The 54,790-nt window shown below is 66.4% G+C and carries 37 protein-coding genes, 1 tRNA gene and 2 rRNA genes (2 of these 40 running past the window's edge); 17 read left to right on the top strand and 23 right to left on the bottom strand.

Annotation, left to right across the window (positions count from 1 at the left end; genetic code table 11):
- The 6 genes from ACZ1I2_RS23800 to ACZ1I2_RS23825 form a co-directional block, all read left to right on the top strand.
- Positions 1–979: the end of an alpha-glucuronidase family glycosyl hydrolase gene (locus tag ACZ1I2_RS23800; RefSeq protein WP_465175588.1), read on the top strand. It extends 1,169 nt beyond the left edge of the window; 979 of the gene's 2,148 nt are visible here — the last part of the coding sequence; its start codon lies off the left edge, out of view; the stop codon is at positions 977–979.
- A 474-nt stretch (positions 980–1,453) separates the two neighbouring features.
- The gene (locus ACZ1I2_RS23805) at positions 1,454–2,533 is read left to right on the top strand and encodes a LacI family DNA-binding transcriptional regulator (protein WP_465175587.1); all 1,080 of its coding nucleotides are present in this window, start codon (positions 1,454–1,456) and stop codon (positions 2,531–2,533) included.
- 81 nt (positions 2,534–2,614) lie between these two features.
- The gene (locus tag ACZ1I2_RS23810) at positions 2,615–4,393 is read left to right on the top strand and encodes an IlvD/Edd family dehydratase (protein WP_465171732.1); all 1,779 of its coding nucleotides are present in this window, start codon (positions 2,615–2,617) and stop codon (positions 4,391–4,393) included.
- 74 nt (positions 4,394–4,467) lie between these two features.
- A complete protein-coding gene (locus ACZ1I2_RS23815) occupies positions 4,468–6,219 on the top strand; it encodes a glycoside hydrolase family 43 protein (protein WP_465171731.1) in 1,752 nt (583 codons plus the stop codon).
- Positions 6,220–6,677: 458 nt separating this feature from the next.
- Entirely contained in the window at positions 6,678–8,915 is a 2,238-nt protein-coding gene (locus tag ACZ1I2_RS23820; protein WP_465175586.1) for a copper-transporting P-type ATPase, read from the top strand.
- Positions 8,912–10,108: a serine hydrolase domain-containing protein gene (locus ACZ1I2_RS23825; protein WP_465175585.1), complete on the top strand. Its 1,197-nt coding sequence runs from the start codon at positions 8,912–8,914 to the stop codon at positions 10,106–10,108. Before ACZ1I2_RS23820 ends, ACZ1I2_RS23825 begins: the two co-directional genes overlap by 4 nt.
- A 12-nt stretch (positions 10,109–10,120) precedes the next feature.
- On the opposite strand, the gene ACZ1I2_RS23830 is transcribed toward ACZ1I2_RS23825, so the two are convergent.
- The 17 genes from ACZ1I2_RS23830 to ACZ1I2_RS23910 all read right to left on the bottom strand — a co-directional run bounded on the left by ACZ1I2_RS23830 (position 10,121) and on the right by ACZ1I2_RS23910 (position 30,840).
- On the bottom strand, positions 10,121–11,419 hold the full coding sequence (locus tag ACZ1I2_RS23830; protein ID WP_465175584.1) for a glycoside hydrolase family 1 protein: 1,299 nt from the start codon (positions 11,417–11,419) through the stop codon (positions 10,121–10,123).
- Entirely contained in the window at positions 11,416–12,138 is a 723-nt protein-coding gene (locus tag ACZ1I2_RS23835; RefSeq protein ID WP_465171727.1) for a TetR/AcrR family transcriptional regulator, read from the bottom strand. Before ACZ1I2_RS23835 ends, ACZ1I2_RS23830 begins: the two co-directional genes overlap by 4 nt.
- On the bottom strand, positions 12,135–13,844 hold the full coding sequence (locus ACZ1I2_RS23840) for a carboxylesterase/lipase family protein (protein WP_465181546.1): 1,710 nt from the start codon (positions 13,842–13,844) through the stop codon (positions 12,135–12,137). Before ACZ1I2_RS23840 ends, ACZ1I2_RS23835 begins: the two co-directional genes overlap by 4 nt.
- Positions 13,841–16,129: a TonB-dependent receptor gene (locus tag ACZ1I2_RS23845; protein WP_465175582.1), complete on the bottom strand. Its 2,289-nt coding sequence runs from the start codon at positions 16,127–16,129 to the stop codon at positions 13,841–13,843. Before ACZ1I2_RS23845 ends, ACZ1I2_RS23840 begins: the two co-directional genes overlap by 4 nt.
- A 154-nt stretch (positions 16,130–16,283) precedes the next feature.
- Entirely contained in the window at positions 16,284–18,371 is a 2,088-nt protein-coding gene (locus ACZ1I2_RS23850; RefSeq protein ID WP_465175581.1) for a TonB-dependent receptor plug domain-containing protein, read from the bottom strand.
- Between the two features lie 29 nt (positions 18,372–18,400).
- Positions 18,401–19,276, bottom strand: coding sequence for a hypothetical protein (locus ACZ1I2_RS23855; protein WP_465175580.1), 876 nt, complete (start codon positions 19,274–19,276; stop codon positions 18,401–18,403).
- Positions 19,277–19,390: 114 nt separating this feature from the next.
- Positions 19,391–21,013: a M56 family metallopeptidase gene (locus ACZ1I2_RS23860; protein ID WP_465175579.1), complete on the bottom strand. Its 1,623-nt coding sequence runs from the start codon at positions 21,011–21,013 to the stop codon at positions 19,391–19,393.
- A 2-nt stretch (positions 21,014–21,015) separates the two neighbouring features.
- On the bottom strand, positions 21,016–21,399 hold the full coding sequence (locus ACZ1I2_RS23865; protein WP_465175578.1) for a BlaI/MecI/CopY family transcriptional regulator: 384 nt from the start codon (positions 21,397–21,399) through the stop codon (positions 21,016–21,018).
- 63 nt (positions 21,400–21,462) lie between these two features.
- Entirely contained in the window at positions 21,463–22,311 is an 849-nt protein-coding gene (locus ACZ1I2_RS23870; RefSeq protein ID WP_465175577.1) for an aldose 1-epimerase, read from the bottom strand.
- A 1-nt stretch (position 22,312) separates the two neighbouring features.
- Positions 22,313–23,719, bottom strand: coding sequence for a sugar porter family MFS transporter (locus ACZ1I2_RS23875; RefSeq protein WP_465181547.1), 1,407 nt, complete (start codon positions 23,717–23,719; stop codon positions 22,313–22,315).
- A 32-nt stretch (positions 23,720–23,751) separates the two neighbouring features.
- A complete protein-coding gene (locus ACZ1I2_RS23880; RefSeq protein WP_465171719.1) occupies positions 23,752–24,639 on the bottom strand; it encodes an SMP-30/gluconolactonase/LRE family protein in 888 nt (295 codons plus the stop codon).
- A 1-nt stretch (position 24,640) separates the two neighbouring features.
- A complete protein-coding gene (locus ACZ1I2_RS23885) occupies positions 24,641–25,423 on the bottom strand; it encodes an SDR family NAD(P)-dependent oxidoreductase (protein WP_465181674.1) in 783 nt (260 codons plus the stop codon).
- Positions 25,424–25,449: 26 nt separating this feature from the next.
- Positions 25,450–26,604, bottom strand: coding sequence for a fumarylacetoacetate hydrolase family protein (locus tag ACZ1I2_RS23890; protein ID WP_465171717.1), 1,155 nt, complete (start codon positions 26,602–26,604; stop codon positions 25,450–25,452).
- Between the two features lie 114 nt (positions 26,605–26,718).
- Positions 26,719–27,633, bottom strand: a complete 915-nt coding sequence (locus ACZ1I2_RS23895; protein ID WP_465175576.1) for a crotonase/enoyl-CoA hydratase family protein — start codon at positions 27,631–27,633, stop codon at positions 26,719–26,721.
- Positions 27,630–28,241 carry an Isoquinoline 1-oxidoreductase subunit gene (locus tag ACZ1I2_RS23900; RefSeq protein WP_465175575.1) on the bottom strand — a complete coding sequence of 204 codons (612 nt, stop codon included), beginning with the start codon at positions 28,239–28,241 and terminating at the stop codon, positions 27,630–27,632. Before ACZ1I2_RS23900 ends, ACZ1I2_RS23895 begins: the two co-directional genes overlap by 4 nt.
- Complete coding sequence (locus ACZ1I2_RS23905) at positions 28,238–30,376, bottom strand: xanthine dehydrogenase family protein molybdopterin-binding subunit (protein WP_465175574.1); 2,139 nt, start codon at positions 30,374–30,376, stop codon at positions 28,238–28,240. Before ACZ1I2_RS23905 ends, ACZ1I2_RS23900 begins: the two co-directional genes overlap by 4 nt.
- Positions 30,373–30,840, bottom strand: a complete 468-nt coding sequence (locus tag ACZ1I2_RS23910; RefSeq protein ID WP_465175573.1) for a (2Fe-2S)-binding protein — start codon at positions 30,838–30,840, stop codon at positions 30,373–30,375. Before ACZ1I2_RS23910 ends, ACZ1I2_RS23905 begins: the two co-directional genes overlap by 4 nt.
- Positions 30,841–31,052: 212 nt before the next feature.
- Here ACZ1I2_RS23910 and ACZ1I2_RS23915 point away from each other — a divergent pair, with 212 nt between their 5' ends.
- From ACZ1I2_RS23915 to ACZ1I2_RS23955, 9 genes are all read left to right on the top strand, one after another.
- On the top strand, positions 31,053–31,631 hold the full coding sequence (locus tag ACZ1I2_RS23915) for an ANTAR domain-containing response regulator (RefSeq protein ID WP_465171712.1): 579 nt from the start codon (positions 31,053–31,055) through the stop codon (positions 31,629–31,631).
- Positions 31,628–32,836 (top strand): ABC transporter substrate-binding protein, encoded by a 1,209-nt coding sequence (locus ACZ1I2_RS23920; protein ID WP_465171711.1) that lies wholly within the window; start codon positions 31,628–31,630, stop codon positions 32,834–32,836. Before ACZ1I2_RS23915 ends, ACZ1I2_RS23920 begins: the two co-directional genes overlap by 4 nt.
- Positions 32,837–33,081: 245 nt before the next feature.
- Entirely contained in the window at positions 33,082–34,305 is a 1,224-nt protein-coding gene (locus tag ACZ1I2_RS23925; protein ID WP_465173863.1) for a nitrate/nitrite transporter, read from the top strand.
- Positions 34,305–35,513, top strand: a complete 1,209-nt coding sequence (locus ACZ1I2_RS23930; protein WP_465175572.1) for an alginate export family protein — start codon at positions 34,305–34,307, stop codon at positions 35,511–35,513. The genes ACZ1I2_RS23925 and ACZ1I2_RS23930 overlap by 1 nt, the downstream gene beginning before the upstream one ends.
- The gene (gene nirB, locus ACZ1I2_RS23935) at positions 35,510–37,996 is read left to right on the top strand and encodes a nitrite reductase large subunit NirB (RefSeq protein WP_465175571.1); all 2,487 of its coding nucleotides are present in this window, start codon (positions 35,510–35,512) and stop codon (positions 37,994–37,996) included. The genes ACZ1I2_RS23930 and nirB overlap by 4 nt, the downstream gene beginning before the upstream one ends.
- Positions 37,996–38,337, top strand: a complete 342-nt coding sequence (gene nirD, locus ACZ1I2_RS23940; protein WP_465171708.1) for a nitrite reductase small subunit NirD — start codon at positions 37,996–37,998, stop codon at positions 38,335–38,337. Before nirB ends, nirD begins: the two co-directional genes overlap by 1 nt.
- A 151-nt stretch (positions 38,338–38,488) precedes the next feature.
- On the top strand, positions 38,489–41,071 hold the full coding sequence (locus ACZ1I2_RS23945) for a molybdopterin-dependent oxidoreductase (protein WP_465175570.1): 2,583 nt from the start codon (positions 38,489–38,491) through the stop codon (positions 41,069–41,071).
- Entirely contained in the window at positions 41,064–41,843 is a 780-nt protein-coding gene (gene cobA / locus ACZ1I2_RS23950; protein WP_465175569.1) for a uroporphyrinogen-III C-methyltransferase, read from the top strand. Before ACZ1I2_RS23945 ends, cobA begins: the two co-directional genes overlap by 8 nt.
- Positions 41,836–43,056 carry a molybdopterin molybdotransferase MoeA gene (locus ACZ1I2_RS23955; RefSeq protein WP_465175568.1) on the top strand — a complete coding sequence of 407 codons (1,221 nt, stop codon included), beginning with the start codon at positions 41,836–41,838 and terminating at the stop codon, positions 43,054–43,056. The genes cobA and ACZ1I2_RS23955 overlap by 8 nt, the downstream gene beginning before the upstream one ends.
- A gap of 21 nt (positions 43,057–43,077) precedes the next feature.
- Here the strand turns inward: ACZ1I2_RS23955 and ACZ1I2_RS23960 are convergent, their stop codons facing one another.
- From ACZ1I2_RS23960 to ACZ1I2_RS23970, 3 genes are read right to left on the bottom strand one after another with little or no spacing between them, the layout of a single operon-like run.
- Complete coding sequence (locus ACZ1I2_RS23960; protein ID WP_465175567.1) at positions 43,078–44,004, bottom strand: PEP-CTERM sorting domain-containing protein; 927 nt, start codon at positions 44,002–44,004, stop codon at positions 43,078–43,080.
- An 11-nt stretch (positions 44,005–44,015) separates the two neighbouring features.
- A complete protein-coding gene (locus ACZ1I2_RS23965; protein ID WP_465175566.1) occupies positions 44,016–47,123 on the bottom strand; it encodes a TonB-dependent receptor domain-containing protein in 3,108 nt (1,035 codons plus the stop codon).
- A gap of 18 nt (positions 47,124–47,141) precedes the next feature.
- Positions 47,142–48,488: a dicarboxylate/amino acid:cation symporter gene (locus tag ACZ1I2_RS23970; protein WP_465171702.1), complete on the bottom strand. Its 1,347-nt coding sequence runs from the start codon at positions 48,486–48,488 to the stop codon at positions 47,142–47,144.
- A 220-nt stretch (positions 48,489–48,708) separates the two neighbouring features.
- Here ACZ1I2_RS23970 and ACZ1I2_RS23975 point away from each other — a divergent pair, with 220 nt between their 5' ends.
- Both ACZ1I2_RS23975 and ACZ1I2_RS23980 read left to right on the top strand, forming a co-directional pair.
- Positions 48,709–50,496, top strand: a complete 1,788-nt coding sequence (locus ACZ1I2_RS23975; protein ID WP_465171701.1) for a sensor histidine kinase — start codon at positions 48,709–48,711, stop codon at positions 50,494–50,496.
- Complete coding sequence (locus tag ACZ1I2_RS23980; protein WP_465171700.1) at positions 50,496–51,854, top strand: sigma-54-dependent transcriptional regulator; 1,359 nt, start codon at positions 50,496–50,498, stop codon at positions 51,852–51,854. The genes ACZ1I2_RS23975 and ACZ1I2_RS23980 overlap by 1 nt, the downstream gene beginning before the upstream one ends.
- A 96-nt stretch (positions 51,855–51,950) precedes the next feature.
- Here the strand turns inward: ACZ1I2_RS23980 and ACZ1I2_RS23985 are convergent.
- The 3 genes from ACZ1I2_RS23985 to ACZ1I2_RS23995 all read right to left on the bottom strand — a co-directional run.
- Positions 51,951–52,027, bottom strand: a tRNA-Met gene (locus ACZ1I2_RS23985).
- A 92-nt stretch (positions 52,028–52,119) separates the two neighbouring features.
- Positions 52,120–52,234: ribosomal RNA gene (gene rrf, locus ACZ1I2_RS23990) — 5S ribosomal RNA — on the bottom strand.
- Positions 52,235–52,443: 209 nt separating this feature from the next.
- Positions 52,444–54,790: ribosomal RNA gene (locus tag ACZ1I2_RS23995) — 23S ribosomal RNA — on the bottom strand; it runs 449 nt beyond the window's last position.

The raw sequence follows: 54,790 nt of genomic DNA on the forward strand, positions 1-54,790 counted from the left end.
GTTCGGGGCGATGCCGAAGACACCGCTGATGATGGAATTCCAGATCACCAAGGAATATCTCGGGATGGCGACTCACCTCGTCTATCTCGGGCCGCTCTATGAGGAAGTGCTGCAGGCCGACACGTTCGGCCATGGCAAGGGATCGACCGTCGCCCGGGTGATCGAGGGTGATCTCGACCAGTATAAGCTGACCGGCATGGCCGGCGTCGCCAATATCGGCGTCGACCGCGACTGGAGCGGATCGACCTTCAACCAGGCCAACTGGTTCGTGTTCGGCCGCATGGCCTGGGACCCGCAGGCTTCGGCGAAGCAGGTCGCGGGCGAATGGTCCGAGCTGACCTTCGGCTCCAACCCGGCGGTCACGCCCAGGGTCGTCGACATCATGATGACCTCGCGCGAGGCCGTGGTGAACTATATGACGCCGCTCGGCCTCGCCCATCTGATGGCGACCAGCCATCACTACGGCCCCGGCCCCTGGGTGAAGGATCTCGCCCGGCCCGAATGGAACCCGGTCTATTATCACAAGGCCGATGCGACCGGCATCGGTTATGACCGGACCAAGACGGGCAGCAATGCCGTGGCGCAATATGCCCCGGTGCTCGCCAGACAGTTCGGCGATGTGAAGACCACGCCCGAGCAGGACCTGTTGTGGTTCCACCATGTCGGCTGGGACTATCGCATGAAGTCCGGCAAGAGCTTGTGGGAGGAGCTTGCCGGTAAATATTCGCTGGGCGTGCGCGAGGTAGCCGGCATGCACGAAGCGTGGTCGGCGCTTGCTCCCTATATCGACCGGGAGCGCTTCGCGAAGACCGACGGCTTCCTGTCGATCCAGCAGCGCGAGGCGCAATGGTGGCGCGACGCGAGCCTCGCTTACTGGACCAGCGCATCGGGCCGGCCGCTCCCGGCGGGCGAGGCGCCACCGGCAAGGCCGCTTGCCGAGTATGAAGCGATCTCCTGGCCGTACGAGCCCGGAAGATGAGCGCTAACAGATCGGGAAATGAAGGAAGGATGAGGCCGGCGCGGGAGGATTGACACTTCTCTAACATAGGAATAGCTCTACATGTGATCGCTACCATGCCAGATGGCACGGAGCGTGGAACGGGCACGAAGAGGCCCGCACTGAAGGGACAGGATGATGAGGGAGCTGCTTCACCAACGCGCATTCGACCGATCCGCCGGCGCAGCCCGCGCGGTCGCGACGCACGCCGCAGCTTTGCAAACATGGTTTTTCGGCCCGCACGGGCGCTGCTGATCCGGATGGCGGCGGCTGTGGTCGCACGCCGCCATCCAGTCCCGGCATGGGCGCTCCTCGCTGCCCATGCCGGATGATCTCCCCTAGGGCGGCCGGCGCATATCCGGCCGCCCCTCTTTTTATCCCCCACCACCGAATATAACGTTCACATTGCAGCGCATGCCGCAACATTATAGCCACCGTGCCGAGGAGCATCACGCTTTGAGCCAACAAACGTCCCGTCGGCAACGCACCACCGCCACCATCACCGATGTGGCGCGCAAGGCCGGCGTCTCCCCCATGACGGTGTCGCGGGTGCTGAACGGCGAAGGCAATGTCCGCGCCACCACGCGCGAGGTGGTCAATGCCGCGATCGCCGCGCTCAATTACTCGCCCAACCCAGCCGCGCGCAGCCTCGCCGGCGCGGCGCCGGTGCGGATCGGGCTGCTCTATAGCAACCCCAGCGCCGCCTATCTCAGCGAGTTCCTGGTCGGCAGCCTCGATTATGCCAGCCGCGCCAACATCCAGATCGTCGTGGAGAAATGCGACGGGCTGGAACAGGCCGAGGAAGCGGCGGCGCGCCTGCTGCGCAGCGGGATCGAGGGAATCGTGCTGCCCCCGCCGCTGTGCGATTCCCTGCCGCTGCTCGAGGTATTGCGCCAGGCGAGCGGCCTGGCGGTGACGGTCGCCAGCGGCCACCCCGCCCCGGGCTTCTCCGCCGTCAGCATCGACGATCACCGCGCCGCCTTCGCGATGACGCGCCACATCGCCGCGCTCGGCCATCAGCGCATCGGCTTCATCATCGGCAACCCGGACCAGACGGCGAGCGAACGCCGCCTCGCCGGCTATCGCGACGCGCTCGAAGCGGTCGGCCTGCCCTATGACGAGAAGCTCGTCGTCCAGGGCCTCTTCACCTATCGCTCCGGCCTGGACGCCGCCGAGCATCTGATCGATACGCCCAACCCGCCCTCGGCGATCTTCGCCAGCAATGACGACATGGCCGCGGCGACCGTCGCGGTCGCGCATCGTCACGGGCTTGACGTACCCAACGACCTCACCGTGTGCGGCTTCGACGATACCGCGCTGGCCACGACGATCTGGCCGGAATTGACAACGATTCACCAGCCGATCACCGACATGTCGCTTGCTGCGGTCGAGCTGCTGGTGAAGGAAATCCGCAGCCGCCGCGCCGGACACCGCGACCCGTCGCAGCACCGCCAGCTCGACTTCCAGCTGGTGCGCCGCCAGTCCGATGCCGCGCCGCGCCGCCGCCCTTCGGTGACGTCGGCGCGACCGTCCTGACGAGGTTTGCGCGCGACCGTCGTTGAGCGTAACGGATCTTTGCGTTAGCGGTACCATTCGAGACGACCAGGAGAGGCCATAGTGCAGCGTGAACCCGTAAAGCCATTCCGTTCGCGGGACTGGTTCGCCGATCCGGAGCGCTCGGACATGACCGCGCTCTATCTCGAGCGGTTCATGAATTACGGCATTACCGCCGCCGAGCTGCGCAGCGGCCGGCCGATCATCGGCATCGCCCAGACCGGCAGCGACCTGTCGCCGTGCAACCGCATCCACGTCGATCTCGCGCGGCGCACCCGCGAGGGCATTCGCGATGCGGGGGGCATTCCGATGGAATTCCCGACGCATCCGATCTTCGAGAATTGCCGCCGCCCGACCGCGGCGCTCGACCGCAACCTCGCCTATCTCGGCCTGGTCGAGATTCTGTACGGCTATCCGATCGACGCCGTGGTCATCACCACCGGCTGCGACAAGACCACGCCATCCGGCATCATGGCGGCCTCGACCGTCGATATCCCGGCGATCGTGCTCTCCGGCGGGCCGATGCTCGACGGCTGGCACGAGGGCGAACTGGTCGGATCGGGCACGGTCATCTGGCGGTCGCGCCGCAAGCTTGCCGCCGGCGAGATCGACGAGGAGGAGTTCCTCCGCCGCGCGACCGACAGCGCGCCCTCGGCCGGGCATTGCAACACGATGGGCACCGCCTCGACGATGAACGCAGTCGCCGAAGCGCTCGGCCTGTCGCTGCCCGGTTGCGCTGCCATCCCCGCGCCGTACCGCGAACGCGGGCAGATCGCCTATGAGACCGGCCGGCGCATCGTCGACATGGCCTATGAGGATTTGCGGCCGTCGAAGATTCTGACGCGCGAGGCGTTCCTCAACGCGATCCGTACCATCACGGTGATCGGCGGCTCCTCCAATGCGCAGCCGCATCTGATGGCGATGGCGCGCCATGCCGGGGTCGAGCTGCATCCGTCGGACTGGACCGAACATGGTTATGACCTGCCGCTGCTCGCCGATGTGCAGCCGGCCGGGCGCTTCCTCGGCGAACGGTTCCACCGCGCCGGCGGCGTGCCCGCGATCCTGCACGAACTGGCTGAGGGTGGCGTGCTCGATGGCGGCTGCCTGACCGTGACCGGGCGCAGCATCGGCGAGAATATCGCCGGCCGCGAGTCGCGCGACCGCGAGGTGATCCGCCGCTTCGCCGAGCCGCTGAAGGAGAAGGCCGGGTTCCTCGCTTTCTCGGGCAACCTGTTCGACTTCGCGATCATGAAGACCAGCGTGATCTCCGAGGAATTCCGCAACCGCTATCTCAGCCACCCCGGCAAGGAAGGCGTGTTCGAAGGCCGTGCGATCGTGTTCGACGGGTCGGACGATTATCATCACCGGATCAACGACCCCGCGCTGGAGATCGACGAGAATTGCATCCTCGTCATTCGCGGCGCCGGCCCGATCGGCTGGCCAGGCTCGGCCGAGGTCGTCAACATGCAGCCGCCCGACGCGCTGATCCAGCGCGGCATCGCCTGGCTGCCGACCCTCGGCGACGGGCGCCAGTCGGGCACGTCGGACAGCCCCTCGATCCTCAACGCCTCGCCCGAGAGCGCGGTCGGCGGCGGGCTCGCCTGGCTGCACACCGGCGACGTGATCCGCATCGACCTCAACACCGGGCGCTGCGACGTGCTGGTCGACGAAGCCGAGATCGCGCGGCGCAAGGGCGGCCCCGCCCCGGCCTTCCCGTCGAGCAATACGCCCTGGGAAGAACTGTACCGTGAGAAGACCGGACAGCTCGAGGATGGCGCGGTGCTGGAGATGGCGGTCAAATATCGCGGCATTGCCGCGAAGACGCCGCGGCATAACCATTGAGGCGTATGGGGCATCCTGCCGGTCGAACCAACCTCGCTTCCCCGGCGAAGGCCGGGGTCCAGTTGGACAGGTCGATGCAACGAAGCGCAGCTTCCGCCACGGGCCGTCCCCAACTGGGCCCCGGCCTTCGCCGGGGAAGGAAGGGGTGGAGCGAAACGATCACCAAGGGTCTGTGGGTCGCGATCACCGCTCTGCTGGCAGTGCCGCTGATGGGCGCGGTCGCGCCGGCGGCCCCTGTCGCCCGTTTCGCCTGGTTCGATTACAAGGGCGAAGACCCGGTCGACCGGACGATGAAGGCCGGGCCGAACGACTATCGCAACCCGATCCTGCAGGGATTCTATCCCGATCCGTCGATCTTGCGGGTCGGGCAGGAATATTACCTCGTCAATTCGACCTTCACCTATTTCCCCGGCCTGCCGGTATTTCACAGCCGTGACCTGGTGAACTGGACTCAGATCGGCAACGCGATCGACCGGCCGGGCCAGGTCGATTTCGAGCAGCTCGGCACGTCGCGCGGCATCTATGCGCCCGACCTCACCTACCGCGCCGGCATTTTCTACATGGCCGGGACCTGTGTCGATTGCGGCGGCAATTTCGTGATGACCGCGAAGAGCGCCGCCGGCCCCTGGAGCGACCCGCACTGGAACGCGATCGAGGGCATCGACCCCTCGCTGTTCTTCGACACCGACGGATCGGCCTGGATCCTCAACAACGGCGTGCCGGAGGGCAAGCCGCGCTATGACGGCCACCGGGCGATCTGGATCCAGCGCATCGATGCGACGACCCTGAAGCCGTTTGGCCCCCGCACGGTCATCGTGGACGGCGGCGTCAGGCCGGCGGACAAGCCGATCTGGATCGAAGGGCCGCACCTGTTCCGCAAGGACGGGTGGTATTATCTGATCGCGGCCGAGGGCGGCACCGCGGAGAACCACAGCGAAGTGGTGTTTCGCAGCAAATCGGTCACCGGCCCCTATGAGCCCGGGCCGGTGAACCCGATCCTGACTCAGCGCACGCTCGATCCGGCACGGCCTTTCCCGATCACCTCGACCGGCCATGCCGATTTCGTGACGACGCCGAAGGGCGACTGGTGGAGCGTGTTCCTCGGTACGCGGCCGTACAAGGGCGATTTCTACAATACGGGCCGCGAGACCTTCCTGCTGCCGGTGCGCTGGCGGAACGGCTGGCCCGAGGTGACCGCGCCCGGCGCGGCCGTGCCCTATGTCCATGCGCGACCTGGGCTGGCGCGGGGCAAGGCAGCACCGATACCCAACAGCGGCGCCTTCCATGTGCGCGACGAGTTCGCCGGCACGAAACTCGCGCCTTATTGGGTGCAGATCCGGGCGACCGATACCGGCTGGCGCCGGCTGTCCGGCGGGGCGCTGGCGATCGATGCGCGTCCGGTGGCGCTGGGCGGTATGGGCCAGACTGCCTTTCTCGGACGGCGTTTGCAGCATGGCTGGGCGACGGCGGAAACGTCGGTCGCTTTTACGCCGAAGCGTGAGGGCGACCGGGCGGGGATCGCCGTGGTGCAGGACACTGCCTATTTCTACGCGCTGACGCTGAACGGGACGGCGATCACGGTCGAGAAGCGCAGCGGCCCGAAGGACCCGGCGGACGGTGTCGCGGTCGCGTCGGCGCCTTATGCCGGCACGAGCGTGCGGCTGCGCATCGTGCTGCGCGGCGATCGGTGCGACTTCCTCTACGCGGGCGCCGACGGGCGCTGGCACATGCTGGCGAAGGACCAGGACGCGACGATCCTGAGCACGAAGATAGCGGGCGGCTTTATCGGTGCGATGGTCGGCCCGTTCGCGCGGGCGGGCGATTAGCGCGGGGAGATATGGGACACCGGACTGTCCCGTTTCTCCGCGCTGCCCCGTAGAATATTCCTGTTGGAAGCTGCCGCGAAACGCCCAGTATTCGCCGATTTTCGCGACCCACCTGCGAAGGGGCCGGAATCGAGCCCTATTACGGGCCTGCACGGGGTTCGCAGTATCGGCCAGTATAAATGTTGGAACGCCAGGAACGCGCCGACGAACAGACGCGCGACGCCAATTGAGCGGGGACTTGCCGAATTTCGCGACCCCCGTCAGTTCCTGTATCGGCGTTAATCGCGAATAGTTGCCGCATGAAATCTGTATTGGCACGCCCGAGGCCTTTCGCCTTCGCCGGCACTGACCGCCGGGCCGAGCATGATATTCCGACGATGAAGATCAGTGAATCGCCGCAATAAGGGTGTTCCCGCATTGCGCGGTTCGTGATGGCCGATGAAAGCAGGGGCCGCCGGATGAGATCGCAACGTTTGCGGCGTGCCGGCTGGAGAAACGCCGTGATCGCTTCGCACGATAGCCCGCACTCCCATGCTTCGCCCGCCCCCGGCGAGGGCCGGCACGCGGCCGAGGCGCCGCCGGGGACGATCTGGACCTGCCCGATGCACCCGGAAATCCGCCGGGATCGCCCCGGCGCCTGCCCGATCTGCGGCATGGCGCTGGAGCCGCTGGTGGCAAGCGTCGAGGCCGGGCCCAACGCCGAGATGATCGACATGACGCGCCGCTTCTTGATCGGCCTCGCGCTTGCGCTGCCGGTGTTCCTGCTGGAAATGGGTGGGCATCTGGTGCCTTCGCTTCATCACCTGGTTCCGCCAAGAGTTTCGGGTTGGATCCAGTTCGCCCTGGCGACGCCGGTGGTGTGGTGGGCAGGCTGGCCCTTCTTCGCCCGCGCCTGGACGTCGCTGCGCACGCGCAACCTCAACATGTTCACGCTGATCGCGATGGGGACCGGGGTCGCCTGGAGCTATAGCGTCGTGGCCCTGATGACGCCGGCAATCTTTCCGCCCGCCTTCCTCGGCATGGACGGATCGGTCCCGGTCTATTTCGAGGCGGCGGCGGTCATCACCGTGCTGGTGCTGCTCGGCCAGATGCTCGAACTGAGGGCGCGCGCCTCCACCTCGGATGCGATCCGGGCGTTGCTCGACCTGGCCCCGAGGACCGCGCGGCGGTTGAGGGCGGACGGCAGCGAGGAGGAAGTCGCGATCGAGCTGATCGCGGTGGGAGACAGGCTGCGGGTGCGCCCGGGCGAAAAGGTGCCGGTCGATGCGATCGTCGAGGAAGGCCGATCGGCCGTGGACGAATCGATGCTCACCGGCGAATCGATGCCGGTCGCCAAGGCGCCGGGGGACCAGGCGATCGGCGGTACGCTCAACCAGAGCGGCGCGCTGATCGTGCGCGCGCAAAAGATCGGCCGAGACACGATGCTGGCGCGCATCGTCGCGATGGTCGCGCAGGCGCAGCGGTCGCGCGCACCGATCCAGCGTCTCGCCGACCGGGTCGCCGGATGGTTCGTGCCAGCCGTGCTCGGCATCGCCCTGCTCACCTTCGCCGGCTGGGCGATCTGGGGCCCCGCGCCGGGTGCGGCGCACGGCCTGGTCGCTGCCGTCGCAGTACTGATCATCGCCTGCCCCTGCGCGCTCGGCCTGGCGACCCCGCTGTCGATCCTGGTGGGCGTCGGGCGCAGCGCCGAGCTGGGCGTGCTGATCAAGAATGCCGAGGCGCTGGAGCGGCTCGAAAAGATCGACACGCTCGTTGTCGACAAGACGGGAACGCTCACTGAAGGCAAGCCGAAGGTCATCCGGATCGTCGCCGGCGCGGGATATGACGAGCACACCCTGTTGCGACTGGCGGCGGGGGTCGAACGCGCCTCCGAACATCCGCTCGCGCTGGCGATCGTCGCCGCGGCCGAGGCGGAGGGGCTGGCCATTCCGGCGGTCAGCGATTTCGATTCGCCGAGCGGCCGGGGCGCGACCGGCAGGGTGGACGGCCAGGCGATCACCCTGGGCAATGGCCGCTTCATGGCGGAAGGCGGGATCGCCACCGCCGCGCTGGACGGGCAGGCCGATCTGCTGCGCCGCGACGGGGCAACCGCGATCTTCATCGCGGTGGACGGCGTCGCTACGGGGATCGTCGCCATCGCCGACCCGGTCAAGGCGACCACGCCCGACGCGCTCGCCGCGCTGCGCCGCAAGGGCATCGCGGTCGTCATGCTCACCGGCGACAACCGGACCACGGCCGACGCCGTCGCGCGCCGCCTCGGCATCGACGAGGTCGAAGCCGACATCCTGCCCGAGGGCAAGAGCGCGGTGGTCGAGCGGTTGAAACAGGCGGGCAAGATCGTGGCCATGGCCGGCGACGGGGTGAACGATGCCCCGGCGCTCGCCGCAGCCGATATCGGCATCGCGATGGGATCAGGCACTGACGTCGCGATCGAGAGCGCCGGCGTCACGCTGCTGCGCGGCGACCTGATGGGCATCGTGCGCGCGCACCGGCTGAGCGAGGCGACGATGACGAACATCCGGCAGAACCTGTTCTTCGCCTTTTGCTACAATGCGGCGGGCATCCCGGTCGCGGCGGGGCTGCTCTACCCGTTTTTTGGCATCCTCCTGTCCCCGGTCATCGCCGCCGCGGCCATGACCCTGTCCTCGGTGAGCGTCGTCGCGAACGCGCTGCGCCTGAGGAGGGCCGCGCTGTGAGCGTCGGTGCCACTTCGGGCCTGCCGCTGGTCCGGGGCGAGGTCGCGCCGGGCTTCGAGCCGGTGCGGCGCGCGTTCATCGAGAATTTCACGCATCGCGGCGAGCTGGGCGGGGCATGCTGCGTCTATCGTCACGGCGAAAGGGTCGTGGACCTGTGGGGCGGCGTGCGCGACCGCGCGACCGGGACGCCGTGGCAGGCCGACACGATGGTGCTGGTCCATTCCGCCACCAAGGGGCTGGCGGCGATGACGGCGGCGCTCGCCCAGTCGCGCGGCTGGCTCGATTATGACGAGCGGGTGTGCACCTATTGGCCGGCATTCGCGCAGGCCGGCAAGGAACGCGTCACGATCCGGCAGCTGCTCGCCCATCAGGCGGGGCTGCATGCATTCGACGAGCCCGTCGACCATGCCGTCATCGCCGATCCCGCCCGGCTGGCGGGCGTCATGGAGCGGCAGCGGCCGGCCTGGGAGCCGGGCACGCGGCAGGCCTATCACGCCATCAGCCTGGGCTTTTACCTGGGCGAGATCATGCGGCGCGTGGATCCGCGGCATCGCAGCCTGGGGCAGTTCTTCCATGAGGAGATCGCATCGCCGCTGGGGCTGGATTTTTATATCCGCCTGCCGCCGGATATTCCCAATGCCCGGCTCGCGCCGCTCGAATCGCCCGGGATGCTCGCGATGTTCCTCACCCTCCCGCTCCGGCTCCAGATCGACCTGCTACGGCGGCGTTCCCCCTTCCACCGAGCCATGATCGCGAACCCGGGCACGGTGCTGTCCTATGATCCGGAGCATATCTATACGCGCGATTTCGAGGTTCCATCGGGCGGCGGCGTGGGCTCGGCGCGCGGGATCGCCCGCGCTTATAGCGCCTTTGCCGCGTGCGACGGGGATCTCGGGCTGAAGCAGGAGACGATCGACCTGCTGATGGCGCCGGCACGCCCGCCGACCCATGGTTTCTACGACGCGGTGATGCGCGGCGAGGCGCAATTCTCGCTCGGCTTCATGAAACCGAGCCCGCAATGGCCCTTCGGGCATGACGGCGCGTTCGGCGCGCCGGGGGCCGGCGGGTCGCTCGGCTATGCCGACCCGCGAACCGGGATCGCCTATGCCTATGTCACCAACCGGATGGGCACCGCGCTGACCGGCGATCCACGCGACCTGGCGTTGCGCGACGCGCTGCGATCGCTGGCATGAGGCGCGCGGCCCTTACCGGCCGCGGATGAGGCTCGCAAAGTGCCGCGTGCTGGGTTTCAGCGTGCGCACGAAGGTCTGGCGGTCGACGGCGACCATGCCGAAATGCTGGCCATAGCCCTGAGTCCATTCGAAATTGTCGAGCAGCGACCAGTAGATATAGCTTTTCACGTCGATGCCCTCGTCGAGGCATTTCCGGACCTCGGCGAGGCTGTCGTCGAGCCAGGCGATACGGCGGGTGTCGTCGTCGGTGGCGATGCCGCTTTCAGTGACGAAGATCGGTTTCTTCGTCTTGCGCGCGGCGAGGCGGATGGTGTGGCCGAGCGCCTGCGGATAATATTCATAGCCCGCCGCGGTCATCTCCGTGCCGGGCGGTGGCGGCACCACACCCTTCGCGTCGAGCCGGACCCTTGTATAGGTCTGCACCCCGACGAAATCGCTGGCGTTCACCGCATCCCACCAGTCGCCATAGACCATCGCCTCGATGCGCGGGGCGAGGCTGTTCTCGCCGACCGGCTCGATCGCCTGAGTCGACAGCGTGACGCCGACGGGGAAGTCGCCGGGGCCGGCCTTGATCGCCTGATAGGCCTTGGCATGCGCCTCGAGCAGATGCGCATCGATCCGGTCCGGGTCAGCGAACAGGATCGAGGAGAAGGCGGGGGAATTGGTCGCACGGGCGGCGGCGGCGATCATCGCGGTGCGCTTCGCCCGGTATTCGGGCGTGGCGCCCATGCGCAGCAGCTTGGCGAGCAGGTGGATATTCGCTTCGTTGAACGGGGACGCCATGCCGATCTGGTCGCCCAGCGCGCGGGTCGTGCGTTCGCAGAAACGGGCGAACAGCTCGGCGCTGTCGGGCGCCTCCCATCCGCCGCGTCTGGCGAACCAGAGCGGCACGGTGAAATGATTATAGGTGACGATCGGCAACAGGCCGTGCGCGCGGCACGAGGCGAGCACCTTGCTATAATGATCCAGCTCGGCCTGGGAGAAATGCCCGGCTTCGGGCTCGATCCGCGCCCATTCCACGCCGAAGCGGTAGCAATTCAGCCCGATCGACCGGGCGATCGCGAAATCCTGATCATAGCGGTGATAGCTGTCGCAGGCGTCGCCGGACGGATCCTTGTAGACCGTCTCGGCCAGGTTCTCGAGCAGCCAGCTGTCGGAATGCACGTCATTGCCTTCGCTCTGGTGCGCCGAGATCGCCGCGCCCCAGAGGAACCCCTTCGGCATCGCGCGCAGCGTCGCCGCGCGGGCCGGCGAGACGCCGACCGCCGTGGCCGCCGCCAGCCCTGCCAGCACCTCGCGCCTGGTCGTCATTCCGATCCTTTCCCGGTTGCCGGCTTCTGGCAGATGGCATGGAACCCCGCGGCCATGAACTTCGCCATATGCCGCTTGATCGATTCGAAATCATTGGACGAGCACAGGCCGTGCGACAGCTGGTCGAGCCGGCCGGTGCGCGCCATGTTGTGCGTCATCGCGCCCGAGACGAAGTGATAGCCCCAGAAGATCGTTTCCTCGTCGCAATCGGGCATCGCTTTCTTGAGCAGGTCGATCAGCGCGAGGACGACGGGGTTGAAATATTTGGTCATCTTGCCCGCGCCCCAATCCGTGGCGCTGTTGGCCTGGGCGGCGATCTTGCCGAAGGCGATCCATTGTTCCGCATCGTCGATCTGGACGTTGAGGTCGGCGTCGATCCAGGCATGCAGCGCGCCCTCGACCGTGACCTTGTCGCCCATTTCCTCGGCATAGCGCCGCATCGCCTCGAGCCGGTTGCGCGCCGAGATCGGCGCCTTGCGCGCCCAGACCGCCTCGTAGATGCTTTCCTTGCCGTTGAAATGATAATGAATCAGCGTCGAGCTGACGCCGACCCGCGCGGCGACGTCCTTCAGGGTGACGCCGTGATAGCCGAATTCAGCGAACAGCTGCTCGGCGGCGTCGAGGATGCGCTCCATCGACGCCTCGCGCACGCGGGCCTTGTGATTGCGCGCGCGCGGGGCCGGCTCGCCTTCCAGCATGGCTTGATCGGTATTGCTCATCGCGACTCTGGTTGCCGGGGTGCGGCAGCCGCGTCAACGCCGCCGCCCCGGCTCGCCGCCTGCGCCGGAAAGGCCGAGAAGCCGATATCGTACCGCCAGCCGCGCCCTTCCCGCAGCCGCCGTGCGACCAGCGCATCGGCCCAGGCAAAGGCCGCGGGCTGGAGGCGGCGCCCGGCGGAAGGACGGTCGTCGATATCGAGATAGAAGGGTCGGCGCGCGGTATAGCGAGGCCAGGGCACCGCGCCCGGCGCCGCCGGGGCGCCGGCGCGGACGAAGGAGACCCAATAGCGCATCATCGCATCCGACAATCGCGCCTCCGACTCCGTCAGCGGGGGGCGCGGCCAGTTCGGGCCGAGCGTGGCCGAGGGACCGACCTGGCCGAAGACATAAGGCAGCTCGCTGGCATGGAAGGCGGCGAGATCGCGGGCGCGTTGTGCCGGGGTGCTGTGCCGGAAGAAATAGAGATAGGCGGGCTGCCCGGCCGCCGCCTGTTGCCGCACCAGATATTGGGCGGCCCAGCCGTACAGGCCGTCGCGGACCGACGCCATCACGTCCGCCCTCGGATCGGCCCCGGGATAGACGGCGAGATAAGCGTCGGCCTCCGGACCGAAACGCCGCCGCACATCGGCGACATAGGCGGCCTGGCTGTCGGGCGCCCTGGGCATCAGGAAAAGCAGCGAGCGGATCTCACCTTCGTTGAAGCCGGCAAGGACGGGCACCTTCGCCTGTTCGCCGCGCGCGAAAGTGTCGGCGAGCTGGCGCTTCAGCAGAATGCCGTCGATTACCGGCTCGGGTTGCCAGCCGGTCGCGAGGCCGGCCTTGAACAAGGCGGCAGGATCGGCCGCGCGGAGATCGGCGGCGTCGACTACCCCGGCGGCCTTGGCCAGCGCCGTGCCCGCCGCCTCGGCGGAGGGCAGGCCGCGCGTTTCCGCATGCAGCGCGCGATAGGAGGGCATATAGCCGCTCTGCACGATCGCCCGGGCGAACAGGCCCCGCGCCGCCGGGCTGGCCAGCAGGGCGATGGCGCTGAGGCCGCCGGCCGATTCTCCGGCGATGGTGACCCGGCCGGGATCGCCCCCGAACGCGGCGATATTGGCCCGCACCCAGCGCAGCGCCTCGATCTGGTCGAGCAGGCCGTAGTTGCCGGAAAGGTGCCGCGGCGATTCAGCGCTCAGCGCCGGATGCGCCAGATAGCCGAGCAGGCCGAGCCGATAGTTGATCGAGACAAGCACGATGCCCTGCCGCGCCAGTTTCGCGCCGTCATAGAGCGGCTCGGAGCTGCTGCCTCCCGACAAGGCCCCGCCATGAATCCACACCATCACCGGCAGCTTGCGGGCACCGGCCGGCGCCCAGACGTTGAGCGTCAGACAGTCCTCGCTCGTCGCGACCATGCCGCCCGAATAGAGGCCGGTCGGCGACTGTGGCGGCTGAAAACAGGCATGGCCGAACGACCGCGCATCGCGGACGCCCTGCCAGCCGGGCGCCGGAGCGGGCGGTCGCCAGCGCAGCGCGCCCGTCGGCGGCTTGGCATAGGGGATGCCCTTGAAGGCGACCACCTGCCCGGCGGGATCGGCCGTGCCCTGAAGCAGGCCCTGGCGAATGCCGACCCGTGCCGCATCGCCGGGCGCGCCCGCCGCGGCGGTGGCGGCAAGGCACAGCCAGGCGATCGCCGCCGAGCGTAGCAGGCGCGGCCCTTTCGCGATCACCACAGATTATAGCCGATCCGCACGCCGAACGTCCGCGGGCGGACGATCGCGTAGCGGCTGTACACGAACGCCTCGGGATGGATGTAGGTGGTCGCGCGGCTGTTCCCGACATTCTCCATATAGAAGGTGACGGACAGGTCCTTGAGCGTGATGCCGGTCTGCAGGTTGAGATAGGTATAGGCGTCGGTATTGTCGTAGAGCGGGCTCAGCACCGCCGGCTTGCCCGGCGTGTTGGGGAAGCCGTTGGGGAAGGACCCGACATGCTGGAGCTGGAAGCTGGTAAAGCCTTTGGCGCCGCTGCCCATGTCGTAATTATAGGCGCCGAAGAACGACCCCTGCACGTGCGGCGAGGCGAGGCGGGAACCGTTCACCGCGCCCGAAATCGCTGCTTCCTGCTTTGAAAGCTCGGTCACCTTGGCTTCGTTGAGCGAGCCGTTCAGGCCGAACAACAGCCCCTTGAACGGCGCGACGGTGATCTCCGCCTCGATGCCCTTGCTCGACGCCCGCCCGACATTGGTGGCGAACTGGACCGAATCCGACTGGCGGTTGGCCTGAACCTGGATGTTGCGCCAGTCGATATAATAAGCGGCGAGGTTCGCGGTCAGCTTGCCGCCGAGGAAGCGGCCCTTCAGGCCGAGTTCGTAATTGATGAGATTGTCCGAACCCGCCCCCGCCGGGATGACGAGATCGGTCCGATCGACGGCGCTGACGCTGCCCGCGCGCCCGTTATAGACCGGCGTGCGATAACCGGTGGAGACGGTGGCGTAGGTCGTCAGGTTGCGGGACGGCTTGTAGCTGAGGCTCGCTTTCCACGACGCCTTGCTCGCCGACGGATAGCGTGCGGTCGCGGCGCCATTCGGCACCAGCGCGAGCGGCCCGGCGATGCCGAACAGCGCATAGGTGAAATAGGCGGTGTTGAAGCCGGGCTTGGTATCGACCGTGCCGCCATATTTGCCATAGCGCGCGCCGCCGGTCGCGGTGAGCGTGTCCGTCAGATGATAGCTGATCTCCCCGAAGCCGGCGAGTTCATAGGTGCGCGAGACGCTGCCGAAAGAAGCGAAGGTCGTGCCGGGCAGGCCGGTGATGCGGCGGGCGGCGAGGAAGGACGCGCTCGACAGGTCTCGCCCGTTCAGGTCGAGATTGCGGTGCAGGTAGAAGCCGCCGACCACCCAGTCGAATTTCCCGCCCGCATCGGAGGCGATGCGCGTTTCCTGGACGAAGGTCTTCTGGCGATAATCGTCGTCGAGATAGAAGGGGATGGCCTGGGCAATGGGCCCCCCGGTCGCGAACGTGCCGGCAAGATCGACGTCGAAATCGCCATCGGCGATCGAATAGGTCGAGGAACTGGTCAGGTGGGCGCCGTCGAACTGATAGTCGATCGTGCCGTTATAGACCTGCGTGATCGAGGTATAACGATCGGGAATCGAGCTGTAGCGCTTGCGGTCGCCGAGCGACGGCGAGGTCAGCGCGGAATCCTGCGGCTCGCTCTTCTCATAGGAACCGAGCAGCTTGATGCTCAGCCGGTCGGTCGGCTTCCACAACAACGTGGCGCGGCCGCCCCAGTCCCTGAGCGTGTTGGCATTCTTCACGCCCGTCCCGAGATTGTCGACATAGCCCTCTTCGTTCCGGTAATAGCCGACGACACGCAGCCCGAGCTTGTCATCGACCAGCGGCACGTTGACCATGCCGTTATAGCGCTGGCGGATGCCGCCGCCGTCGGGCGTGAGGCCGATATCGACCAGGGCGGACGCATCATATTTGGTGAGGTTGGGGCTCTTGGTCAGGATACGCAGCGCGCCCGACAGCGAGCCCGAGCCGAACAGGGTGCCCTGAGGCCCGCGCAGGAATTCGACGCGCTCGATATCGTAGAGATTGGGGCTGAGCGTCACCGTGTTGCCGATCGTGCTGAGCGGCAGTTCGTCGAGATAGATGGTGGTGGTGGTCTGCAGCCCGGCGCCCCAGCCATTGGTGGAGATGCCACGCGCGGTGAACCGGGCATTGTTGTCGCTGGCCTGGTTGAGCACGACGCCCGGCGTCTCGCGCGCAATGCCTTCGAAGCCGACAATGCCCTTTTGCGTCAGTTCTTCCTGCGAGAAGGCGGTGACGCTGAGCGGGACGTCCTGCAGCCGCTCGTTGCGGCGGGTGGCGGTGACGACGATGTCGTTGGGATCGGCCGCGCCGCCGGTCCGGTCAGACGATTCGGGCGCGGGGCTGGTCTGTGCGGCGGCGGGAGCGCCCGCGATGACGAGCGCGAGCAGCGACGACGTATAGGCAAAGCGGTTCATGTCCCCTCCTTGTCGCTGCCGCGTCTTGGTGACGCTGGTCCGCGAACGTGGGGACCATGACATAGCGGGAGGCGATGTCAATACTGACTGTTGAGTAAGTCAGTATTGACGCTGCGACGGCGTTTCATGCGGCGACATCGGCACGGCCATCCCGCTAGAAGCTCCCTTGAACCGACAGCGTGAAGATCGGCCCGACGCGCTGATGCTGACGTTCGAAGAAGCTCACCGGCGCACCGTTGCGACGGCCGGAATAGACCGTGCGGTAATTGCGGACATGGCCGTTGTTGAGGTTGAAGACCTGGAAGTTCACCTTGAGGCCCTTCACATCCTTCAGCTCGACGAATGCACTGGCATAGGGGCCCTCCCAGTTCTGGTTGATCTCGTCGAGATAGTAGGCAAGCCCATAATGCTGGAACGAGAGGCCGCCGCCCCACGCGAACTGCGTGCCGGGAACATCGTGGCGCAGCGTCAGTTCGGCCCAGCGATCGCGCGTGTTGCTGATCACGCGTTCGGTGCCGGTCAGCGGGTCGCGCACGCGGCTCCGCTCCAAGCCTAACTCCGCATCGAGCTTGGCCCCCTTCCAGCCCAGCGGGTCGAACTGGATCGTGCTGATGCTCTCGATGCCGAGCCGGGTCGCGCTCGGCAGGTTGCCGACCGCATCTCCGTCCACGCCCACCGGTATGTGGTCGACAATGTCCTGGACCCAATAATGGTAGAGCTTGAGCCGGGTCTTGCCCCACCGCCCGAAATTCCGGGCGACCTCCCCGGTCGCTTCCCAGCTTTGCGGCGGCACGAGATTGGGATTGGCGTCGTTCTCACGATTATTGGTGATGTCCTGGTTGGCGAGGAAATCGTAGAAACTGATCTGGCCGACCTTGCGCTCGACCTTAAGGCTCGCATCCCAGCCCCTGGCGGGGCGCCAGGCGAACGAGGCGCTGCCTTTCGGCCGGAAGAAACGACGTGCCGGCTCGGTGCTGCCCAAATCGGCCAGCTCCGAATATTCGGCGCCGCCGGCCAGTTGCAGATCGAGAGTGCCAGTCAGCGGGCGGCTCAGAGCAACGATGCCTTCATAGCGCTTTTCGACGACGATCCCGCTGCCCTGCGGAAAGGGGATATCGGCATAGCTGCCGTCCGGCCTCAGGCTCGCCAGCGTGCTGGTCTGCGCGAGGCGGTTGTCGGCACGCTCGAGTGAAACGGTCCAGTTGTTGGCACCGCCTTTCCAGCGATATTCCAGCCGGCCGATCGTTTCGCCCGTCTTCGAATCCTGGCCGTAGCGCGTGCCGGTCGAGGGCGCCCCGCTGTCATAGTCGGTCCGCTGGTCATAGGTCGCCGGCGCATGCTCGAAGTGGCGCAGGCCGATCAGCTTCAGCCGGCCGCCGGCCAGCGGCACCGAGATGTCGCCGCTCACGTCATATTGGAAACCATAGGTGCGGCGGCGATTGTCCCAGTCGTTATCGTCGCCGTCGACGCGCACGCGCCGCTGGAAATTGTCGCCGCGATTCCAATAGGGATTATAGACGAGATTGAGGTTCGCCTGGATCGGGCCGTTGCCGCCATATTTGAGGATGGCGGAGACCTTCGCCTGATCGAAGCTGTTCCAGTAAACCTGATCACGCGACTCCACCAGCGCGCCGGTCGACGACAGGATGCGAAAGTCGTCCCCACCCATCGCCCCGCGGCCGGGGCTGTTCTCCACGGACAGCGTGTAGCCGAGCGCGCCGCTCGTCCCGCTATAACTGACCGATCCGGCGAGCCAGCGCGGCTTGGCATAATGGAGACGCAGCTGCGGATTCCAGCTGTAATTGCCGCTGGCTTTGCGATTGGCCTTCAGGATCACATCGGCAATCTGCCCGGTGAGACCGGCGATGCCGAGCGAAGCGGCTTCCTTGATCTCGATGCGCTCGACGTCGTCGGCGGGCACCTTCTGCAGCTGTGCGATGGCCCCGCCCGTCTTGTCGGTGGCGCGCTGGCCGTTGATCAGCACATTCTCCGAAGCCTCGCCCAGTCCGCGCGTGTCGTCGGCGCTGCGAATGGTGAAACCCGGCACCTGATTCAGCATGTCATAGGCAGTCCTGGGCGCGAAGCGCGCGAAGTCGGCCGGCGTGAAGATCTTCGCGCTGGTGGGCGCGGGCTCGCTATTGGCGGCGCTGGTCGGATCGACCTGCGCCTTCGCCGAAACCGGCGCGAGCAGCGTCGCCGATACCGCCAGCCATTCGCCGGCACGACGGGCCGTCAACGTCATACGACGCCGGGGATTCGAAGGTGCGCGGCTCATTTGCCGGCCCCCCGCTTGCGGGGGCCGACACCCGCGATCCGCAATTTGATCAGGTCGCGGGCCTCGAGGTCCCTCCCCCCGTCCTGGCCAAAGGCACGGACATAGTCGGGCGTGACGCCGAAGATGCGCATCTGGATCAGCGTCTCGGGGGTGAGGTCACGCAGGCCGAGGGCGCGCATCGACCGCACATAATCGGGTGTGACGCCGTGAATGCGAAAGGCGAGCAGATTGTCCCGGCCGATCCGGTCGAACCCGAGCCGGGCATATTCCCGGATCGCGTCGGGCGTCACCCCGTGGATCTTGAACGCGACGAGCGTTTCGATCGCACCGCCCTTGTAACCCGTGTTCGCGAAGCCGCGCACCAGGTCCGCGGTGATATGGAAGATGCCGAGCTGGACCATTTCGTCGAGCGTGGGCGTTGCCCAGCCCTCGGCGTGCAACGCATCCAGCACGTCAAACGACACGCCACTCATAATGAGAACGAAGCTCTGCTCGCCGTTCGGCCGGGCGATGCCGCGCGCCGCGAGCCGATCGGCAAAGGCGGCGCTCGGGGCCAGCGAGCAGGTGCCGTCCGCGCGGCGATCATGGCTGAGCCCTTCGCATGAAAGCGTGCCTGCAGGACGCACCAGGCGAAACTGGACGCGTCCGCCGCGGTCGAAGGCGTCGCGCACCAAACCATCCAGATCGGACAGCGGCAGCGACTGGGACCAGTTGTTGCGTTGCTGCCGCCCGGCATGGCGCTCGACACGCAGTTCGATGTCGGCGGCGCCACTGGGGCGCAGTTCGAAGTGGAGGCGATCAATCGTGGCGGGCGGGGCGGCGGATGCGCAGCAGGCAAGCAGCATCGCGGACGCGAGCAGGGAACGAAGCATGGCAGGGTCTCCTGGTGAGGGCAAAGCGGTGCCCTTCGCCCCGGAAGGGGGCGTTCGGGCAGTGCGATTTCTGGACGTGCGGTGGGGCGGAGGCGGGTGGCCGTTACGAGCTCGTTACGGGTCGTCGCTCTCCCTATCGGGGTCGAAGCCTACGGCTTTCAGCCCCGTCAGCTTGTCGGGCGAGGTGACGTCGATCCCGCGCGCCCTGAGCTTGCGCACATATTGGGGCGTGACGCCGAGGCTGATCATGCCCTGATAGTCGTCGAGCGAGCCGTTGACGCCGAGCTTGCGCATCGCGCCGATATAGGCGGGATCGATCCTGAGAGCCCGCGCGCCGAGCAATTGCTCGAAGGTCCCCGACAATCCCGCAGCGCGCATGTCGCGGACATAATCGGGCGTGACGCCCAGCGATCGTGCCTGCACCAGCTGGTCGGGCGTGAGGTCGGGCCAGCCCGCCTGCGCCATGGCGTGTTTATAGTCGAGCGTGACGCCGGCGGCGCGCATCTCGATGATCTGATCGACATCCACTCCTTGAGAACCGCGATCGGACGAGCCCGTTTGTGGGGCCGCGACAGCGCGAGCAGACAGTTTCTCCTGCAGGGCCACGTGCAGCGCAGGGCTCGTCTCGACCAACGCACGGCCAGTAGCGGCAGCGGGAGCAGGTGCCGATGCAATGGTCGCGGTATGTGCCGGTTCGGACGCGGTCGAGCCGGCCTGGCTCGGCGCGAACGTCACCGCGGCAAGCGGCGCGGCCATGGTGAGCATGCCCGCGGCGAACCCCGCCACCCACGACTTGCCCGAAGGCTGGCGCGCCGGACTGATATCGAGCACCCGCGCCACGCGGCGGCGCAGTGAATTCTTCGCCGGCGCGACACCGTGAGCACCGAGCAGCACCCCCCGGCATTCGTGGCGGGCGACGCCAATAAGCAGTTCGGCATAATCAGGCCCGTCAATGTCGGCGGCGAGCACGGCATCGTCCGCTGCTTCTTCGCGCAACTGATGCGCTTCGCGCGCCAGTACCCAGGCCAGCGGATTGAACCAGAAGGTGGCGGTGGCGACACGGGCGAGCATCAGCTTGGCCCAATCGAGCTGGACGACATGCGCGAGCTCGTGCGCGATGATCGCCTCGGCCTGTTCCGGCGCGCGGGCGGCGGCGTCGCTGAGCAGGATCGTCGGGCGCATCAGGCCCCAGCTGATCGGCGAGGCAAGCTCGTCGCTTCTGAGCAGCGCCGTGCCGCTCTTGAACCCCATCCGCCGCTGCGCCCGGGCGAGCGCGGCCAGCCATTCGGGCTCGACCAGCACTTCCGCCCGCTCGCGCAGTCCGACGAGGCGAAACAACGCAGCAATAGTGAGCAGCAGCAATGCCGCGGTCGGCACCAGATAGGCATGCCGCGCCATGACCATCACGGCATCGCCGAACCGCGAAGGCTGTTCAGATATGGCCTTGGCTTGCTGGTCTGCCTGTGAGGGGACGGCCCTCCCGCTGGTCAGTGCGGCTTGTGGGGCCGCGATGCCGGGTGGCGCCGTGGCCTCGACGAAGCCCGCCACGGACTCGGGCAATGGCAAGGACAGCGACGGCAGCGCCAGGCCCGCAAGCGGCAGCGCGACCAGCGCGAACAATCCGAGATGCGCGATGGTCGATCTCTCGGCGGCCGAGCGGCGATGATTCAGGCGCAACAGTAACAGCGTCGCTGCCGCGACCAGCAGCGATTTGAGCGCGAGGAGCAGCACGGCCATCGTTATTCCCCCCGGCCCTGCGCCCGTCGCGCTTCGGCGATCATCGCCTCGAGAACGTCGAGCTCGCGCGCATCGGGCTGCTGCGCCATGCCCAGCAGCGCGCTGGCGGCACTGACCGGCGATCCGTTGAAGAAGGTGCGCACCACCTGGCTGAGCGCGGTCCGCCGCGCCTGGGTGTTGGGCAAGGTCGGCGAGAAGACAAATCCCCGGTCGCTCTCCTCGCGGTGCACGAAGCCCTTGTCCTCGAGCCGCTTCAGCATCGCGCGCACCGCCGACCCGGTAAGCCGGTCCGGCAATGCATCGCAGATTTCCGAGACGGTCCTCGCGCCCCCTTGATAGAGCAGGTCGACGATCTGGCGCTCGCGGGGCGGCAATTGCGAAAGCATGGCTTACCTCATTGGCTACAAATGTAGCGTGCTACATTTGTAGCGCGAGCGCAAGCGGTAGTTTCAGTGAGGTTCCAGGCCGATCCGCATCGTCAGCACCAGGGATCCACCCGGCGGCAACAGATCGAACATCGCGCCCGGCCGGTTGAACGCGTCGGGCAGATGGCTGACCGGTTCCAGACAGCAGAAGCTCTCGCCTTCCGGGTGGAAAAGATGCAGGTCGCGCGCGCCCCTGGCAGTCAGGCGGACGACATGGTCGCCGCGGTCGAGCGTCGCACGCCCGTCCCATCGCTCATAGCTGTGGTCGATGAAACCGGCGTCGGAGATCGAGGCGCCGGCTGCCCAGTCCCCGAAATGGTCGGCGGCAACGGCCTCGCTCGGGATCTGGAGGGCGTCCGTCAGCCATAGCCTGGCGGCGTTGAGGCGCAGGCGCGTCCCCGGCGGGATCGCGAAATAGGGGTGCAGCCCGATCCCCGCCGGCATCGGCTCGCGCGACGCGTTGGCGAGCGTCAGGGTCACGCACAGCCCGTCCTCGCCGAGGCTGAACACCTGCTCGGCGCGGTAACGCCACGGCCAGCCACCGCCCCCGTCATGGACATGGATGAGTCGCGCCCGGGCGGAGCCTGCTTCCACGACCTTCCACGGACGCTGCCAGCCGAAACCGTGCAGGGTGTTGGGGTGATCGCCGAAATTGAGCGGCAGGACGATGTTGCGCCCGCTGAAGCGAAACCGCCCGCGTGCGATGCGGTTGGCATAGGGCACGAGCGGGAAACAGGCGCTCTGCAACGGATCGGTGACGCCGTCCGCCGTGGGGCGCAGGATATCGGCGCCCTCGAATTTCAGGCTGCCGATCGCGCCCCCGAGCGCGGGGAGGAGCGTCAGCGCCCACCCCGCGCCCGAGAGCTCGATCATGTCAGCCTTCCATCGCTTCCAGCTCGCGACCCTTGGTCTCGTTCACCAGTGCCTTCACGAAGAAGAAGGAGATGAACGCGCTCGCGGCGTAGAAGCCATAGGTGACCGGCAGGCCGATGTTCGAGGCCATCCAGGGGAAGCTGACGCTGATCAGGAAGTTCGCGCCCCATTGCGCGAGGCCCGCTACGGCGAGGCCCGAGCCGCGGATCTGGTTCGGGAACATTTCACCGAGCATGACCCACATGATCGGGCCCCAGCTGAGGTTGAACAAGAACGAGTAGGCGAGCGCGCTGCCGAGAGCGATCTTGCCGATCATCGGCGACATCTCCGGACCATGTGCGCCGACCGTCGCGGTCGAGAAGGCATAGGCCATCAGCGCGAGTGTGACGGCCATGCCGACCGAGCCGATCAGCAGCAGCGGCTTGCGGCCAACCCTGTCGACGATGGCGATCGTCACCAGGCAGGCGGCAATCGAAACCAGCCCCGAGATGATGTTGATGATCAGCGCGTCATTCTCGCTATAGCCGACCTGCTGCCACAGCACCGACCCGTAATAGAAGACGATGTTGATGCCGACGAACTGCTGGAACACGGCAAGGCCGATGCCGGCCCAGACGATCGGGCGGACCTTGCCGTTCGCATCGAGCAGGTCGGCGAATTTCGGCCGGTGATGATCGGCAGCGAGGCTGTCGCGGATTTCGGCGACTTTTGCGCGGGCGGCGTCGGTGCCGAACAGCTTCGTCAGCACCACTTCAGCCTCGGCATCGCGGCCCTTCATCGCCAGATAGCGCGGGCTTTCCGGGATCAGCAGCAAGGTGAAGAGATAGAACACGGCCGGGATGACCTGCAGCCAGAACATCCAGCGCCAGGCCGGATAATCGAACCACAGATTCTGGGTCGAGCCGCCGGCACTGTGCGCCAGCGCGTAATTGGCGAAAAAGGCGCCGGTCAGGCCGGTGATGATCATCACCTGCTGGACGCTCGACAGCCGGCCGCGGATGTTCGCGGGCACGACCTCGCTGATATAGACGGGCGCAAGCACGCTGGCCGCGCCGACGCCGAGGCCGCCGATGATCCGGGCGAGGATGAACATGATCGACGAGGTTGCGGCACCGGCACCGAGCGCGCTGATGATGAACAGAACGGCGGCGATCATCATCACGCCGCGGCGGCCGATGACATCCGCGAGGCGACCCGCGATGAAGGCGCCGGCGGCACAGCCCAGCAGAATTGCACCGACATTGAGGCCAGTGCCGAGCTTCGACAGGTCGAAGGCCTTGTTCAGCCCCTCCTGCGTGCCGTTGATCACGCCGCTATCATAGCCGAACATGAATCCGCCGATCGTCGCTACCGCCACGATCAGCGCGATAAAGGCCATATTGACCCGTCCCGCCTCTGGTGTTGCCATGGTCTTGTCCCTCTCCGTTCCTGTTCTACTTGTTATGCGCTGACCCGAAGTGACGCCTCGGTCACCGGCAGCCCCGGCACCGCGACGTCGAACGCGAACAGATCCCCTGCCTCAGGTTGCCCCGCCAGCGCTTCCGCGTCGAGCCCCTTGCGGGCGGTCGTGACAAAGGCAGTCTTCAGATCGGGACCGCCGAACGCGATCTTGGTGACGTTCGAGACCGGCAGCTTGACCGTCTCGAGCAACGCGCCGTCGGGCGCATAGCGGCGCACGCCCCAGCCGAAAAACAGGCCGGTCCACACGCAACCCTCGCTGTCGACGACCGGGCCGTCGGGATAGCCCGCGCCCTCCTCGATCGTCGCGAAGACGCGCATCGCGCCGAGCGAGCCGTCGTCATGGACGTCAACCGCATGGATGATCTTGCCGAGCGTATCGGTGTGATAGAGCGTCCTGCCATCGGGCGAGACGGTCGGGCCGTTGGTGATCGAGACCGGCGGCAGGCCGGTATCGACCACGCCGTTCGCGTCGAGCGCGTAGAGGCGTCCGCTCAGATCGGCTTCGCTGTCGTCCATCGAGCCGAACAGGATGCGGCCGCGCGCGTCGGTGGTCGCATCGTTGAGGCGGTTGCCGGGCAGATGCGCTTCCGGCCTATGCAGCGGGGTAAAGCCGCCGGTCGCCGAGTCGAATCGCTCCACGCCGCGCTGCATGCCGACGATGAAGCCGCTGTCCTGTTCCGGCAGGACCCAGCCGATCTGCGACGGGGCGTCCCAATGCTTCAGCGCACCGGTCGCCGGATCGAAGCGGTAGATCCGCTTCTCCTTGATATCGACGAACCACAGCGCGTTTTCCCGCGCGACCCAGACAGGTCCTTCGCCCAGCGTCGCCCCGACGCTGCAGACCCGGCGCGGCGAGCCTGCGACCATCTCAGCGCCAGCCGGCATCGACGAAATAATCGTGACCGGTGCACATCTTCGCATCGTCCGACGCGAGAAACAGCACCAGCGCGGCGACGTCGGCGGGCTGGATGCGGCCGTCGAGGCACTGCGCCGCGACGATCTCCGCCTCGCCTTCGGGCGTGTACCATTTCTCCTGCCGCGGCGTCTGGACGTTGCCGGGCACGATGGTGTTGACGCGGATATTGGCGCGGCCGAGATCGCGCGCCATGCTGCGCGTCATGCCTTCGATCGCTGCCTTGGCGGTCTGGTACAGGACCAGGTCGTTCAGGCCGAGATGCCAGCTGATCGAGCCGAAGTTGAGGATCGCGCCGCCGCCCGCGCGCTTCATCGCCGGCACTACTGCCTGGGCCGCGAAGAACTGATGGCGGAGGTTCACCGCCATGCGCTCGTCCCAATATTCCGGGGTAACGTCGTCGATCGTGTGGCGATCGTCGTTGGCGGCGTTGTTGAGCAGGATATCGACCCCGCCAAGGCCCTGTTCCAGCTCAGCCATCACGGTCTTGAGCGCGGCGATGTCGGTCAGGTCGAGATGGCGATAAAGCGGGGCATGCTTCGCGCCGGGGGTCAGCCGCTCGACCACCGCCCGGCTGGCGTCGTCGGCGATATCGACGAACGCGACCTTCGACCCTTGCGCGACGAATGCCTCGACGAGGCCTTCGCCGATGCCGCTGCCGCCGCCAGTGATGATGACGCACTTGTCGGCGAGGCTGGGATACAGTGCGCGGGGTGCGCCAGCGACTTTTGCCTGCAGCACGGATTCAGTCTCCAGAATATGCGTCATGATACGGCCAGCAGACCCCGACGCGCGAGATTGCGCATCAGGTCGCCAATGCCGAATTGCCAGGGCGGCGCCGCCTTGGACGTGGTCACGCGGTTGACGAGGCGCCCGATGCGCGGCGTCGAGATGGTCACGACATCGCCCACCTTGTGGGTGAAGCCGTGCTTCGGCACGTCGCGATCCTGAGTCGGCGCGAACAGGGTGCCGAGGAACAGTACGAAGCCATCGGGATATTGATGCTCGCTCATCGTGTGCCTGAGCAGCGCTTCCGGATCGCGGCTGATCTGGTTCATCGAGCTGATGCCGGTGAGGCGGTAACCCTCGGGACCTTCGATCAGCAGCTCGACTTCGGCATTGCGCACATCGTCTAGCGTGAAGCCCTTATCGAACAGCCGCACGAACGGGCCGAGCGCGCAGGACGCGTTATTGTCCTTGGCCTTGCCGAGCAGCAGTGCCGAGCGGCCTTCGAAATCGCGCAGATTGACGTCGTTGCCGAGCGTCGCGCCGATCGCGGCACCCGTCGAATCGGCGAGCATCACGATCTCGGGCTCGGGATTGTTCCAGGTCGAATCGGACCGCACCCCGATCTCGCCGCCATAGCCGATGGTCGAAAGCACGGGGGATTTGGTGAACACCTCCGCATCCGGGCCGATCGCGACCTCGAGATATTGCGACCACATGCCGTCCTCGATCAGCGCGGTCTTCATCGCCGCCGCCTCGGGCGAGCCGGGGACGACGGCGCGCAGGCTGCCGCCGATGATATCCTCGAGCCGGGCGCGGACATCGGCCGCGGCACCCGCGTCGCCGCGCGCGCGCTCCTCGATCACGCGCTCGAGCGCCGAGACCGCGAAGGTCACGCCGGCCGCTTTCACGCATTGCAGGTCGATCGGACTGAGCAGGCGCAACGCCGCGTCCGGGCCAGTGCCGAGGTCGAGCGAATCGAGATCCCCCAGCGCCACGCCGGCGCTCGCGTCAAAGGCCTTGTCCTCGATCAGCGCCGACACCGTCGGTGCCACTTTCGCCATGTCATGCGCGACGCCGCCGGCGATCAGGACCGGGCTCGGCCCCTCCGCGCTGGCGATGCGGCCGACAAACAAACCCTCGCGCCAATCCGCTGGCAGCGCATCCGCCACCGCAAAGCCCCCGTCAGCCATCCCACTCCGCTCAACAACGTTCTTGATAGCGCTACCATTGAGCGCTGCCGTTGCCCTGTCAAGGTCTCCAATAGTCGGTAATCGCGAAGAGTGGCGCTTCAAGCAGCGCGGAGGTCACCGGTAACGCGGGCGGTCGAACCAGTCGGCGAAATCGTCCCATGCGCCGGACACGGAATCGGGAAAGACGGCGGGGCGTTTTTCGAGGAATGCGCCCACGCCCTCGCGCGCATCGGCGCTGGCGCCGCGTAGCCACATCACCCTGCTTTCGAGGCGGTGCGCGTCCATCGGATGCTGCGCGCCGAGGCCGGCCCAGAGCATCCGGCGCATCAGCGAGACGGAGACCGGTGCGCTCTCCGAGGTCAGGTCGCGGGCAAGCGCGCGAGCGGCGGGGAGCAGGTCGTCGGGCCCGTGGACACTACGGACGAGTCCGCCACGCAGTGCCTCGGCCGCGTCGAACAGACGCGCCGAATAGCACCATTCGAGCGCCTGGCCGATGCCGACCAGGCGCGGCAGAAACCAGGTCGAGGTCGCCTCCGGCACGATCCCGCGCCGGGCGAAGACGAAACCGAATCGCGCAGTGTCGCTCGCCAGGCGGAAGTCCATCGGCAGGGTCATGGTGACGCCGACCCCGACCGCCGGGCCGTTGATCGCGCCGATCACGGGCTTGAGCGACTCGAAGATGCGCAGCGACAACATGCCGCCGCCGTCGCGCACCGCCGGGTTCGACCAGTCGATGCTGCCATCCGGATCCACCGGCGACTCGCCATCGACCCAGCGACCGCCGCGTTTTTCATAATCGAAGGTCGCACCGCCCTCCGACAGATCGGCGCCGGCGCAGAAGGCGCGGCCGCTACCGGTGACGATCACTGCCCGGACGGCATCGTCGGCATCGGTTGCGTCGAAGGCGGCGAGCAGATCGTCGAGCATCGCCTTGTTGAAGGCGTTGAGCTTGTCCGGCCGGTCGAGCGTGATCGTGGCGATCCCGTCCGTATCGGTCTCCAGCAGGATCGTCTCGAAGTCCCGGCTCATGCGGCCGGGCACTTTGCTCCGCTTTCGACCCATGCCCTGGTCAGCGCGCCGAACTCGGCCTGGGTGCCGGGCGCGGGTGTGCGGCCCTTGCCGGGGTGCCAGCCCCAGCCGACCAGCACGTCCGTGCCATTATGCTCGATCAGCTGCTCGAGCGTCTTGTGGCCGTTGCGCGCCGGATCCTTGATCTGCGCGCAGATCTCGGCGAGCGACTTGCCTTCCCATGCCATCGAGATCGGCGCCAATGCCCATTTGCGATTGCCCGGAATGCTGCCCTCGCCATTGGCGAAGTCGACATTCTCGCGACCATGGCAGGTGGTGCATTCCATGCCCGATGCGCCGAAATTATACGGGCCGCGGGCGATCGGCGGGCTGTGCGGATGCATATCGTCGCCCTGAAGCGGCCGATCGGTCCGGGGGTGGCAGTTCACGCAGCGCGGGCTCTGGATGACCTTGCCCATCTCGCGGAACAGCGCGACCGAGCGGGCATCCTGATTCGCGATGCCGGCAAAGGCCGACGGGGCTTTGAGCGTGACCGGCGCGTCCTTGGCCATGATGGCGACGGGCAGCGCGACGACCGCGACGACCAGGGCGAGAAGGCGCGGGTTCATGCGTTTTCTCCATGAGCGAAGGGAAGTCTGCGCACGGCCTTGCCGGTCAGCTTGCGCCAGGCATTGGCGAGGGCGGGCGCGAGCGGCGGCACGCCCGGCTCGCCGACGCCGGTCGGCGCTTCGGTGGAGGCGATGATCGCGACCTCTACCTCAGGCATCTCGCCGATGCGCAAACTGCGATAGGTGTCGAAATTGCCCTGCGCGACGGTGCCGCCCTTGCCCAGCACGAGCTCCGCATAGAGCGCATGGCCGAGCGCGAAACCGATGCCGCCCTCCATCTGGGCGCGGATGACATTGGGGTTGACCGCGACGCCGCAATCGACCGCGCACCACACCTTGTGCACCTTGGGCAAGCCGTCCGCGCCCTTCGACACTTCGACGACCTGCGCGACATAGGTATTGAACGCCTTGTGCGTCGCGACGCCGCGGGCGCGGCCGGCCAGGACCGGGCCACCCCATTTCGCCATCTCCGCGACGCGCCGTAGCACCGCCTTTTCGCGCGGTTCCTTCATCAGTTCGAGCCGCCCTTCGACGGCATCCTTGCCACCGAGCGCGAGCAATTCGTCGATGAAGGTCTCGACGACATAGGCAGTGTGCGTATGGCCGACCGAGCGCCACCAGTTGGTGGTGACGGGGCTCTTCATCAGATGCGCGCCGACGCGGAAATTGGGCAGGTCGTAACTGCCCTCGCTCGCGCCCTCGGTCATCGTCGAGTCCTTGCCGTCCTTGACGATCATCTTCTCCATTGCGGTGCCGATGACGAAGGACTGAATGGCGATGACCTGATCCCAGCCGACGATATTGCCCCTGGCGTCGATGCCGCCGCGCAGCTTGTGCACGGTCATCGGCCGGTAATAGCCGCCGCGGATATCATTCTCGCGCGTCCAGAAGAACTTGACCGGCGATGCCCCGCCCCAGGCCTTGGCGACCGCCCCGGCCTCTTGCGGGAAGGCCATGTCGGAGGTGGTGCGGCGGCCGAAGCTGCCACCGGCATATTGCTGATGCAGCACCGCCTTTTCGGGCGGGATGCCGAGCACGCCGGCGATGATGCTGGTTTCGGTCGCCTGGAACTGCGACCCCATCCACACATCGAGGCGGCCGTCCTTGACCTCCATCACCGCATCCATCGGTTCCATCGGCGCATGGACGAGATAAGGCAGCTGATAGGTCGCCTCGATCATCTTCGCCGCGCCCTTCAGCGCCGTGGCGGGATCGCCCTTCTTCTCATATTCGACGCCCGGTTTTTCGACCTCGGCGCGGTATGCGCGGAACAGTTCTTCGCTGGAGCGCAGTTCGGCCGCAGCCAGATCCCAGTCGACCTTCAGCGCGTTGCGGCCCTTCATCGCGGCATAACTGTCCTTGGCATAGACCACGACGCCCTGGGCAATCGTCTTGACCCCGACGACGCCCGGGGTGGCGAGCGCCGCCGCGTCGTCGACCGACTTCACCTTGCCGCCAAACGCGGGGGGATGGAGGATGACGGCATGGACCATGTCCGGACGCGCGATATCCAGCGTGAAGATCGCCGTGCCGTTGGACTTGATGGCGGAATCGACCTTGGGCACGTCGGTGCCGATCAGGGTCCATTTGTCCGGCGTCTTGAGCACCGGCTTGGCCGGCGGCGTCATCGCCGCGGCCTCGGCCGCAAGCTCACCGAAGCTCGCCTTGTGGCTGCCGCTGCTGACCACGCCCTTCGAGACTTTCACGTCCGCGGCCGGCACGCTCCAGCGTTTCGCCGCCGCATCGACCAGCATCGCGCGCGCGGTGGCACCGGCGCTGCGCATCTGCATGAAGCTGTTGGCGATCGCGGTCGATCCGCCCGTCGCCATCGTGCCGAAGAACAGGTTCGCGTAGAGCTTGTCGTTGTTGGTGGCGTGTTCGATGCGCACCTGCCCCCAGTCCGCGTCCATCTCGTCCGCGGCGAGCGTGGCGAGGCCGGTGGCCGGTCCCTGGCCGAACTCGATATGCTTGATGACGATGGTCACGAGATTGTCGGGCGTGACCTTGACGAAGGCATTGGGCTGGAACGGCGTGCCGGGCGCCGCCGCGAGGCTGCGGCCCATCGGCAGAGCGAGCCCGAGCACGAGGCCGGTCGACTGCAGAAAGCCGCGGCGCGAGGGGACAAAAGCGTTCATGCGCTCTTCTCCATCGCGCTCGAGGCATCCTTGATCGCCTGGCGGATGCGGACATAGGTCGCGCAACGGCAGATGTTGCCGGCCATGCCCTGGTCGATATCAGCGTCGGTCGGCTTGGGCTTGGCGGTGAGCAGGCCGATCGCCGACATGACCTGGCCCGACTGGCAAAAGCCGCATTGGGGCACGTCGATCTTGACCCAGGCGGCCTTCACTGCCTCCGACCGCGCATCGGTCGCGCCCTCGATCGTCACGACCTTGCGGCCCGCGATCGTGCCGATCGGCGTCACGCACGACCGACGATTCTTGCCGTCGAGATGCACGGTGCAGGCACCGCATTGCGCGATCCCGCAGCCATATTTGGTGCCGGTGAGCCTCAGATGATCGCGCAATACCCAGAGCAGCGGGGTATCGGGATCGCCATCGAACGAAGTCTTGACCCCGTTCAGGATGAACTCGGTCGCCATGGTGCGTCTCCCTATTCTTGCCCGCTCGGTACAGAATAGGCGGTACCGGGCCGGTTGCGCAATCGAAAGGAGCGGCAATCCAACGGTTTTTCGATGGAGGGCGTCATCGGGTACCGCGCCGGGCCCGCTGACATACCGTCACCACGCGGCTGGCAGTTGAACTCACTGCCCATCGCCGTCTATGCCGCGTCGCAGCAAGAAAGGCTGTCCTGGTGCGGATTGCGATCGTCGACGAAAGCGCCGCGCGTGCCGCGGTGATCGAGGAAGGCCTGCGCGACGCGGGCCTGACCGACGTCGCCTTGTTCAACGAACGGCTGGGCATCGCCGCGCGGCTCGAGGCGTTCGCCCCCGATGTGGTGCTGATCAATCTCGCCAACCCCCACCGTGACGAGCTGGAGGAGTTGTTCGCGCTGTCGCGGGCGATGGCGCGCCCGGTCGCAATGTTCGTCGACCAGAGCGACACCGCCGGCATGGAGGCGGCAATCGATGCCGGCGTCTCGGCCTATGTCGTCGACGGACTGAAGAAGGAACGGATCAGGCCAGTGCTCGAATTGGCGATCCGGCGCTTCCGTGCCTATTCGCGGCTGCGCACCGAGCTTGACGAGGCACGCAGCGCGCTGGCCGAACGCAAGGCGATCGACCAGGCCAAGGCGCTGCTGATGATGAAGCGCGGGATCGACGAGCCCGCTGCCTATGCCGCGCTGCGCAAGGCCGCGATGGATAGCGGCCGGCGGATCGGCGACGTGGCCGACGCGATCGTCACCGCCGACCGGCTGATGGGGGACCTATGAGCAGCACGCCATTCCGCATCGGTTTCCTGCCGCTGGTCGACGCCGCCCTGCCGATCCTGGCGCGCGAGCTCGGTTTCGCCGAGGAGGAGCGGATCGACCTGACGCTGGTGCGCGACATGAGCTGGGCGACGGTCAACGACCGGCTGCTCTACGGCCATAGCGATGCCGCGCATCTGCTGGCGCCGCTGGCGATCGCGACGACGCTCGGGCTGGGCCGCCCGGCGACGCCGATCTCGGTACCGTTCGTGCTGGGGCTGAACGGCAATGCGATCACCTTGCGGCCCGATCTGGCCGAACAGGTCACGACGATCGGCCGGCCCGGCGACGTGACGGCAATCGGCGCGAAACTGGCGACCATCGTCCGGGACGGCGGCAGGCGGCTGCGCTTCGGCGTGGTGCATCGCTATTCTAGCCATGACTACATGCTACGCTACTGGCTGGTCGGCTGCGGCATCGACCCGGACCGCGATGTCGAGATCGTCACCGTCGCGCCGCCCTTTGCCGCCGATGCGCTGGCGAGCGGCGAGGTCGACGGCATCTGTGTCGGCGAGCCATGGAACAGCGTCGCGGTGGATCGCGGCGCGGGCGTGATCGTCGCGGTCACCTCGCAGATCTGGCTGCGCGGCGTGGAGAAAGTGCTCGCCATGCGCACGGCGCGCATGGAGGAAGACCCGGACCTGACCAAACGCCTGATCCGCGCCTTGTACCGGGCGGGCATTGCCTTTGTCGATCCGGCGCGCCTCGACGAGATCGCCGACGTGCTTGCGCGGGCGGCGTATCTCGACGGGTCCGCGGCACTGATCCGCCGCGCCATTTCCGACCAGATCCTGTTCGCGCGCGGTTTCCCCGCGGTCCATGTGCCCGACTTCATGTTCCAGCACCGCGAGGCGGCGAATTTCCCCTGGGTCAGCCAGGCGGCATGGCTTTATGCGCAGATGTGCCTGGCGGGGCATACCGAGGCCAATGAGGCGGATTACCGTGCGGCGCAGCATGTCTTTCGGCCGGATGTCTATCGCGCCGCGCTCCGTCCGCTCGGCGTGCCGTTGCCCGGCGCCAGCTCCAAGCTCGAAGGCGGCATTGCCGATTCGCTTGGCGTGGGCACGACTCAAGGCAGACTGATTCTGGGTGCCGACCGGTTCTTCGACGCGCGCAGTTTCGATCCCGATGCGCTGGAAACGTACCTGTTAGGGTCGCATCGGCCCTGATTTACGCTGCGATGCAAAAAAGGCTTGCATCGAATCGCGATCCGCGTCAGCTTTCACTCGACCGCCGGATCGCTGCAACGAGGTAGCACCCGGCATCACCGAAAATTCAGGCAAAGTCGCCGTCCGGCACCGTTTCGCAACGGTCGTCGCGGCGGCTTTTTTGCGTTTGCTCGAAGGGGATCGAGACGATGACGCAAGTGCAGGCACTGGACAGGCCGGTCGTGGAACGGCCGTCACCAGCGACGATGATCGCGACCGACCGCAATGGCGGTTTCTGGCAGGTGGGGCATCGCCCCACGCTGATCGCCGCCTTTCTCTATTTCGATCTCGCTTTCATGGTGTGGGTGCTGCTCGGTCCGCTCGCACCGATCATCGCCGCCGACCTCGCGCTGACCCCCGCCCAAAAGGGCCTGATGGTGGCGGTGCCGACCCTGGCGGGCGCGGTGCTGCGGCTGGTCAACGGGGTGCTGGTCGACCGGATCGGCCCGAAACGCACCGGGGCAATCGGCCAGATCATCGTCATCGCCGGGTTGCTGGCGGCCTGGGCGTTCGGGGTGCACAGCTTCGCCGGCACGCTCGCTGTGGGTGTGGTGCTCGGCTTTGCCGGGGCGAGCTTCGCGGTCGCCCTGCCCCTCGCCTCGCGCTGGTACCCGGCCGAGCATCAGGGCAAGGCGATGGGCATTGCCGGCATGGGCAATTCCGGCACCGTGCTTGCCTCGCTGTTCGCGCCGCTGCTCGCCAAGGCGTTCGGCTGGAACGCGGTGTTCGGGCTCGCGGCGATCCCGCTCGCCGTGGTGTTCGTGCTGTACATGGCGATGGCCAAGGACGCGCCCGACCGGCCGGCGCCGAAGAAGCTCGCTGCCTATCTGGCCGTGCTGAAGCAGGCCGACGCCTGGTGGTTCATGCTGTTCTACGGCGTGACCTTCGGCGGGTTCGTCGGCCTTGCCGCGAGTCTCTCGATCTATTTCACTGACCAGTTCGCGCTGAGCCCGGTGATGGCGGGATATTGTACCGCGGCCTGTGTGTTCATCGGGTCGCTCGTCCGCCCGTTCGGTGGCGCGACGGCCGACAGGATCGGCGGCGTGAAGACGCTGACGGTCGTCTATGGCCTGGCCGCGGCGACGCTGATCGCGATCAGTACCGCGCCTGCCTCGCTCGTCGGCACCATGGCCTTGTTCCTGCTGGTGATGGCGACGCTTGGCTTCGGCAATGGCGCGGTGTTCCAGCTGGTGCCGCAGCGTTTCCGCCATGAGATCGGCGTGATGACCGGGCTGGTCGGGTTCGGCGGTGGTGTCGGCGGCTTCTATCTTGCTTCCTCGCTCGGCTTCGCCAAACAGCTGACCGGCAGCACCGCGACGGGTTTCCTGATCTTTGCCGGGCTGGCGCTGGTCGCTTTGGGCGGGCTGACCTTGGTCAAGGCACGCTGGCGCAGCACCTGGGGCGCGGCCGCCGATGGCGTGCAGATCTGATGCGTGCGTTCATCCTTTTGGCGGGACTGGCATCGACACCGGCGCTTGCCGGGCCGGTCACGCTGAAGCCGCTGATCGATGCGCGGCTGCGGTACGAGCATGTCGACCAGGCGCCGCTGGCTCGCGATGCCGATGCCGTGACGATGCGTATCCGCAGCGGCGTGGAGGCCAAGGCCGGCGATTTCGCGCTGCTGGCCGAAAGCGAGGCAGTGCTAGCGCTGTCGGAACATTATAACAGCGGACTCAACGGCAAGACCGGTTTTCCGCTGGTGCCCGACGCGCAGAATATCGAGCTGAACCGGCTGCAGCTCCAGTATCGCGGGCTGCCCAAAACGGTCGTCACGGTCGGGCGGCAGCGGATCAATCTCGACGACCAGCGCTTCGTGGGATCGGTCGGCTGGCGCGACAATGAGCAGACCTTCGACGCCGCGCGGATCGAATGGTCGGGCGTGAAGAACCTCAAGGCGGATGTGACCTATGCCCGGGCCGACCGGACCATCTGGGGGATCGATGGCGGCAATCGCTATGGCCCGGCGCGCTACGCATCGATCGGCGGCGACAATGTCTTTGCCAATCTCTCCTTCACGACGACGCTCGGCACGCTCACCGGCTTTGCCTATCTGGTCGACCAGAACCGTTCGCTGGTGCTGCGCAACAGCAGCCAGACCTATGGCGCGCGCTTCGCCGGAGGCCGCGCGATCGGGCCCAAGGCTAGGCTGACCTATCTCGCCAGCTATGCGCGACAGAGCGACCATGGCCGCAACCCGAACCATTATGCCGCAAGCTATTACGCCGGCGAGATCGGGCTGGAGCTGGCCGCGTTCAAGCTGGGCGGTGGCTATGAGGTGCTCGGCGCCGATGAGGGCGTCGCGCTGACCAGCTTCCAGACGCCGCTCGCGACCTTGCACAAGTTCAACGGCTGGGCCGACAAGTTTCTCGTTACCCCGCCCGACGGGCTGCGCGATGCCTATGCCTCGGCGGGCTATGGCTGGAAGAAGATCGGGCCCTTCGCCTCGATCGACCTCACCGCCGCGTACCACCGCTTCGACAGCGACCGGGCCGCCCAGCATTATGGCGACGAGATCGACCTGCAGGCGAGCGTCAAGCGCGGGCGGTATACCGCGCTCGCCAAATACGCGTCCTACGCCGCCGATCGCTTCGCGACCGACACCACCAAATTCTGGCTCTCCCTGGAGTGGGCGATATGACCCCTGACAAACCGCATCTTGTCGTCATCGGCAACGGCATGGCCGGGTGCCGCGCGGTCGAGGAAATCCTTGCGCGCGACGCGGACAAATACCGTATCACCATCTTCGGCGCCGAGCCGCGGGTGAACTATAACCGCATCATGCTCTCCCCGTTGCTGGCGGGCGACAAGGTGTTCGAGGACATCGTGATCAACGATCACGCCTGGTACGCCGATAATGCGATCGACCTGGTCGCGGGCGATCCCGTGGTGGCGATCGACCGGGCCGAGCGCACCGTCACCGCACGGTCGGGCCGGGTCGAGAGGTACGACAAGCTGCTGCTCGCGACGGGTTCCGATCCCTTCATCATCCCGGTGCCGGGGCACGATCTGCAGGGTGTCGTTACCTTTCGCGACATGGACGATGTCGGCGCGATGCTGCGCGCGGCGTCGGCCGGGGGCGATGCGGTGGTGATCGGCGGCGGGCTGCTCGGGCTCGAGGCAGCGCATGGCCTGTGCCTGCGCGGCATGAAGGTGACGGTGCTTCACCTGATGCCGACCCTGATGGAGCGGCAGCTCGACGAAGCCGCCGGCTGGCTGCTGAAGGAAGAGCTGGAACGTCGCGGGCAGACGATCCTGACCGGGGCCGATACGGCGCAGATCATCGGCCAGGGCAAGGTCGAGGGCGTGCGGCTGAAGGACGGGCGCGAGATTCCCGCGAGCCTCGTCGTGATGGCAGTGGGCATTCGCCCCAATGTGAAGCTGGCGCGCGATGCGGGGCTCGCGATCGGGCGCGGTATCCATGTCGACGACCATCTCGTCACGTCGGACGCCGACATCCTCGCGGTGGGCGAATGCGTCGAGCATCAGGGCCAGGTCTACGGCCTGGTCGCGCCGCTCTGGGAGATGTGCCGCAGCCTCGCCGACGGGCTGGTCGCGACGCCAAACGGCTATGGCGGATCAGTCACCTCGACCAAGCTCAAGGTCTCCGGGATCGACGTCTTCTCGGCGGGCGATTTCTCGGGCGGCGAAGGCTGCGAGGACATCGTCATGCGCGATGCCTCGCGCGGCATCTACAAGCGCGTCGTGGTCAAGGACGACCGACTGATCGGCGCGGTGCTCTATGGCGATACGCAGGACGGCAACTGGTATTTCGACCTGCTGAAACGCCAGGAGGATGTCGCCTCGATCCGCGACGCGCTGATCTTCGGCCAGGCCTTCGCCTCGGGAGGAGGGGCATCGGCAAACCCTAATGCGGCCGTCGCGGCGATGGCCGACGACGGCGAGATCTGCGGCTGCAACGGGGTGTCCAAGGGTAAGGTGGTCGCGGCGATCGAAGGGGGCGCCTGCACGCTCGACGCCGTGCGGGCCTGCACCAAGGCATCGGCCTCGTGCGGATCGTGCACCGGGCTGGTCGAGGGGCTGCTCGCGATCACCATGGGCGATGAGTACGCCGGCGAACGCGCCGCGCCGACCGTGTGCAAATGCACCAGCTTCACGCACGAGGATGTCCGCCGGCTGATCGTCGAGAAGTCGCTAAAGGCGATCCCGCAGGTGATGCAGGAGCTGCACTGGACCACGCCCGACGGCTGTTCCGCGTGCCGGCCGGCGCTCAATTATTACCTGCTGTGCGCCTGGCCGGGCGAGTTCGTCGACGACAACCAGTCGCGCTTCGTCAACGAGCGGATGCACGCCAACATCCAGAAGGACGGCACCTATTCGGTCGTGCCGCGCATGTGGGGCGGGGTGACCAACCCGAAGGAGTTGCGCGCGATCGCCGATGTCGCCGAGAAATATCAGGCGCGCATGGTGAAGGTGACGGGCGGGCAGCGGCTCGACATCTTCGGTATCCGCAAGGAGGATTTGCCCGCGGTCTGGGCCGATCTCAATGCTGCGGGCATGGTCAGCGGCCATGCCTATGCCAAGGCGCTGCGCACGGTGAAGACCTGTGTCGGCTCCGAATGGTGCCGCTTCGGCACGCAGGATTCGACTGGCCTCGGCATCAGGATCGAGCAGATGACCTGGGGCAGCTTCATGCCGCACAAGTTCAAGATCGCGGTGTCGGGTTGCCCGCGCAACTGCGCCGAAGCGACGATCAAGGACGTGGGCGTGATCTGTGTCGACAGCGGGTATGAGCTGTCGATCGGCGGCAATGGCGGCATCAAGCTGCGCGGCACCGATTTCCTCTGCAAGGTCGCGACCGAGCAGGAAGCGATGGATTATTGCGCTGCCTTCATCCAGCTCTACCGCGAGGAAGCGCGCTACCTCGACCGCACCGCGCCCTGGGTCGAGCGGGTCGGGCTCGATTATATCCGGCAACGCATCGTCGATGATCCGGTGGGGCGCGAGGCGTTGCGGGCGCGGTTTCTCTATTCGCAGAGCTTCATGCAGGATGATCCCTGGGCGAAACGCGCCGCGGGCGAGGACTGGAAACTCCACCAGCATCTCGCCGAGATTCGGCCGGCCCCCACGCCAGTTCCCGCCCGCAAGCTGGAGGTCGCGTGATGGAACCCGAATGGCTCGATATCGGTCCGGTCGACCAGCTTCCGGCGCTAGGCGCGCGCACCCTGCCGGTGCGGGGCGGACGCGAGATCGCGATCTTCCACACCGCCAATGGCCAGGTCTATGCGCTGGCCAATCAATGTCCGCACAAGGCCGGGCCGCTCAGCCAAGGCATCGTCCACGACACGACGGTGACCTGCCCGCTGCACAACTGGCGGATTTCGCTGGTGACGGGCGAGGCGCTGGGCGCGGACAAGGGGTGCGTGCCGGTTATTCCGGTGAAGGTGGACGGGGGACGGATTTTGATCGGGCGCGCTGCCGCGCTTGAGGGGGTCGCGTCGTGATCACTCCCCTCCCTGGAAGGGAGGGGCTGGGGGTGGGTGCGCGCGTCTGCGCGCCCAATAAAACTCGTCGCGACATGATACAAAGCTTCGAGGGGGCATCGAGCCCCCTCGAAGCTGACCCACCCCTTGCCCCTCCCTTTCAGGGAGGGGAATGATGGTCAAAACCACCTGTCCTTATTGCGGCGTCGGCTGTGGTGTGGTCGCGACTCTGACAGGCGACCGGATAGCGGCTATAAAAGGCGACCCCGACCACCCCGCCAATCGCGGCAAACTCTGCTCCAAGGGCACGCATCTCGGCGAGACGATCGGGCTGGACGGGCGCTTGCTGCACCCGATGATCGGCTGCCGAAAAGCCGGCTGGCACGAAGCGCTGGACCTCGTCGCCAGCCGTTTCGCCGCGACGATCGCCCAATATGGCCCGGACAGCGTCGCCTTTTACGCCTCGGGCCAGATGCTGACCGAGGATTATTACGTCGCCAACAAGCTGATGAAGGGCTTCATCGGCACTGCCAATATCGACACCAATTCGCGGTTGTGCATGGCGAGCGCCGTGGCGGCGCATGTCCGGGCGTTCGGCGAGGATGTGGTGCCGTGCAGCTATGACGATCTCGACGCCGCCGACCTGATCGTGCTGGTCGGATCGAACACCGCCTGGTGTCACCCGATCGTCTGGCAACGCATCGAGGCTGCACGAGCGACGCGCGGCACGAAGCTGGTGGTGATCGACCCGCGCCGCACCGAGACCGCCGAGCGGGCCGATCTCCACCTCGCCATCGCGCCCGACAGCGACGTCGCGCTGTTCGCCGGGCTGCTCGCCGAGATGCGGTCGGTCTGGCGGCTCGACGGGCGCTACCTTGCCGAGCATGTCGTGGTGCCGGAGGGGTTCTGGAAAACCCTGCCTGCCGGCGATGTGGCGAAGACCTCCGATATCGCGCCCGCCGACCTGCAGGCGTTCTACGACCTGTTCGCCGAGCATCCGCGCACCGTCACCCTGTTCAGCCAGGGGGTGAACCAGTCGACCAGCGGCACCGACAAGGCGAATGCGATCATCAACCTGCACCTCGCGACCGGGCGCATCGGCAAGCCGGGTGCGGGGCCGTTCAGCATCACCGGCCAGCCCAATGCGATGGGCGGGCGCGAAGTCGGCGGGCTCGCCTCGATGCTGGCGGCGCATATGGGGTTCAGCGATGCGGAGCGCGACCGGGCGCAGCGCTTCTGGCAGTCGCCGACGATCTGTCCCGGGCCCGGGCTGAAGGCCGTCGACATGTTCGACGCGATGGCCAAGGGCAGGATAAAGGCGGTGTGGATCATGGCGACCAACCCCGCCGTCTCGCTGCCCGATGCGCGTATGGCGCGGGTGGCGCTGGCCAATTGCCCGTTCGTCGTGGTCTCCGATTGCATCGCGGCGACCGACACGAGTTTCTACGCTCAGGTGAAGCTGCCCGCGACCGGCTGGGGCGAGAAGGACGGCACGGTCACCAATTCCGAACGCCGCATCTCGCGCCAGCGTGGCTTCATGACGTCACCGGGCGAAGCGAAGCCAGACTGGTGGGCGATCGCCGAAGTGGCGAGGCGCATGGGCTTTGCGGGGTTCGACTATCCCGACGCGGCGAGCATCTTCCGCGAATTCGCCGCGCAGACCGGGTTCGAGAATGACGGCGCGCGGGTGTTCGATATCTCGGACAAGGCAGCGATGTCGAACCAGGATTATGACGCGATGGCGCCGTTTCAATGGGGCGGCGCCTCGCCCTTTGCGACGCGGGATTATGCCACGCCCGACGGCAAGGCGCGGCTGGTGCCGGTCCGCCACGCCCCGCGCGACGATGGCAACCGCGCCTTTCCGCTGCGGCTCAACACCGGGCGCTATCGCGACCAATGGCACAGCATGACGCGCACCGGCCTGTCGCCGAAACTGTCGCAACATCGTCGCGAGCCTTTGCTCGAAGTGCATCCCGACACCGTCCAGCGGCTCGGCCTGGTCGATGGCGGGCTGGCGCGGGTGCAGACGGCGCAAGGGTCGAGCGTCTTTCGCGTCGCCAGCACGCCCGACCAGCGGCGGCGCGAGTTGTTCGTGCCGATCCATTGGACCGACCAGACCAGCGGCGGCGGCCGGGCGGGGTTGTTGCCGGGGCGCGACCGCGATCCGGTGTCGGGCCAGCCCGGCTTCAAGAATACGCCGGCGACCGCCACCCCGTACAAGCCGGGGTGGAGCGGTTTCCTGCTATCGCGCGACCTCCCGGCCAAACCCGATTGCGCTTACTGGACGCTGATCCGCACCGCGAACGGCTGGCTGACCGAACTGGCGGGCGACGGCGATATCGCGGCGCTCACCGCGCTGTTGCCCGAGGGCGAGCGGGCCGAGATGCTCGACACCAAGCGCGGTGTGATCCGATCCGCGGTGATGGTCGATGGCGCGCTCCGGGCGGCCCTGTTCATCTCGCGTAGTGGCGGACTGCCGCCGCGCGACTGGCTGATCGCGCAGCTCGGCCAGGCGGATGCCGCGCCGTTCGAACTGCTCGCGGGGCGCCCCGCCACGCCGGCGCCCGATCGCGGCAGGATCATCTGCGTCTGCTTCGATGTCGGGCTCAACACCATCCTCGACGCGATTGCCGGGCAACGCCTGGTCAGCGTCGAGGCCGTCGGTGCGGCGATCAACGCAGGCACCAATTGCGGATCGTGCCGCCCCGCCATCGCCGCCCTGCTCCCACCGCAAAAGGAAGCCGCTTATGGTTGAGCTCATCGCCCCCGGCGAAGTCTGGCTGGTCGGGGCCGGCCCCGGCGACCCCGATCTGCTGACGCGCAAGGCCGGGGGGCTGATCGCCGCTGCCTCGGTGATATTCCATGATGCGCTGGTCGGGCCGGGCGTGCTCGACCTGATCCCGGAGCATGTGCGCCGCGTGCCCGTGGGCAAGCGCGCCCGGCGGCATTCGCGCACCCAGGAGGCGATCAACGGGCTGCTGGTCAGGGCAGCGCTCGATGGCGAGCGCGTCGTGCGGCTGAAAGGTGGCGACCCGTCGGTCTTCGGGCGGTCGGCGGAAGAGATGGACGCGCTGGCGCTGGCGGGGGTGCACGCGCGCATCTGCCCCGGCATCACTGCGGCCAGCGCCGCCGCCGCGAGCGCGGGGGTGTCGCTGTCGCTGCGCGGATCGGCGCGGCAGGTGCGCTTCGTCACCGCCCAGGCGCAGGCGGGCGAGGCGATCGATCTCGACTGGAGCGCGCTGGCCGATCCCGGCGCCACGCTGGTCTTCTATATGGGCGGGAGCGCCGCACCCGAAATCTGCCGCAAGCTGATCGCGCATGGCCTGTCCGCCGCGACACCGGTGCTGATCGCCAGGGATGTAAGCCTCGCCGAGGAACGGCTGGTCCATACGCGGCTCGACCTGTTGCCGATCGCGATCGGCACCGCGACGGGCGGGCCAGCGCTGATCCTGATCGGCGAAGCGATGCGCGCGCGCCGCGCGGCCGACCTCGATGCGATCCTCGACGCGGCGCGCCGGCATGTCTGACCTTGCTTTCGCTCTCCGCCCGAGCACAGCCTGCCGGGCCACGCTCGACTTCGACGCCGCGATCGCGCATATGGCGGCGGCGGCAACACCGCTCGGCCAGGAACGGGTGGCGCTGGCCAATGCCGCAGGCCGCATCCTGGCGAGGCCGGTGGCGGCACGGCTCGATTCTCCGCGGACCGACCTGGCGGCGATGGACGGCTATGCGGTTCAGGGGGCGCCGGCTGCGCGGCTGAAAATCGTCGGCGACTCCTTCCCTGCCCGCCCGTTCCGCGCCGCGATCGGTCCGGGCGAAGCAGTCCGTATCTTCACCGGCGCGCCGATGCCGGAAGGCGCCGACCGGGTGATCGTGCAGGAACGGGCGGTGCGGCACGGCGACGAGGTCGCCGTCCCCGCTGCCGAGAGCCGATGCCATGTCCGGCCGCGCGGATCCGATTTCGCGGCAGGCGAGCTGCTGCTGTCCCCTGGCCGGCGGCTCGATGCGCGGGCGATGCTGATCGCCGCAGCGGCGGATGCGGCGACCCTGACCGTGTGGCGAAAGCCCCGGGCCTTCATCCTTGCGACCGGCGACGAACTGTCGCTGCCGGGCTTGGCCAGCGGCGGCATGTTGTCGATCCCCGACAGCACCTCGCTCGCCATCGCGTCGCTCGCAACCGAATGGGGCGCGACGATCTCGGGCATGGCGCTGGTGCCCGACGATCGCGACATGATCGAAGCGCAGGCGCAGGTCGCGATGGCGGAGGCGGATGTGCTGATCGTCACGGGTGGCGCCTCGGTCGGCGAGCGCGATTTCTCGCTCGGAGCGTTGGGTGCGCTTGGTCTCGACCGGGTCTTTGCCGGCGTGGCGATCAAGCCGGGCAAACCCGTCTGGTATGGCCGGGCAGGCAGTACGCAAGTGCTGGGGCTACCCGGCAATCCGACCGCCGCACTGGTGACCGCTCGCCTGTTCCTTGTGCCGTTGCTGTGCCTGCTCAGTGGCAGGCCGACGGCCGCGGCGTTGGACTGGCGACCGGCAGCGCTTGGCGCGCCGCTGGCCGGAGCGGGGAATCGCGAGAGCTTCCTCTGCGGTGACTGGGACGGAAGCGCCGTCAGGGCACTCGACCGGCAGTCGGCCTCGTCACAGGCCAGTCTCGCTTCGGCCAATGTGCTGATCCGGCGCGGGCGCGACGCCCCGGCCGAGCCGGCCGGCGCGTCCGCCATGATCCTCGACTTCTGATACGGGTGCCCGCCGACCTGGTCAGCGCGGCGTCTTCTCCGCCTCGAGCTGCCTGAAGGCGATATCGCGCAGCCCCGCCGCGAGTTTCGGCGACAGCCCCAGATCGTCCGCCGCCTTCTCGGTCGCGCCGAGCGAGCGCGGATCGAGCCCGGTGACCTTGCCGAAGATCATCAGCGCCTCGAGATAATAGCCGGCCGTGCTCGCGTGATACTGGTCATAGGTCCAAAGATCGGTCTTGCCGAACTCGGTCCCGTCATAGGGATTGGGATCGGCCACCCCTTCGGCAAAGGCGCGGTTCCATGCCTCGCCGATCGGGATGATCCCGTCGATCGAACGATTGGCCAGCGCAAGATTGGCGCCGGCGCGCAAATCCAGCGCCATCGCGGTGATCGGCTTGCCGAACCAATGACCCTTGGGCTGATAGGTTTCGTCGGCGCGCGACCAGGTCGAGCTGAACTCGATCCGCACCGCCGGATTGCGCTGGCGGAACATCGCCGCAAGCAGCCGGGAATAGGTCACCAGCAGCCCGGGATCGCCTGGCTTCGCCCGGTCGAGCGTGCTGAATTCCTGCAACACGACCACGTCCCATCGGCGATCGAGCAGCGCCCGCCTGGTGTCGTAGTGGAAATCCAGGCCCTTGCCGCCCTGAGTCTCCAGGCTGACGGTGTAGTTGAGCCCCGCCTCCTGCGTCATCAGCTTGAAGATCGCGGGCACGCCGCCGGTGCCGTCATTGGTGAGGTCCGTGACCGTATCGGGGCGGTAGCGGCGCACTGCCGAATGCGCTCCTTGCGTGAAGCTGTTGCCGACGAACAGGATCGTCCGGGCCGGCGGCGCCACCGTGGCGACCACCGGCGGGGGGACGGGCGCCTGCACCTGCGCGACCGCCGCCACGGGCGACAGCGCCGCGCAGGATGCCGCCAACAGCAACCCGACCTTCCCCATCTTCATCCACATCTTCCTCAAAACTTCTTGCCGATCGATACGTACCAGTAACGGCCATAGGGATTGTAGAGCGAACCGAAATAGCCATCGGCGGTGATCGGGGGCTGTTTGTCGAACAGGTTGCGCGCGCCGACGCGGATTCGCGTGTCGTTCAGGGCCCCGCCCTTGAAGCGATATTGGGCGTAGAGATTGAACGTCGTCTGGCCCTGGATCACATAGGGATTGCCCGACGCATCGAGGAAATTGGTGTCGTTGACGTCACTGACGAAGTTGGCGAAGCCACCGATCTGAACCTGGCCGAGCGTCCAGGTGAGTGACCCGGTGACGCGCCATTTCGGCTTGCCGCGCACCTCGATCAGGTCGCTGCCGTCAGTGAGCGGCGTCGCCGCGTTGATCGTGCCGGCCGAGCGCGCATCGAACAGCGTCTGCACCATCGGCGGATTCTCACGGGCATATTTGGTCAGCCGCGCCGCGTTGATGTTGAGATCGAAATCGCCGATCCCGGTATCGTTCAGGCGATAGAGCAGCGCGAGGTCGACACCCTGCACCGTCTGCGGCAGCAGGTTGGTGAACTGGTCCTTGATCTGCAGGATCGCCCCGGCCGGCGCCAGGTTCGATCCGGCGAACACCGCGGTGTCGTCCGGCGTCACCGCCGCGCGGATGACGTTGGGATTGCTCGAACCCTGGAGGCGCAGGAGATAGTCGAGCACCAGCGCGTTCTGCGCGCCGAACTGGCCGACGATGCCGACCTGGTGGATCGACCAGAAATCGGCGGTCAGGGTCAGCCGGCCGAAACGGCGCGGGATGAACTTGGGCTCGATCACCGCGCCGACCGTCCAGTTGGTGCTGTCCTCCGGCTTCAGATCCGGGTTGCCGCTGATCAGGATGGTGTAGCTGATGTTGCGCGTGCAGGTGTTGAAATTGGCGATGGCGGCTTTGCGTACGTCCGCTTCGCAGCGATAGAAATCCTGGTTGATCACGCTGCTCGAGCTGAGCCGCGAATATTGCACCGTCTTGGTCTGTTCGAGGTTCGGCGCGCGGAAGCCCTGCGACCAGGAACCGCGCAGGCGCAGGCCGTCGACCAGATCCCAGGCAGCGGCGACCTTCGGCTTCGCGACCGATCCGAAATCACTGTAATGTTCGTAACGGCCAGCCAGCTGCAGATCGAGGCGGTGGACCAGCGGGATGTTCATGTCCGGCGAGACCAGCGGCACGGCGAGTTCGCCGAAGGCCGAGGCGACGAAGCGGTCGCCCCGGGTCGACGGCGTCGGGCTGACCGCCGCGACATTGCTGATCGAGGTCTCCCCGGTCACCGCATCGACGAACTGGATCCGCCCGTCGAGGTTCGGATCGCGATCGTCGCGCTGAGTCTCCCGCCGACCCTCGATGCCCGCCGCAATGCCGACATCGCCACCCGGAAGCGCGAAGAGATGGCCGTTGGACACCTTGAAATCGCCCAGCGCCAGGGTGGTCTTGTCGTGCCGACGCAGCTTGAAGGTGATCGCGTCGATCGCTGCCTGGGGCGAGGGCGAGCAATCGCCGATGCTCGGATTGGCCGAGCAGCCGCCGCTGAACGGATTATAGGCGTCGGGCGTCGACAGCGCGAGGCTCTGCTGCAGCTTGGTCATGTTGATGGCGTCGGACTGGTCGGTCGCGATCGCCTCGGAATAGAGGAAGGCCGTGTCGAAATCGAAGCTGCCGATCTTGCCCCTCGCGCCGCCGAGGAAGCGCGACTGCGAGTTGGTCACGTCGACATATTGCGGACCGGTATCGACGAAGCGGTAGGTCGACAGGCGCACCGGCAGACCGGCGGCGGGCACGTTGGTGAGGCCCGAAATACGGTTTGGATTCACCGTACCGTTGGCGAAGACGGTCGGGCCGAACGGATTCCAGTAATTGGTCGCCGGCACCACGATCGCGTTCAGGTTGATCGTCGGCGGCTGAACCGCGTGGCTCTTCGCCTTGTAATAGCCGATCTCGGTATAGAAAGTGAAGGCATCCGAGACGTCGTAATGCGCGCTAAGAAAGCTGTTGAAGCGGCTGATGCGCGGCGAGACCGTGGTGTCCGCGGCATTGTCGAAGCGCTCGTTGCGCAAGGTCGTGCCGGTCGCACGCGTGCCGGTGCCGAGGCAGGTATCGGCGCTGATCGTGACGACGCAGCCGGGGTTGAGCGCCGACTGGGTGTGGAAGAGACCAGTCGAGCTGGTAACGGCGGTGGTACCGCGGCGGATCGTGCCCGGACCGCCGACGACGGCGAGATTTGCCCAGGGCGACTGAGTCGCGCGGCTGTCGGGATTGGCGCTGCTGGAAAAGTCGGGGTCCTGGAGAAACAGCGAACGCAGATCGTTGGTCGCCGTATAGGCTTCGTCACCCGAAAGCTGCGCGGTGCGCCGGGTATAATCGAGATAGAGCGACACATTGCCGCGTCCCCCGGCAAAGTCGGTGCCGGCGAAACCGGTGATCTGATATTCCTTGCGATGCGTGCCTTCGGCAAAGCCGAAGCGGCCGTCGATCGACACGCCCTTGTAATCGCTCTTGGTCACGGTGTTGACCACGCCGGCCACGGCATCGGCGCCGTAGATCGCGGCCGCGCCGTCGCGCAGCACTTCGAGCCGCTCGATGCCGGCGACCGGCAGCGAGTTGGAGTTGAAGCCCAGCACGGGGACATTGCCCTCGCCCGCCTGGCTGACCGGATGCGAGACGAGGCGGCGGCCGTTGAGCAGCACCAGCGTGTTGCCGACGCCGAGGTTGCGCAGGTTGATCGAATTGACGTCGCCGCGCGCCGCGTTGCTGGTCTGTGGGTTGTTCGAGGGGTTGAAAGTGACGTCACCCATTTGCGGGATGGCGCGGATCAGGTCGTCGCCGGTCAGCGCGCCGGTCGCGTCGATCTGCTTCGAATCGAGCACGGTGACGGGGAGCGCGGCGGTGACGCTCGACCCCTTGATCTGCGACCCGACGACGACGATGTCCTTCACCTCGGCCGCATCCTCCTCCGTCGGCGCGAGCGAGCCGCTATCCTGCGAGGCGGGCGCGGCCGGCGCTTCCTGCGCCCAGGCGCCGGCGGTCACGAGCGCGGCAAAGGCGGTTCCGGCAAGCAGCGCCGCCGATCGGATTGCAAGGTTCATCTTCTCTCTCCCCATTCGTCATTCTGCCAGCGCCGTTGCGACGTCCGGTGCGATCACTGATTCAAGCGGTAGTGGTTGGCCGGCCATCGCCGCGTCGAGACGGGTGCGATCGAGCGCGCCTTCCCAGCGCGCGACCACCACGGTCGCGACGGCGTTGCCGATGAAATTGGTCAGGCTGCGGCATTCCGACATGAAGCGGTCGACGCCGAGGATCAGCGCCATGCCGGCGACGGGCACGTCGGGCACGATCGACAAGGTCGATGCGAGCGTGATGAAGCCGGCACCGGTAACCCCGGCCGCGCCCTTCGAACTCAGCATCGCCACCAGCAACAGGCTGATCTGCTGCCACAGCGACAGGTCGACATTGCAGGCCTGGGCGATGAACAGCGCCGCCAGGGTCATATAGATATTGGTGCCATCGAGATTGAACGAATAGCCGGTCGGCACGACCAGCCCGACGACGGTCTTGTCGCAGCCGGCCGCTTCCATCTTGCCGATCAGGCTGGGCAAAGCCGCTTCGGACGAGGAGGTGCCGAGCACCAGCAGTAGCTCGGCGCGCAGATAGACGATCAGCCGGACGATCGAGAAGCCATGCGCCCGCGCGACCGCGCCCAGGATCACCAGCACGAAGAACAAGGACGTGAAATAGAAGGTCGCGACCAGCGCGCCGAGATTGACCAGCGATCCCACGCCATATTTGCCGATGGTAAAGGCCATCGCCCCGAACGCGCCGATCGGCGCCGCCCGCATCAATATGCCGACCAGCTTGAACACGATCAGCGCCAGCCGCTCGACCAGGTCCAGGACAGGCTCGGCGGGCTTGCCGACCAGCGACATGGCGATGCCGAACAGGATCGCGACGAACAGCGTCTGCAGGATCGAGCCATCGGTCAGCGCCGAGACCATCGTCGTCGGGATGATCGACAACAGGAAACCGGTGATCGTGGTCTCGTGCGCCTTATGCGAATAGGTGGCGACCGCGCCCTGATCGAGCGTGGCGGGATCGACGTTCATGCCGGCGCCCGGCTGCACGACATTGGCGACGATCAGGCCGAGGATCAGCGCCAGCGTCGAGAAGGCAAGGAAATAGCCGAACGCCTTGGCCGCGACCCGGCCGACCGACGACAATTGCCGGACGCTGGCGATGCCGCTGACCACCGACAGGAAGATCACCGGCGCGATGACCATCTTGACCAGGTTGATGAAGCCGTCGCCGACGGGTTTCATCGCTGCGCCCCAGACCGGCCAGAAGTGGCCGAGCGTCACGCCCAGAATGATGGCGACCAATACCTGCGCATAAAGGTGCCGCCAAAGCGGGACGCGCGCACGGGGTTGGTCGGTGGCAGTGGCGACGGTGATCGTCATTCAGTCCCTCTCGGCGCGCGAAACCGCGCTGTCGGCCACTTTCTGGTGAGCGGCTGGGTGTGAAACTACGACGCCAGAACGCCGCTTGGGAGAGTTTCGAAATGGGAGGACATATGATTGAGAAATATAGATTATTTAGATGAGCATGGCCTGCTGGTCGATTTAAACTGTGCGCATTTCCGCACATGACAGCGGAGATTTGTGTGGTATGTCGCTCATAATGGCCGACCGACCAAATGCTATCAGACTTCGGCTCGTCGCGGCAGCATTGCTCCTGATCGCCGTCGGCGCCGTGCTGCTCTGGGCCGGAGCGCGCTGGGCCAATGCCCAGGCGGAGTCGGCCGCCGATGCCGCAACCAGCCAGACCGCGCGGAGCCATGCCGGGTTGCTCGCCAGCGAGCTGCAGAAATTCCGGCTGCTGCCGCTGGTGCTGGTCGAATATCCCGATGTCGCGACGGCGCTGGAGACTCATGCGCCGGCAGCGGTCGAGCGGCTCAATCGCACGCTCGAACTGCTCGCCAGCCGTACCGACGCCGCCGCGATCTACGCCATCGACGCGGGCGGCCTGACCGTCGCGGCGAGCAACTGGCGGTTGCCGACCAGCTTTGTCGGCCAGAATTACAGCTTCCGCCCCTATTTTCGGGGAGCCATGGCGCGCGGCGCCTCGGAACTGTTCGCGCTCGGCACGATCAGCGGGCGGCCGGGCCTGTTCCTCGCCCGGCGGCTCGAAGTCGGCGGGCGCGCAGTGGGGGTCGTGGTGGTCAAGGTCGAGTTCGACCGGCTCGAAGCGACCTGGGCGCGCACGCCGGGACCGAGCTTCGTCACCGATGCGCACGGCGTGATCCTGATCACCAGCGTGCCCGGCTGGCGTTTCCGCGCCACGCATCCGCTCGATGCCGCGACGCTGGCGCAGGCGCGCTCGACCTTGCAGTTCGGCAGCGGGCCGCCCCAGGCCGCGCCGATCACCCTGTCGGGCGCGGCGGCAACAGCCACGCTTAGCGGCACCGAAGCGCGATATCGTGCCGGCTCCTTTCCGGTGCCGCTGGCGGGGTCGCAGCTGGTCCATCTCGAACCGCTTGCCGCCCCGCTCGCCGCCGCGACGACGCGGGTACGGCTCTGGGGCCTCGGTATCCTGGTCGTCCTCGGCGCGGTCGCCGGGCTGGCGTGGCGTGCGCGCGAGAAACGGCAGCTCCAACGCGAGGCGCAGGCGGCGCTGGAACAGGAAGTCGTGCGGCGCACCGCCGAGCTGAGCGAGACCAACCGCCAGCTCACCATCGAATCCCGCGAGCGTGTCGAGGCCGAGCGCCGCTTCCGCGCCGCACGCGAGGAGCTGGCCCAGGCCAACCGGCTCGGCTCGCTTGGGCAGATCACGGCGGGCGTCGCGCATGAGATCAACCAGCCGGTCGCCGCGATCCGCACCTTTGCCGAGAATGCCGGCATTTTCCTCGACCGCGACCAGATCGATCCGGTGCGCGGCAACCTCGCCCAGATCATCGATCTGACCGCGCGGATCGGATCGATCACCGCCGAGCTGCGCAACTTCGCCCGGCGTCGTACCCCGGCGCGCGGGGCCATCGCGCTGGGCTCCGTGATCGACGGCGCGCTGCTGATCCTCGGCGAACGCGCGCGCGAAGTAGTAACGGCCGACTTGCCGCCGGCGATGCGCGACACCCACGTCGCCGGTGATCGGGTCCGGCTCGAGCAGATCCTGGTCAATCTGCTGCAGAACGCGCTCGACGCGGTCGACGGCGTGGCCGCGCCCCGCATCCTGATCGGCGCGACCGCCTCGGGCGGCGATGTCACCGTGACGGTCGGCGATAATGGCCAGGGCGTCGACCCGACCATCGCCGATCAGCTCTTTGCGCCCTTCGTGTCCGCCAAGCCGGAAGGGCTCGGCCTCGGCCTCGCCATCGCGCGCGACATCGCCCGCGAATTCGGCGGCGAGCTGGAGATCGGCAGCTCCGCGCTCGACGGGGCGGCCTTCATCCTCAGGCTGAAGCGCGCCTGATGCTGTTCCCGACCGAGCAGAGCATCTTCTTCGTCGAGGACGACGCGCCGCTGCGCCAGGCCACGATCCAGACGCTCGAGCTGGCCGGCCTGAGCGTGCGCCCCTTTGCCAGCGCGACCGAGGCACTGCCCGAGATCCGGCCCGACTTTGCGGGCGCAATCATCTCCGACATCCGCATGCCGGGGATCGACGGACTGCAGTTGCTCGAGCGCGTCCGCGCGATCGACCCTGACATCCCCGTGATCCTGATCACCGGCCATGCCGATGTGGCCATGGCGGTTGGGGCGCTGCGCGACGGCGCGTTCGATTTCCTGACCAAGCCCTTTGCCACCGATCACCTCGTTGCGGCCGCCAACAAGGCGCTGGAGAAGAGGTTGCTGGTACTCGACAATCGCCGGCTGCGCGCGGCGGCCGAAGTCGACGAGGGGGGCCCGCTGATCGGCGACAGCGCGGCGATGGTGCAGCTGCGCAGCACGATCCGGCAGCTCGCGCTCGCCGATATCGACGTGCTGGTGGAGGGGGAAACCGGGACGGGCAAGGAACTTGCTGCGCTGTTGCTGCACCGGATGGGCACGCGCAGAAGCCGGCCGTTCATCGCGGTCAATTGCGGCGCGCTGCCCGAGGCGCTCGCCGAGGTCGGGCTGTTCGGCCATGCGGCGGACAGCGTGCCGCACACCAGGCTCGCCCGGGTCGGTCAGATCGAGGCATCGAGCGGCGGCACCCTGCTGCTCGACGAGATCGACAGCATGGCGCTTCCGCTGCAGTCCCGGCTGCTGCGGGTGCTCGAGGAGCGCGAGGTCCATCCCATCGGCGATACTCGACCGCGGAGCGTCGATCTGCGCGTCATCGCGACGACCAAGACCGACCTTGCCGATGCGGCGATGCACGGGCGGTTCCGGCCGGATCTTTATTACCGGCTGAACCTCGTCCGGCTGCGCGTGCCGCCGCTGCGCGAACGCCCCGAGGATATTGCGAGCCTGTTCGCGCGCTTCGTCGAAGAGGCGAAGCAGCAGGCCGGCGTTACTGAATTCCTGCTAACCGACGCCATGCGCCGTCATCTGCGGTCACATGACTGGCCGGGCAATGTCCGGGAGTTGCGCAACTTCGCGTTCGGCGCGGTCCTTGGCCTGGCCGAACCAGCCGCGGCGGTGCCGGCCGGTCCCCGGCCGAGCCTGCCGTCGCGAGTCAATCAGTTCGAGGCACAGGCAATCGAGGAGGCACTGCGGGCGACGGGGGGCAGTGTGGCGGCGGCGCTCCCGCTGCTCGGGATTCCGCGGAAAACCTTTTACGACAAGGTCGCGCGGCTGGGCATTCGCGTGGAGGATTTCCGGACGCGCGGTGGAGCCGGCAAGGGCTGACCCAGGAGCTTTTACGTCGAGAAGGAGCATCGGCGGTTGTGCGTTGGAGACGCAAAAAAGCCCGCGAGGCGCGTGCCTGCGGGCTGTGTTGTCCGTTGGTTGCGGGGACAGGATTTGAACCTGTGACCTTCAGGTTATGAGCCTGACGAGCTACCGGGCTGCTCCACCCCGCGCCAAGGTTCGCACCCGCTGGTTGGCGGGTGGATGACTGTGAATGGGTTCCTTGGAAGGACTGTTTTTCGTGGATTGTTTCACCGGCTTCAATGCCTGGCGACGACCTACTCTTCCATTGCTTGAGCAATAGTACCATCGGCGCAGTCAGGTTTCACGGCCGAGTTCGGGATGGGATCGGGTGGGGCACTGACGCTATAGCCACCAAGCAATGAGGCCGGTGAGACAGCTCGCGGTCAGTTTCCTGACCGCGGGCAGATCCTCCAAAGAGGATCTATCTCGAAAAACGGTTCTTTAAAATCGATGCACGCTTTAGCCTGAATTCAGGTGTAGTTGTTTATTAGGCGTTGCTGTCAATCATCCGACGATCGCGGACAGTGCTGGATCTGAACCCAGGATTGTCGTTGATGGTGGGACTCTCAAGCGCAAATAGAGCAATTAGTATCGGTTAGCTCCATGCGTTACCGCACTTCTACATCCGATCTATCAACGTCGTGGTCTCCGACGGCTCTATGAAATCTTATCTCGAGGGAGGCTTCCCGCTTAGATGCTTTCAGCGGTTATCCCGTCCATACATAGCTACCCTGCTGCGCTTCTGGCGAAACGACAGGTACACCAGAGGTATGTTCAACCCGGTCCTCTCGTACTAGGGTCAACTCCTCTCAAATTTCGACGCCCACGGCAGATAGGGACCAAACTGTCTCGCGACGTTCTGAACCCAGCTCACGTACCACTTTAATTGGCGAACAGCCAAACCCTTGGGACCTGCTCCAGCCCCAGGATGTGATGAGCCGACATCGAGGTGCCAAACAACCCCGTCGATATGAGCTCTTGGGGGTTATCAGCCTGTTATCCCCGGCGTACCTTTTATCCGTTGAGCGATGGCCCTTCCACGAGGGACCACCGGATCACTATGACCGACTTTCGTCTCTGCTCGACTTGTCAGTCTCGCAGTCAGGCTGGCTTATGCCATTGCACTCTAACAGACGGTTTCCAACCGTCCTGAGCCAACCTTCGCGCGCCTCCGTTACTCTTTAGGAGGCGACCGCCCCAGTCAAACTACCCGCCACAGAGGGTCCCTGATCCAGTTTCATGGATCGAGGTTAGACATCAGAAAACAACAGGGTGGTATTTCACCTATGGCTCCACGACAGCTGGCGCCGTCGCTTCAAAGCCTCCCACCTATGCTACACAGTTCTTTCCTAATGCCACTCTGAAGCTGCAGTAAAGGTGCACGGGGTCTTTCCGTCTAACCGCGGGTACTCCGCATCTTCACGGAGAATTCAATTTCGCTGAGCATGTCCTGGAGACAGTGGGGAAGTCGTTACGCCATTCGTGCAGGTCGGAACTTACCCGACAAGGAATTTCGCTACCTTAGGACCGTTATAGTTACGGCCGCCGTTTACCTGGGCTTCATTTCGCAGCTTGCACCACTCCACTTAACCTTCAGGCACCGGGCAGGCGTCAGGCCCTATACGTCGTCTTGAAGCCGACTTAGCAGAGCCCTGTGTTTTTGCTAAACAGTCGCTACCCCCTGGCCTGTGCCCCCTCAAAGTGCTTGCGCATAGTGAGGGCCTCCTTCTTCCGAAGGTACGGAGGCAATTTGCCGAGTTCCTTCAGGACACTTCTCTCAAGCGCCTTGGTATACTCTACCTGACCACCTGTGTCGGTTTCGGGTACGGTCTATACGGTGGGGCTATTTCCTGGAACCTCTTCGAAGCCCGCCCAATCCAATAAGGGCGAACAACTCACGAGATCCGTCACACACCACCAGGCCCACGAATATTAACGTGGTTCCCATCGACTACCCCCTTCGGGCTCGTCTTAGGGGCCGGCTCACCCTGCGCGGATTAGCCTTGCGCAGGAACCCTTGGTCTTTCGGCGAGAGGGCATCTCACCCTCTTTATCGCTACTCATGTCTGCATTCGCACTTCCGATACCTCCAGGATCCATTACCAGATCCCTTCACTGGCGTACGGAACGCTCCGCTACCGCGTGCATTGCTGCACACCCTAAGCTTCGGTGCGTGTCTTGAGCCCCGTTACATCTTCGCCGCAAAACCTCTTATTTAGACCAGTGAGCTGTTACGCTTTCTTTAAAGGATGGCTGCTTCTAAGCCAACCTCCTGGTTGTTTTGGAAGTTTCACATGCTTTCCCACTTAGACACGACTTGGGGACCTTAGCTGTAGGTCAGGGCTGTTTCCCTTTTGACGACGGACCTTAGCACCCGCCGTCTGTCTCCCGGATATCACTCGCAGGTATTCGGAGTTTGGTTAGGTTTGGTAGATCTCGCGACCCCCTAGCCCATCCAGTGCTCTACCCCCTGCGGTGTCCATCCGAGGCACTACCTAAATAGTTTTCGCGGAGAACCAGCTATTTCCCGGCTTGATTGGCCTTTCACCCCTAAACACAACTCATCCGGTAACTTTTCAACGTTAATCGGTTCGGACCTCCAGTGCGTGTTACCGCACCTTCATCCTGGTCATGCCTAGATCGCCGGGTTTCGGGTCTAATACATCAAACTTAGTCGCCCTATTCAGACTCGCTTTCGCTGCGCCTACACCTAACGGCTTAAGCTTGCTTGATACATTAAGTCACAGACCCATTATACAAAAGGTACGCAGTCAGGCCACATGAGCCCTCCTACTGCTTGTAGGCAATCCGTTTCAGGTACTGTTTCACTCCCCTCATCGGGGTGCTTTTCACCTTTCCCTCACGGTACTAGTTCACTATCGGTCGCATACGAGTATTTAGGCTTAGAGGGT

The sequence above is a fragment of the Sphingomonas sp. BL-S-29 genome, from assembly GCF_055521495.1.

Excerpts from the sequence above, each read along its gene's own strand:
- ACZ1I2_RS23815 (WP_465171731.1), top strand. The coding sequence starts at position 4,468 with ATGCAACGAAGCGCAGCTTCCGCCACGGGCCGTCCCCAACTGGGCCCC.
- ACZ1I2_RS23820 (WP_465175586.1), top strand. The coding sequence starts at position 6,678 with ATGAGATCGCAACGTTTGCGGCGTGCCGGCTGGAGAAACGCCGTGATC.
- ACZ1I2_RS23830 (WP_465175584.1), bottom strand. The coding sequence starts at position 11,419 with ATGACGACCAGGCGCGAGGTGCTGGCAGGGCTGGCGGCGGCCACGGCG.
- ACZ1I2_RS23835 (WP_465171727.1), bottom strand. The coding sequence starts at position 12,138 with ATGAGCAATACCGATCAAGCCATGCTGGAAGGCGAGCCGGCCCCGCGC.
- ACZ1I2_RS23845 (WP_465175582.1), bottom strand. The coding sequence starts at position 16,129 with ATGAACCGCTTTGCCTATACGTCGTCGCTGCTCGCGCTCGTCATCGCG.
- ACZ1I2_RS23850 (WP_465175581.1), bottom strand. The coding sequence starts at position 18,371 with ATGACGTTGACGGCCCGTCGTGCCGGCGAATGGCTGGCGGTATCGGCG.
- ACZ1I2_RS23855 (WP_465175580.1), bottom strand. The coding sequence starts at position 19,276 with ATGCTTCGTTCCCTGCTCGCGTCCGCGATGCTGCTTGCCTGCTGCGCA.
- ACZ1I2_RS23860 (WP_465175579.1), bottom strand. The coding sequence starts at position 21,013 with ATGGCCGTGCTGCTCCTCGCGCTCAAATCGCTGCTGGTCGCGGCAGCG.
- ACZ1I2_RS23865 (WP_465175578.1), bottom strand. The coding sequence starts at position 21,399 with ATGCTTTCGCAATTGCCGCCCCGCGAGCGCCAGATCGTCGACCTGCTC.
- ACZ1I2_RS23870 (WP_465175577.1), bottom strand. The coding sequence starts at position 22,311 with ATGATCGAGCTCTCGGGCGCGGGGTGGGCGCTGACGCTCCTCCCCGCG.
- ACZ1I2_RS23875 (WP_465181547.1), bottom strand. The coding sequence starts at position 23,719 with ATGGCAACACCAGAGGCGGGACGGGTCAATATGGCCTTTATCGCGCTG.
- ACZ1I2_RS23880 (WP_465171719.1), bottom strand. The coding sequence starts at position 24,639 with ATGGTCGCAGGCTCGCCGCGCCGGGTCTGCAGCGTCGGGGCGACGCTG.
- ACZ1I2_RS23890 (WP_465171717.1), bottom strand. The coding sequence starts at position 26,604 with ATGGCTGACGGGGGCTTTGCGGTGGCGGATGCGCTGCCAGCGGATTGG.
- ACZ1I2_RS23895 (WP_465175576.1), bottom strand. The coding sequence starts at position 27,633 with ATGAGCCGGGACTTCGAGACGATCCTGCTGGAGACCGATACGGACGGG.
- ACZ1I2_RS23900 (WP_465175575.1), bottom strand. The coding sequence starts at position 28,241 with ATGAACCCGCGCCTTCTCGCCCTGGTCGTCGCGGTCGTCGCGCTGCCC.
- ACZ1I2_RS23905 (WP_465175574.1), bottom strand. The coding sequence starts at position 30,376 with ATGAACGCTTTTGTCCCCTCGCGCCGCGGCTTTCTGCAGTCGACCGGC.
- ACZ1I2_RS23910 (WP_465175573.1), bottom strand. The coding sequence starts at position 30,840 with ATGGCGACCGAGTTCATCCTGAACGGGGTCAAGACTTCGTTCGATGGC.
- ACZ1I2_RS23920 (WP_465171711.1), top strand. The coding sequence starts at position 31,628 with ATGAGCAGCACGCCATTCCGCATCGGTTTCCTGCCGCTGGTCGACGCC.
- ACZ1I2_RS23925 (WP_465173863.1), top strand. The coding sequence starts at position 33,082 with ATGATCGCGACCGACCGCAATGGCGGTTTCTGGCAGGTGGGGCATCGC.
- ACZ1I2_RS23930 (WP_465175572.1), top strand. The coding sequence starts at position 34,305 with ATGCGTGCGTTCATCCTTTTGGCGGGACTGGCATCGACACCGGCGCTT.
- nirB (WP_465175571.1), top strand. The coding sequence starts at position 35,510 with ATGACCCCTGACAAACCGCATCTTGTCGTCATCGGCAACGGCATGGCC.
- nirD (WP_465171708.1), top strand. The coding sequence starts at position 37,996 with ATGGAACCCGAATGGCTCGATATCGGTCCGGTCGACCAGCTTCCGGCG.
- ACZ1I2_RS23945 (WP_465175570.1), top strand. The coding sequence starts at position 38,489 with ATGATGGTCAAAACCACCTGTCCTTATTGCGGCGTCGGCTGTGGTGTG.
- cobA (WP_465175569.1), top strand. The coding sequence starts at position 41,064 with ATGGTTGAGCTCATCGCCCCCGGCGAAGTCTGGCTGGTCGGGGCCGGC.
- ACZ1I2_RS23955 (WP_465175568.1), top strand. The coding sequence starts at position 41,836 with ATGTCTGACCTTGCTTTCGCTCTCCGCCCGAGCACAGCCTGCCGGGCC.
- ACZ1I2_RS23960 (WP_465175567.1), bottom strand. The coding sequence starts at position 44,004 with ATGAAGATGGGGAAGGTCGGGTTGCTGTTGGCGGCATCCTGCGCGGCG.
- ACZ1I2_RS23965 (WP_465175566.1), bottom strand. The coding sequence starts at position 47,123 with ATGAACCTTGCAATCCGATCGGCGGCGCTGCTTGCCGGAACCGCCTTT.
- ACZ1I2_RS23970 (WP_465171702.1), bottom strand. The coding sequence starts at position 48,488 with ATGACGATCACCGTCGCCACTGCCACCGACCAACCCCGTGCGCGCGTC.
- ACZ1I2_RS23975 (WP_465171701.1), top strand. The coding sequence starts at position 48,709 with ATGGCCGACCGACCAAATGCTATCAGACTTCGGCTCGTCGCGGCAGCA.
- ACZ1I2_RS23980 (WP_465171700.1), top strand. The coding sequence starts at position 50,496 with ATGCTGTTCCCGACCGAGCAGAGCATCTTCTTCGTCGAGGACGACGCG.